Annotated in this window: 49 protein-coding genes and 4 pseudogenes (1 of these 53 running past the window's edge); 34 read left to right on the plus strand and 19 right to left on the minus strand. The window is 59.6% G+C overall.

The genetic code is table 11. The annotated features are described in order from the left end of the window. Positions 1-326: 326 nt before the first annotated feature. Positions 327-920: a TetR/AcrR family transcriptional regulator gene (locus tag EDD52_RS19295; protein ID WP_132248041.1), complete on the minus strand. Its 594-nt coding sequence runs from the start codon at positions 918-920 to the stop codon at positions 327-329. 184 nt (positions 921-1,104) lie between these two features. On the opposite strand from EDD52_RS19295, the gene EDD52_RS19300 reads away from it, so the two are divergent. The 9 genes from EDD52_RS19300 to EDD52_RS19340 all read left to right on the plus strand — a co-directional run bounded on the left by EDD52_RS19300 (position 1,105) and on the right by EDD52_RS19340 (position 9,083). Next, positions 1,105-1,653 (plus strand): carboxymuconolactone decarboxylase family protein, encoded by a 549-nt coding sequence (locus EDD52_RS19300; RefSeq protein ID WP_132248043.1) that lies wholly within the window; start codon positions 1,105-1,107, stop codon positions 1,651-1,653. Between the two features lie 94 nt (positions 1,654-1,747). After that, the gene (locus EDD52_RS19305; RefSeq protein WP_132248045.1) at positions 1,748-2,212 is read left to right on the plus strand and encodes a nuclear transport factor 2 family protein; all 465 of its coding nucleotides are present in this window, start codon (positions 1,748-1,750) and stop codon (positions 2,210-2,212) included. A gap of 12 nt (positions 2,213-2,224) precedes the next feature. Beyond that, the gene (locus EDD52_RS19310; protein WP_132248047.1) at positions 2,225-2,821 is read left to right on the plus strand and encodes a pyridoxamine 5'-phosphate oxidase family protein; all 597 of its coding nucleotides are present in this window, start codon (positions 2,225-2,227) and stop codon (positions 2,819-2,821) included. 73 nt (positions 2,822-2,894) lie between these two features. Then, on the plus strand, positions 2,895-3,989 hold the full coding sequence (locus tag EDD52_RS19315) for an AraC family transcriptional regulator (RefSeq protein WP_132248049.1): 1,095 nt from the start codon (positions 2,895-2,897) through the stop codon (positions 3,987-3,989). Positions 3,990-4,069: 80 nt separating this feature from the next. Next, a complete protein-coding gene (locus tag EDD52_RS19320; RefSeq protein ID WP_132248051.1) occupies positions 4,070-4,444 on the plus strand; it encodes a hypothetical protein in 375 nt (124 codons plus the stop codon). A gap of 184 nt (positions 4,445-4,628) precedes the next feature. Then, positions 4,629-5,477: a cysteine hydrolase family protein gene (locus EDD52_RS19325; protein ID WP_132248053.1), complete on the plus strand. Its 849-nt coding sequence runs from the start codon at positions 4,629-4,631 to the stop codon at positions 5,475-5,477. 54 nt (positions 5,478-5,531) lie between these two features. Beyond that, complete coding sequence (locus tag EDD52_RS19330; protein WP_132248055.1) at positions 5,532-6,014, plus strand: YHS domain-containing (seleno)protein; 483 nt, start codon at positions 5,532-5,534, stop codon at positions 6,012-6,014. Between the two features lie 371 nt (positions 6,015-6,385). Next, positions 6,386-6,967 carry a hemerythrin domain-containing protein gene (locus EDD52_RS19335; RefSeq protein WP_132248057.1) on the plus strand — a complete coding sequence of 194 codons (582 nt, stop codon included), beginning with the start codon at positions 6,386-6,388 and terminating at the stop codon, positions 6,965-6,967. Positions 6,968-7,304: 337 nt separating this feature from the next. Continuing rightward, on the plus strand, positions 7,305-9,083 hold the full coding sequence (locus EDD52_RS19340; RefSeq protein ID WP_132248059.1) for an SLC13 family permease: 1,779 nt from the start codon (positions 7,305-7,307) through the stop codon (positions 9,081-9,083). 172 nt (positions 9,084-9,255) lie between these two features. Here the strand turns inward: EDD52_RS19340 and EDD52_RS19345 are convergent, their stop codons facing one another. Beyond that, positions 9,256-10,914, minus strand: coding sequence for a winged helix-turn-helix domain-containing tetratricopeptide repeat protein (locus EDD52_RS19345; protein ID WP_165907592.1), 1,659 nt, complete (start codon positions 10,912-10,914; stop codon positions 9,256-9,258). A gap of 340 nt (positions 10,915-11,254) precedes the next feature. Between EDD52_RS19345 and EDD52_RS19350 the strand changes: the two genes are divergently transcribed. Further along, a complete protein-coding gene (locus tag EDD52_RS19350) occupies positions 11,255-12,574 on the plus strand; it encodes a tetratricopeptide repeat protein (RefSeq protein ID WP_243652022.1) in 1,320 nt (439 codons plus the stop codon). Between the two features lie 77 nt (positions 12,575-12,651). Here the strand turns inward: EDD52_RS19350 and EDD52_RS19355 are convergent, their stop codons facing one another. Together EDD52_RS19355 and EDD52_RS19360 are read right to left on the minus strand one after the other, a co-directional pair. Beyond that, positions 12,652-13,962, minus strand: coding sequence for a HipA domain-containing protein (locus EDD52_RS19355; protein WP_132248063.1), 1,311 nt, complete (start codon positions 13,960-13,962; stop codon positions 12,652-12,654). After that, positions 13,959-14,246 (minus strand): helix-turn-helix domain-containing protein, encoded by a 288-nt coding sequence (locus EDD52_RS19360; RefSeq protein WP_132248065.1) that lies wholly within the window; start codon positions 14,244-14,246, stop codon positions 13,959-13,961. Before EDD52_RS19360 ends, EDD52_RS19355 begins: the two co-directional genes overlap by 4 nt. A gap of 411 nt (positions 14,247-14,657) precedes the next feature. Here EDD52_RS19360 and EDD52_RS19365 point away from each other — a divergent pair, with 411 nt between their 5' ends. The 5 genes from EDD52_RS19365 to EDD52_RS19385 all read left to right on the plus strand — a co-directional run bounded on the left by EDD52_RS19365 (position 14,658) and on the right by EDD52_RS19385 (position 19,154). Next, positions 14,658-15,227, plus strand: coding sequence for a carboxymuconolactone decarboxylase family protein (locus tag EDD52_RS19365; protein WP_132248067.1), 570 nt, complete (start codon positions 14,658-14,660; stop codon positions 15,225-15,227). A 378-nt stretch (positions 15,228-15,605) separates the two neighbouring features. After that, entirely contained in the window at positions 15,606-16,250 is a 645-nt protein-coding gene (locus tag EDD52_RS19370) for a DsbA family oxidoreductase (protein ID WP_132248069.1), read from the plus strand. 3 nt (positions 16,251-16,253) lie between these two features. Further along, positions 16,254-16,853 carry a TetR/AcrR family transcriptional regulator gene (locus EDD52_RS19375; RefSeq protein WP_132248071.1) on the plus strand — a complete coding sequence of 200 codons (600 nt, stop codon included), beginning with the start codon at positions 16,254-16,256 and terminating at the stop codon, positions 16,851-16,853. A 538-nt stretch (positions 16,854-17,391) separates the two neighbouring features. Then, positions 17,392-18,684, plus strand: coding sequence for an SDR family oxidoreductase (locus tag EDD52_RS19380; protein ID WP_132248073.1), 1,293 nt, complete (start codon positions 17,392-17,394; stop codon positions 18,682-18,684). Continuing rightward, on the plus strand, positions 18,681-19,154 hold the full coding sequence (locus tag EDD52_RS19385; RefSeq protein ID WP_132248075.1) for a DUF2269 family protein: 474 nt from the start codon (positions 18,681-18,683) through the stop codon (positions 19,152-19,154). Before EDD52_RS19380 ends, EDD52_RS19385 begins: the two co-directional genes overlap by 4 nt. A gap of 509 nt (positions 19,155-19,663) precedes the next feature. On the opposite strand, the gene EDD52_RS19390 is transcribed toward EDD52_RS19385, so the two are convergent. After that, the gene (locus EDD52_RS19390) at positions 19,664-20,428 is read right to left on the minus strand and encodes a DeoR/GlpR family DNA-binding transcription regulator (protein WP_132248077.1); all 765 of its coding nucleotides are present in this window, start codon (positions 20,426-20,428) and stop codon (positions 19,664-19,666) included. 170 nt (positions 20,429-20,598) lie between these two features. On the opposite strand from EDD52_RS19390, the gene EDD52_RS19395 reads away from it, so the two are divergent. From EDD52_RS19395 to EDD52_RS19420, 6 genes and pseudogenes are all read left to right on the plus strand, one after another. Further along, a complete protein-coding gene (locus EDD52_RS19395; RefSeq protein WP_132248079.1) occupies positions 20,599-21,567 on the plus strand; it encodes an ABC transporter substrate-binding protein in 969 nt (322 codons plus the stop codon). Then, a pseudogene (locus tag EDD52_RS19400) lies at positions 21,567-23,270 on the plus strand (ABC transporter permease). The gene EDD52_RS19395 and the pseudogene EDD52_RS19400 overlap by 1 nt, the downstream one beginning before the upstream one ends. Continuing rightward, the gene (locus EDD52_RS19405; RefSeq protein ID WP_132248081.1) at positions 23,258-24,307 is read left to right on the plus strand and encodes an ABC transporter ATP-binding protein; all 1,050 of its coding nucleotides are present in this window, start codon (positions 23,258-23,260) and stop codon (positions 24,305-24,307) included. The pseudogene EDD52_RS19400 and the gene EDD52_RS19405 overlap by 13 nt, the downstream one beginning before the upstream one ends. Positions 24,308-24,358: 51 nt before the next feature. Beyond that, positions 24,359-25,375, plus strand: a complete 1,017-nt coding sequence (locus tag EDD52_RS19410; RefSeq protein WP_132248083.1) for an MBL fold metallo-hydrolase — start codon at positions 24,359-24,361, stop codon at positions 25,373-25,375. Continuing rightward, positions 25,372-25,917 (plus strand): histidine phosphatase family protein, encoded by a 546-nt coding sequence (locus EDD52_RS19415; RefSeq protein WP_132248085.1) that lies wholly within the window; start codon positions 25,372-25,374, stop codon positions 25,915-25,917. The genes EDD52_RS19410 and EDD52_RS19415 overlap by 4 nt, the downstream gene beginning before the upstream one ends. Continuing rightward, positions 25,914-26,378 carry a phosphatase domain-containing protein gene (locus EDD52_RS19420; protein ID WP_132248087.1) on the plus strand — a complete coding sequence of 155 codons (465 nt, stop codon included), beginning with the start codon at positions 25,914-25,916 and terminating at the stop codon, positions 26,376-26,378. The genes EDD52_RS19415 and EDD52_RS19420 overlap by 4 nt, the downstream gene beginning before the upstream one ends. 300 nt (positions 26,379-26,678) lie before the next feature. Here EDD52_RS19420 and EDD52_RS19425 read toward each other — a convergent pair. The 5 genes and pseudogenes from EDD52_RS19425 to EDD52_RS24100 all read right to left on the minus strand — a co-directional run. Next, positions 26,679-27,017 (minus strand): annotated as a pseudogene (locus tag EDD52_RS19425) (RidA family protein). 29 nt (positions 27,018-27,046) lie between these two features. Beyond that, positions 27,047-27,244, minus strand: coding sequence for an IS66 family insertion sequence element accessory protein TnpB (tnpB, locus tag EDD52_RS19430; protein WP_165907593.1), 198 nt, complete (start codon positions 27,242-27,244; stop codon positions 27,047-27,049). 26 nt (positions 27,245-27,270) lie between these two features. Further along, the gene (locus EDD52_RS19435) at positions 27,271-27,450 is read right to left on the minus strand and encodes a hypothetical protein (protein WP_207906065.1); all 180 of its coding nucleotides are present in this window, start codon (positions 27,448-27,450) and stop codon (positions 27,271-27,273) included. Between the two features lie 150 nt (positions 27,451-27,600). Then, positions 27,601-27,909 (minus strand): hypothetical protein, encoded by a 309-nt coding sequence (locus EDD52_RS19440; protein ID WP_132248093.1) that lies wholly within the window; start codon positions 27,907-27,909, stop codon positions 27,601-27,603. Between the two features lie 21 nt (positions 27,910-27,930). Next, a pseudogene (locus tag EDD52_RS24100) lies at positions 27,931-28,121 on the minus strand (IS3 family transposase); the annotation flags it as partial. A 144-nt stretch (positions 28,122-28,265) separates the two neighbouring features. On the opposite strand from EDD52_RS24100, the gene EDD52_RS19445 reads away from it, so the two are divergent. From EDD52_RS19445 to EDD52_RS19490, 10 genes are all read left to right on the plus strand, one after another. Then, a complete protein-coding gene (locus EDD52_RS19445) occupies positions 28,266-29,099 on the plus strand; it encodes a putative hydro-lyase (RefSeq protein ID WP_132248095.1) in 834 nt (277 codons plus the stop codon). Between the two features lie 85 nt (positions 29,100-29,184). Beyond that, on the plus strand, positions 29,185-30,222 hold the full coding sequence (locus EDD52_RS19450) for a TRAP transporter substrate-binding protein (protein ID WP_132248097.1): 1,038 nt from the start codon (positions 29,185-29,187) through the stop codon (positions 30,220-30,222). 10 nt (positions 30,223-30,232) lie between these two features. Further along, entirely contained in the window at positions 30,233-30,766 is a 534-nt protein-coding gene (locus EDD52_RS19455; protein ID WP_132248099.1) for a TRAP transporter small permease subunit, read from the plus strand. After that, a complete protein-coding gene (locus EDD52_RS19460; RefSeq protein ID WP_132248101.1) occupies positions 30,763-32,043 on the plus strand; it encodes a TRAP transporter large permease in 1,281 nt (426 codons plus the stop codon). Before EDD52_RS19455 ends, EDD52_RS19460 begins: the two co-directional genes overlap by 4 nt. A 10-nt stretch (positions 32,044-32,053) precedes the next feature. Beyond that, positions 32,054-32,707 (plus strand): DUF2848 domain-containing protein, encoded by a 654-nt coding sequence (locus EDD52_RS19465; RefSeq protein WP_132248103.1) that lies wholly within the window; start codon positions 32,054-32,056, stop codon positions 32,705-32,707. 5 nt (positions 32,708-32,712) lie between these two features. Beyond that, entirely contained in the window at positions 32,713-33,906 is a 1,194-nt protein-coding gene (locus tag EDD52_RS19470; RefSeq protein WP_165907594.1) for a M24 family metallopeptidase, read from the plus strand. Positions 33,907-33,936: 30 nt separating this feature from the next. After that, the gene (locus EDD52_RS19475; RefSeq protein WP_132248107.1) at positions 33,937-34,809 is read left to right on the plus strand and encodes a LysR family transcriptional regulator; all 873 of its coding nucleotides are present in this window, start codon (positions 33,937-33,939) and stop codon (positions 34,807-34,809) included. Then, entirely contained in the window at positions 34,806-36,104 is a 1,299-nt protein-coding gene (locus EDD52_RS19480; RefSeq protein ID WP_132248109.1) for an amidase family protein, read from the plus strand. Before EDD52_RS19475 ends, EDD52_RS19480 begins: the two co-directional genes overlap by 4 nt. Before the next feature lie 20 nt (positions 36,105-36,124). After that, a complete protein-coding gene (locus EDD52_RS19485) occupies positions 36,125-36,343 on the plus strand; it encodes a type 2 periplasmic-binding domain-containing protein (protein ID WP_243652025.1) in 219 nt (72 codons plus the stop codon). Between the two features lie 521 nt (positions 36,344-36,864). Next, a complete protein-coding gene (locus EDD52_RS19490) occupies positions 36,865-37,182 on the plus strand; it encodes a site-specific integrase (protein ID WP_132248113.1) in 318 nt (105 codons plus the stop codon). On the opposite strand, the gene EDD52_RS19495 is transcribed toward EDD52_RS19490, so the two are convergent. Both EDD52_RS19495 and EDD52_RS24340 read right to left on the minus strand, forming a co-directional pair. Beyond that, a complete protein-coding gene (locus EDD52_RS19495; protein ID WP_243652027.1) occupies positions 37,179-39,476 on the minus strand; it encodes a DUF3427 domain-containing protein in 2,298 nt (765 codons plus the stop codon). The genes EDD52_RS19490 and EDD52_RS19495 overlap by 4 nt on opposite strands. 198 nt (positions 39,477-39,674) lie before the next feature. Next, positions 39,675-40,286, minus strand: a pseudogene (locus tag EDD52_RS24340) (phospholipase D-like domain-containing protein); the annotation flags it as partial. Positions 40,287-41,251: 965 nt separating this feature from the next. Here EDD52_RS24340 and EDD52_RS19505 point away from each other — a divergent pair. Further along, positions 41,252-46,261 (plus strand): RecQ family ATP-dependent DNA helicase, encoded by a 5,010-nt coding sequence (locus EDD52_RS19505; RefSeq protein ID WP_132248117.1) that lies wholly within the window; start codon positions 41,252-41,254, stop codon positions 46,259-46,261. Between the two features lie 839 nt (positions 46,262-47,100). On the opposite strand, the gene EDD52_RS19510 is transcribed toward EDD52_RS19505, so the two are convergent. Further along, positions 47,101-47,976 (minus strand): LysR family transcriptional regulator, encoded by an 876-nt coding sequence (locus tag EDD52_RS19510; RefSeq protein ID WP_132248119.1) that lies wholly within the window; start codon positions 47,974-47,976, stop codon positions 47,101-47,103. A gap of 97 nt (positions 47,977-48,073) precedes the next feature. On the opposite strand from EDD52_RS19510, the gene EDD52_RS19515 reads away from it, so the two are divergent. Together EDD52_RS19515 and EDD52_RS19520 are read left to right on the plus strand one after the other, a co-directional pair. Then, complete coding sequence (locus EDD52_RS19515; RefSeq protein WP_132248121.1) at positions 48,074-49,285, plus strand: pyridoxal phosphate-dependent aminotransferase; 1,212 nt, start codon at positions 48,074-48,076, stop codon at positions 49,283-49,285. Then, entirely contained in the window at positions 49,282-49,710 is a 429-nt protein-coding gene (locus EDD52_RS19520; RefSeq protein ID WP_132248123.1) for a RidA family protein, read from the plus strand. The genes EDD52_RS19515 and EDD52_RS19520 overlap by 4 nt, the downstream gene beginning before the upstream one ends. Positions 49,711-49,924: 214 nt before the next feature. On the opposite strand, the gene pepT is transcribed toward EDD52_RS19520, so the two are convergent. The 6 genes from pepT to EDD52_RS19550 all read right to left on the minus strand — a co-directional run. Continuing rightward, positions 49,925-51,178, minus strand: a complete 1,254-nt coding sequence (gene pepT / locus EDD52_RS19525) for a peptidase T (RefSeq protein WP_132248125.1) — start codon at positions 51,176-51,178, stop codon at positions 49,925-49,927. 32 nt (positions 51,179-51,210) lie between these two features. Next, positions 51,211-52,239, minus strand: coding sequence for an ABC transporter ATP-binding protein (locus tag EDD52_RS19530; protein ID WP_132248127.1), 1,029 nt, complete (start codon positions 52,237-52,239; stop codon positions 51,211-51,213). After that, the gene (locus EDD52_RS19535; RefSeq protein WP_132248129.1) at positions 52,236-54,161 is read right to left on the minus strand and encodes a dipeptide/oligopeptide/nickel ABC transporter permease/ATP-binding protein; all 1,926 of its coding nucleotides are present in this window, start codon (positions 54,159-54,161) and stop codon (positions 52,236-52,238) included. The genes EDD52_RS19530 and EDD52_RS19535 overlap by 4 nt, the downstream gene beginning before the upstream one ends. After that, a complete protein-coding gene (locus EDD52_RS19540) occupies positions 54,158-55,123 on the minus strand; it encodes an ABC transporter permease (RefSeq protein ID WP_132248131.1) in 966 nt (321 codons plus the stop codon). Before EDD52_RS19540 ends, EDD52_RS19535 begins: the two co-directional genes overlap by 4 nt. 49 nt (positions 55,124-55,172) lie before the next feature. Continuing rightward, on the minus strand, positions 55,173-56,744 hold the full coding sequence (locus tag EDD52_RS19545; RefSeq protein WP_132248133.1) for an ABC transporter substrate-binding protein: 1,572 nt from the start codon (positions 56,742-56,744) through the stop codon (positions 55,173-55,175). 66 nt (positions 56,745-56,810) lie between these two features. Beyond that, positions 56,811-57,671, minus strand: the 3' portion of a protein-coding gene (locus EDD52_RS19550) for a 2-hydroxyacid dehydrogenase (protein WP_132248135.1). It continues 69 nt past the right edge of the window; the window shows 861 of its 930 coding nt (coding positions 70-930); its start codon lies beyond the right edge, outside the window — the gene reads right to left on this strand; the stop codon is at positions 56,811-56,813.

Below are 57,671 nucleotides of genomic sequence, written 5' to 3' on the forward strand. Positions count from 1 at the left end.
TTTTCCCGTGCGGGTCGTCAGCCCTGGTGGCTACTATCTCGTGACGCCTTGGGACAAGATAGACTTGCCCCGGGTGCAGTTGTTTCGTGATTGGGCGATGGGGCAGATCTGATCGGATGTGCAACATGAATCTGTCACTTTTAGTGCCACCACAGGTGCTCGTTTAGCCAAACTATGGCGCGACTGACATCATGCAAAGCGAGTGCATAGCCGCGATGTAGCTCCTGTGTGCCGATCTCGGCGACATGGCAGGTGAAGGCATTCGCGAGTCGGACCGACCCTATCTACATTTAATACACTGATAAATAATGCTTATTTGGTGACGACTACGTGCCCTCGACGGTGCTTAGCCGTGCAGCATTGATCAATGTGCGAGCCATGTCCCGTGCCAGTACGGCGGCCTCGGGCATGTTCCGGACATGCGCCGTGGCAATTGCGCCTTCCTTCAACAGTGCGAGGCATTCTGCCATCTGTTCCGGCTCTGGCAGTTGCGCCTCGCGGCATGTCTTTTCCAGGTAATCCACGATCCGCCTCTTGTGCTCGGACGCCACGCGATGCGCGGGGTGGTCATGCGCTGCAAACTCGCTTGCCGCGTTGATGAAAGCACAGCCCGAGAACCCCAGATCCTTGAACGCCTTGCCGCGAAACCAGTCCTCCAGCGCGTCGAACATCGCCAACAGACGTTCTCCGGGGTCGGCCGAGGCCTTCTCCATCTCGGACATCAGCCAGTTTCGAAAGCGTTCGTCCCGCAACTGCAACGCGGCAAGGATCAACTCGTCCTTGGACCGGAAATGCTTGTAGAGGGTCATCTTCGCAACCCCCGATTCGGCCAGGATCTTGTCGATTCCTGTGGCATGGAAGCCGTGCAGGTAGAAAAGCTTCAGGGCGGTTTCCACAAGATCGTCCCGGCGCTTGTTCAAGAGATTCTCCCCTCAGTTCAGACAGTTCTGTCTACTTATTTATCAATTCAGTCCACTTATCAATGGAAATTGAACATTCTCGGCACATCACAATCGGACAAAGGGATTTGACAAATAGACAGACTTGTCTGTTTATATAGCGACGCCGCAAGGCGATTTGTCACAAACAGAGATGAGAGAGACCATGACACGTATCCCCCTTCCCGCTTCCATCGAAGACGCCCCGGCTGCGGCCCGCCCGCTGCTCGAGGGGGTCAAGGCACAGCTCGGCTTGGTGCCGAACCTGTTCCGCATCACCGCCAACAGCCCTGCTGCCCTCGGCGGCTACCTCGAACTGAACGGTGCGCTCGCGAAGGGCGAACTACCCGCCGCTACGCGAGAGCGCATCGCGCTGGCTGTCGCCCAGAGGAACGGTTGCGACTACTGCCTGTCGGCGCACAGCTACATCGGCAAGAACATGGCCAAGCTCGACGATGCCGAGATTGCTGCCAACCGGCGCGGCGGCTCTTCCGATCCAAAGGCCGACGCCGCAGTTCGCTTTGCCGTGTCCTTGGTAGAGGCGCGCGGCAGCGTCACCGATGCCGAGGTCAAGGCCGTAAAACTCGCGGGCTACAACGACGCTCAAATCGTCGAGATCGTGGCCCATGTCGCGCTTAACACGCTGACCAACTACCTCAACGAGGCGTTTGGTACCCCGATCGATTTCCCGGTCGTGAGCGCCGACGCCGCCTGATCCCGCTGTCCCCCAGGTCCCCCCACGGCGTCCCGGCATTTTCCCAGTCCCTCACCGCCCGCCGGGGCGCCCGCTTTTTCCAATGGAGCCGCACATGTCCCGCCCACCAATTCCCCCGTTCACCGCCGACACCGCTGCGAAAAAGGTCCGCCTCGCCGAAGATGCCTGGAACAGTCGCCAGCCCGAGCAAGTCGCGCAGGCCTATACGCCCGACAGCCAGTGGCGCAACCGCGCCGAGCGCTTCTCGGGGCGCGGTGCCATTGTCGATTTCCTGACCCGCAAATGGGCCCGCGAACACGAATACCGGCTGATCAAGGAACTCTGGTCGCAGGAAGGCAACCGCATCGCCGTGCGCTTTGCCTACGAGTACCGCGATGACAGCGGTTCCTGGTTCCGGGCCTATGGCAACGAGAACTGGGAATTCGCCGCGGACGGCCGGATGCAGCGGCGCATTGCCTCGATCAACGATCTGCCAATCGCCGAGAGTGAGCGGTTGATGCGCTGGCCGCAGGGGCGGCGTCCCGACGATCACCCCGGCCTGTCCGAGCTGGGCCTGTAAGGAGAGACAGTCATGGCCAAAGCCTATGCGAACATCGCCTTCACCCCCGCCGTGCGTGCCATGCAGGCGCGTCACGGTTCGGCCGACATATACGCTCGCATGCTTTCGGACGCGTCACAGGAAGGCGATCAACTGACCGAACGTGAAGCTGCCTTTCTCCGCGCCCGTGACGGGATCTTTCAAGCCACGGTCAGCGAAACCGGCTGGCCCTATGTCCAGTTCCGCGGCGGTGCGCCGGGGTTCCTGAATGTCATCGATCCGCAGACGGTGGCCTATGCCGATTACCGCGGAAACAAGCAGTATATCAGCACCGGCAACTTGCAAAACAACGACCGCGTCTCGATCCTTGCCATTGATTTCGCGCGACGCCGGAGGCTCAAGCTGCTGGGTCATGCGCGGATCGCGGTCGATCCCACGGTCATCGCTTACCTGAACCCGCCCGACGGGCCAAAAGCAGACCGCGCCATCGTCATTCGCGTCGCCGCCTTCGACTGGAACTGCCCTCAGCACATCCCGGTGCGCCGCACCGATGCCGAACATGGCAACGAAATCGACCGACTACGCGCCCGCATCACTGAGTTGGAAAAAATGCGCTGCGCTTCAGTCTGACCCCCTTCTGCGCCGCCCCCGGATATCCCGGGAGCGGCATTGTTCACTAAGCCGCATCGCTATGGAGTTTGCCATGCCCAGTGTCACTTCCGCCTTTGTTCATGCCATCACCTCCGCCGCCGGAATGACTGTCACGCCAGAAGGGCAGGTCCTTTCAGGATCCAAGGTCATTTGCCAGCTTCCGCCGCTCACCGACGGTTATATCAACGACGAAAGTCATTTCGGCCTGATCGATCTTGTCGCCGCGCACCACCCCGACCGCGTAACACTGATCGCAGCCTATGCCGATGCGATCCGCGTGGACGATCTCGGGGTGCTCGGGCTTGCGTTGAAAACTGCACCGACCCTTGGTGCCTCACTGGCGCGGCTGGAACGGTATTTCCGCCTGCTGAGTGACACGGCCACCTATTGGCTGGACCGCCAAGACGACCAAGCGACTCTGGTCATCGAAGGCTGCACGCCCGACCATGCAGCCCTGACCCTGCGCAACGAATGCGCGCTGGCCGCAGTCGCCTGCAACATGCGGGCCTTCGTACGCGACGGGCTGCCGCTGGAATGCGTGACCTTTCGCCATACCTGCCCGGACGATCCCGCGCGGTACGGGGAACATTTCGGGTGCCCGGTGATCTTTGGCGCCGCCCGTGACGCCATCGTGATGCCGAAACGGGCAATGAACCTGCCAAACCGCATAGGCGACGTGGCGATCTCGGACTTCCTCACCCGACATCTCGATCGCGAACTGGAGGCCGTATTGAACGTGCCGCCGCTGCGAGCCGACCTTTTCCGTCGCCTGCCCAGGGCGCTCAGCACCGGGGTGCCGCAGGCCGCGACCATCGCGCATGAGATCGGCATGAGCGAGCGCACGTTCTTCCGTCGACTTGCCGAAGAAGGCACGACCTACCGTGACGTGGTACGCGATGTGCAGATCCGTCTTGCACGCGACCTGCTGAAACACGGCGATTGCAGCATCGCCGAAGTCGCCTTCCTGACCGGATTTGCCGAGCAGAGCACATTTGGCCGCGCCTTCAAGCGCTGGGTCGGGCAGGCCCCGGCGCAGTATCGCAAGGCCGCGTCTGACCGCTTGGCTGCGCCTGGCGCGGCTGTCATGGCGGGCGCGGCCCAAAGACTGGCAGGTGTGGCCGATACTGCCCAAGCGGTGCCGGTTTAACCTGATGTCATCGGAACGGAACACCTCTTCCAGCCACCGCAGTGCACCCCGCCGCCCCAGGAAACCGAAAGGCCCGAATTATGGAACCCTTCTTCCCGCCCCATCGCGCGCACCAAGATAAACCTGCCTCCCGCCGCCGTCGCCCCGCACGCTTTGCCTCACTCAAAAGCCGTGACGCGAAGGATATGACGTCTCTGCTGATCTCGGCCACCGCTTGTGCACTGACCACCGGCGCGTTTGCAACGCTGATCATGATGTCGGCCCCTGCCTACGCCGGAACAGCGGTCACGGATGGCACCGAAAGTTCGCCGGATAAAACCGCCGCCACCGAATGGCTTTATCCGGCGCACGCCGTCCCGGGCGATGATCCCGCGCCCGTCCCGTTCAGCGGTCCGCGCGGCCTCGAAATGCTGCCGGTCTGCACCTGCACCCTGCCCTTGGCCCAGACGAACTGAGCCTAACTCGTGCGGCCCGACGGCGGCACGGCACCCCAGAAAAGCGAGCTTGTCCATTGCCGCGGCGCCCCTGCCTCTGCGACCGGATCAGCCTTGCGTAACGCTGGGATCATGCTGACCTGACAGCGCCTCGGCGCTGCCCCCTCGCACCACCCTTATCCAACCCTCATCAAGGAGAGAGACGATGAAACACCACGACCACGAAAACTGCGGTTGCAACCTCACGCCCCAGCATGTCGACATGGCCCGGCGCCGCCTGCTGGCGGGAGCCGCCGCCAGCAGTGTCGCAGCGGTCGCGGGCGCGTCGGCCAACGCCGCCACGCCTGAGGCCCGCTCGCTCTACGCCGACCCGGCCGACCCAGGTCTGCCGCAGATTGACATGGACGTCGTCCCGGGCCGCACTGCTCTGGTCGTGACCGACCCGCAGATCGATTTCCTGTCCGAGGATGGCGTCACCTGGGGCGTGGTCGGCGAAAGCGTGACCGAACAGGGCACCGTCGACAATATCGAGCGCCTCTTCGCCGCCGCCAAATCCGCAGGAATGCCGGTCTTCATCTCCCCGCACTACTACTATCCGCACGACCACAAATGGCATTTCGAAGGCACGCTGGAAAAGACCATGCATTCGATCGGCATGTTTGACCGTCCCGGGCCGCTCGACCTGACGGATTTTGACGGCTCCGGCGCCGACTGGATGCCGCAGTACAAAAAATATATCGAGGACGGCGATACCGTCATCTGTTCGCCGCACAAAGTCTACAGCCCGGCGCAGAACGACCTGAACCTGCAGCTGCGCAAGCGCGGCATCGACAAGGTGATCCTGGCTGGAATGTCGGCCAACCTCTGCACCCAGGCCCATCTCTACGAGTTGCTGGAACTGGGCTACGAGGTCGCCGTGGTGCGCGACGCCACCGCCGGCGCCAAAGTGCCCGAAGGCGACGGATACCTCGCTGCCATCATCAATTTCCGAATGGTTGCCAACGGCGTCTGGTGGACAGACGACGCTGTGACCCGCATCGCTCGCGGCGCGTAGGCGGCGCAGCACTCCCAATCCCTGACCCAAACTCGAAAACAAAGGACCAAACCCATGACCAGACTTACGCTCACTGCCGTGCTGTCCGCAGCCCTGATCTCGCTCTCCCCGGCCGCCTTCGCCGCTGACGAATATAATGTGAACAACGGGTTGACCCTGACCGGTCATCCGCTGGGGATGCACGGGTTCGATCCGGTTTCGATGTTCGAAGCCGAAGCGCCCCAAATCGGTGACGCAAAGTTCACCTCGGAACATGACGGGGTGGATTACTACTTTGCCAGCGCCGAGACCAAGGCCGCCTTCGACGCCGACCCCGCGGCCATGCTGCCCCAGTTCGGCGGCTTTTGCGCCTTCGGTGTCTATGCAGGCAAGAAACTGGACGGCGACGTGCGCTATGCGGACATCGTCGACGGCAAGCTCTACCTGTTCGTGAACCAGTCTATCTTCGAGAAGTATCTCGAAGATCGCGCCACGATCATTGACGGCGCCTTCGCCAAGTGGCCGGAGATCATGGAAACTCCGGTGGGTGATCTCTGACCAGACCCAAGTGACCCAAGCTGGGCCGCCAAGTCCTCCGGGCGGTCCGGCAACTCGACAATCGAATGGGGGCTACCGGGCTCGGATGCAGGACACAGCGCCGGAAGACGACGATTTCGTCGGCTCATTGGGAGGTAACCGTGCGGCTTGTCGCAGCAACTGGGCGAGATCAAACCTAAAATTGCCAAGCCGAGAGTAGTTTAGCAAGGGCATCTTCCGGAGGAAAAGCAGAGCAATAAAGGCCTTTCACCGAAAAGACGAATTGCACCAACACCGGTTGCGGACACTCCAGAGGCTGAAGTGCCTTAATTGTCGCTGGATACGGCTGACCCGGCGGTTGGAAATTTACCTCACGCCGCTATGTATGGTTGATGAATGATCTTTCGAACCTCCCGCTTGACAACCTGAGCCTGAACGAAGCGGCTCGTCCCAAGGCGCCATCCGTGCCGGAGGCAACTGAGCTGCACCGTCAGCAGGGGCTGCAACTGGCCGCGATTCACAATCATTACCTGAACGAGATGGCCCAGATCGGTGCTGTATTGGCGCGGATTGAAGCGAAAGATGCCCCACCCGAGCACCTTAAGCGCATCGTGCTTTCGCTCGACATGACTGAGAATTTACGCGGGTTCGGGTCCCTTTGCGGGCGAGAATGCCGGGTGCTGAAGTTTCACCACGACATTGAAAGCGCCGACGTATTTCCAAGGGTCGAGGCAGCGGGCGGCGGTAGGTTTCGCGAAGTCGTGGCGAAACTGAAGGCCGAACATGAGGTGGTACATGAATTGATTATCCGCCTGAACCGCGCAGCCGATGCACTGACCGACGACCCATCAGAGGCAAATTTCGCGCATGCCGCTGCTGCGTTCCGCAAGCTGGAAGAGGTCGTGCGCTCTCATTTTGGCTACGAAGAAACCGAATTGGCCGAAGCCATCGGCTATTATTTGGGTTCGATCTGAAATCGTCTCGGTCTGTGCGCCAACAACACTGTGTTGCAAAGTCCAATGTTGGGTGCGGCTGCAAAGGCTCCGACCGGTCGCAATTGGTGAGTTGATATGAGATCAGCTGCGCCCGGTCTGACGCGCTGACCGGCTCGGCACGTGCGCGGCAAGAACCTTGCGCAATTATAGCCTTGCTATGCGTTGGAGCGAGGGCAGGAAATCCCTCTTCTCGCGCCCTTTGATTGGTGGCATTGTCAAACGTCACTAAGAGGGTGCGGCGGAGGCCATCAGCCACGCGCCACCTGCGCCTTGCCGTCGGCGCCTGTACAGCGCGGCGTTTACCCGGGTGCCACCCATGCTCTTCGATCTCGGTTCCTACGCGCCTCAGGGCGCCCTTCTTCTGGTGGCTGGCGTCTTCGCCCTGTTCCTGACCGAACGCTTCGCCGCCGAGGTCACTGCTCTTGGCGGTGTGGCGGTGGCGCTGCTGCTTGGTCTCGTCAGCACCGACGACCTGCTCAAGGCGCTGAGCAACTCCGCCCCCGCCACTATCGGCGCTATGTTCGTGCTGAGCGCCGCGCTTGTGCGCACCGGCGTGCTCGAGGCCGTGGCCGAGGCGCTGAGCCGCGGCATGGTCCGGCGCCCAAGGCTGACGATCCTGCTCTTCTTCGCGCTGGCGGCCATCGCATCAGCCTTCATGAACAACACGCCAGTGGTAATGATCCTGATCCCGGTGGTCTTCGGACTGGCCCGCCAGCTTGGCACAAGCGCCTCTCGGTTTCTCATGCCGCTCAGCTTTGTGGTGATCATGGGCGGCACCTGCACGCTTATCGGCACCTCAACGAACATCCTTGTGGACGGTGTCGCCCGGGATCTCGATCTGGCGCCTTTCACGCTGTTCGAGATCGCCCCTCTCGGCATCACGCTGGCATTGCTGGGCAGCCTCTTTCTCGCGGTCGCCGCGCCGCGCCTGCTGCCCGAACGGATGGCGCTGGCCGAGGCGCAGGCGCCACGTAGCGGGCGGTCGTGGCGGGTCGAACTCTTCGTGCCGGCCGCCTCGCCGCTTATCGGACGCAGGGTCGCCGACATATCCGATTTCCGGCGCAGCGGTACACGGCTTGTCGACCTGATCCGCGAGGACGTATCGCTGCGGCGTAACCTGCGATCCGAGGTGCTCACCCTTGGCGACAGGGTCGTGTTGCACACCTCTGATGCCGAAGTGGCGGGCTACCGGTCAGAGGGGTCGCGCAGCCTCGCCATTCCCGGCCTGGAGCCGGCCAACGCACGACGTCACAAGGTTATCGAAGCGCTGGTAAAGGACCGGAAGGGGGCGGTCGCCGAGCTTGGTTGGCGGCGCAGCCACGGTGTCTACCCGATCGCCCTGCACCGACAGGGCAGCACGCGCGATCTTCTGGACGACCGGCTGCAGCTGCAACCGGGCGATACAGTGCTTCTGGACGGGTCGGCTGAGGACATCGCACGCCTCGCGCGAGACGAGGATCTGATCCTGCTTGCCCCGTTGCAGGCGCGCGCTTTCCGGCGTGGCAAGGCACCGATTGCGCTGGCAGTTCTGACGATGGTGGTGCTCGGCGCGGCGCTGGAGCTTGCACCGATCCTGCCGCTGGCGATCATCGGCGCGGCCATCGTGCTGCTGACCCGCTGCGTCGAGCCCGACGAAGGTATCGGCGCCATTGACGGCCGCCTGCTCTTGCTGATTGTCAGCATGCTGGTTCTGGGCACCGCGATGGAGCGCAGCGGGGCGATGGACCTTATCGTAAGCGGGCTCTCGGGGCCGCTGGCGCAGCTGAGCCCGATCCTCGCGCTGGCGCTGATCTACGCTGTCACGTCGGTGTTGACCGAGGTGGTGACCAACAACGCAGTCGCAGTGATCATGACCCCGATCGCCGTCGGCGTGGCTGGCGCGCTGGGGCTGGACGCCCGGGCCTTTGTCGTGGTCGTCATGTTTGGCGCCAGCGCCAGTTTCGCGGCCCCGATCGGCTATCAGACCAACACGATGGTCTACAACGCCGGCGGCTACCGCTTCACCGATTTCCTGCGACTGGGCCTGCCGATGAATATCATGGCTGGCGTGGTCACCGTCCTGCTGGCGCCGGTCTTCTGGCCATTGCAGCCGTAGAGGTGCAAGGCTGGAAGGGCTCTGCTCATGGCGTGGATGCCCCTCCCGAGGGCATCGCAATGTGCCATTGTAGTGAGTGTTGAAGCCATCGACAGAGCCACAGGAATGGGAACTGAAAGCCGCGTGAGAGATACAGTTGCTAAGTAGGACTTTGTTCGAAACTTGCGCGATCTTACTCGATTCCTGCCATGCGATAGGACTCCTCAAGAAAGGCGCGCATCGACGGATCACGCTCGATCGCGCTTGCCATCAGGGCTCCCAGCGTCACTTCGTACCCGAGTGTTTCATACTCGGCAAGCATCCAGTCGGCATCGTCCAGCCGTCCAAGTCGGGCATAAATGGCTACAAGTGTGCGCAGGCAATAAGGGCTGTTCGGCATCTGCTGGGTGCAAGTCAGAACCGCGTCTTCGGCTTCTTCGTATTTACCCAGATGAAACAACGTGTTGCTTAGCCCAATGTAGTACCAGAAAGGAGGCAACGGGTGCGTTGCCATCACACTTTCGAAAATCGGCAACGCGTCTTCGGGATGACCTGCCATGGTGGTGACGATGGCATAGTAGATCCGCGCATCATCGTTGGCGGGCTGCAGAGACATGGCCGTGCGGAGGTGCTTCAGCGCTGCAGCGGTGTCTCCTGTCGGGACAACCGAATGAAGCCGCCCAAGCGCGTAGTGGGCAAGCCACAACTCAGGATCAAGTTCCAACGCCTTCCGAGCAAAGTAGAACGCCTTTTCGGCATCTGCGCTCGAAAGCACGATCCAGCCGTTTTCCAACCGGATCGCGTAGGCAGCGGCAAGCTCGGCATAGGCGCGAGCATAGTCTGGGTCGTGTTCCAACGCGCGGCGCAGGAATCTCTCGGCGGAAAGGCTTCCGTCATAGGTGAACGCACTGAGTTCGCGGCGCGCACGCATCACGTCTTCGAAAGCGGCGGGGTCAGATGTGCCGCCGAGCGACAGCCGCTGGCGGTCACGCGTATCAAGTGTGATGTGCATCGCTTCCACAAGCGCTTCTGGCAACGTCTGGCGATATGCGAGGAAATTGTTGCGGGCGCCCTGGAAACGGTCTGCCCAGACGGTAGTACCGTCAGAGCCGTCGATAAGTTGCACTGATACCGCTATTTCTGCTCCATCCTCGCGCACGCTTCCGGCAATCAGATAGCGCGCCTTGAGCGACTGTGACAATTCGACCGGGCTGTCCAGAACCGCCGCCATTGCGTGCGTCTGAGCTTGTGACACAATCCCTATTCCCGACATTTCGGCCAAGCGGATTTCGAGATCGTCCGAAAGGCCCGCCGCAAGAAAACGGTTTTGCCCAGCGTCCGCCGCGAACGGCAGAATGGCCACACTTTCATGCTGGCCTGCGACCGGGAGAGCCAAAGAGGTTTCCGGTGCGGCCCAACGGGGTTCGTCGAGCCAGAAATTGACGCTGAGAATTGTCGCCGCACAGGCAGCAGCCAGCCAGAGCCATAGCATCCTGCGAGGCAGAGCCTGGGTCGACCCTGCGGGTTCGCTTACATTCAGACGGTATCCCTGCTTCGGAAATGTTTCGACGATCTGGTGTTTTTTATCGCCCAGGACCTTCCGGATATCGGCAATACAGCGGGCGATGCTCTCGTCAGTGGCAATCGCGTCGGGCCAGACCAACTCGCTCAACCGGTCCTTGCTGAGAACGCGGCCCCGTTCTTTCAACAGTACCTCGAGCATACGCAGCGGCTTTGCCCGGAGCGTTACAGTCCGTCCTTCGGCATCGAGCAATTGGCCATCAAGCCAAAAGTAATTCACCCCGCCGAGGCGGATGGGTTCTGCTTGATAATCAACAGGGGGCAGCACCATGTTCGAATGCCCCTTTCGTTCAAGATGATACGTCATTTCCACTTTAGGTGCGAGCAGAATGGGCAGTGCCTGATCCGAAGAGATTTCAAGCCGAATTCAGAACTTTCTCAAGACCTTTTGGGCGCCGTGGGGCACGGATGGCGTCTGCACCCAGGCGCAATTGCAAAGAGCTTCTTCGAGGAGAAATTTTATGACGCGAATTACTATGCGGGCCTCAACAGCCCTTGCGGCGACTCTGACCATCTTTGCCCTCCCGGATGCCGTGAAAGCCCATGGCGTGGATTTGCCCACAAGCTGCAAGGAAGAGGCAGACGCGGCGGTCGACGAGGGCCTTAGCCTGATGCACAACATGATGTACATTCAGGCCGAAGATGCTTTCGATCAGGCAGCCGCATCCGACCCTGATTGCGCCATGGCCCAATGGGGAATCGCGATGGCGAATTTCCATCCGCTTTGGCCAGGGAACCCGTCCCCGGAGGAGACCGCCAAAGGCACCGAAGCCGCCGAGAGACTGGCCGACCTGACCACCGGCAATGATCTGGAGCGTGGACTGACAAAAGCCGCACTTGCCTTTTATGCGCCCGAACACGACGGCTACCGCGCCCAGATCAATGCTTGGGCCGCTGCGCAGATTGACGCCTACGAGGCCAATCCTGACAGTGTAGACGCCGCTGCCTTTGCTGCACTGGCCATGCTCGCCTCCGCTCCTCCAGGCGAGGGCGGGATTGCCATCAATGCGGCCGCCGGAGACCTTCTCGACACGCTCCACAAAAGCGCGCCACACCACCCTGGTGTCATCCACTACGCGATCCACGCCTATGACAATCCGCCGCTCAAAGACCGCGGCGCGCCCTATGCCGTGATTTATGACAAAACAGCTCCGAACGCTGCCCATGCGCTCCACATGCCATCCCACATATTTACCCGCACAGGTGACTGGGCGGCCTCCATTGAGCTCAACCGGCGCTCTGCTGAGGCGGCGATGGAAAGTTCCGACACCATTCTTGAGACCCACTACGTCCACGCTGTCGATTACATGGTTTACGGTCTTCTCCAACTTGATCGGCCCGAGGAAGCGCAAGCGCTGGTGGACAAAATGCTGGCGATGGACAATCATCAGGTCAGCTTTGGCGGCGCTTACGCCTTGGCGGCCTCGCCGCTGCGTCTGCTGCTGGAGCAGGAGAAATGGGCCGAAGCCGGTGCGGTTTCACACGAGCTGCATCCGTCGATCCCATGGGAGAACTTTCCCCAGACCGAAGCGATGCTCTGGTTTGCGAAGGGTATCGGAGCGGCCCGATCAGGTGATCTCGAAGCTGCCCGCGCGGATGTGGTAAAACTTAACGCGCTGCATCAGGTGATGGTCGAGCGTGACCAAGACTACTGGGCGAAGCTGACTGAAGGGCAGATCCTGTCCGTTGATGCATGGATCGAATTGGCTCGTGGAAATGGTGAGCAGGCTGTAAAAATGCAGGAAAAAGCCGCTGATCTGGAAGACAGTATCGGCAAAAGTCCGGTCACGCCTGGTCACGTATTGCCCGCCCGGGAATTGCTTGGAGATATCTATCTTGAATTGGGCGCGCCTGAGAAAGCGGCGGAGGCATATCGCGCCACGCTTGAGCTTTCGCCAAATCGCGCCAGGAGTCTCGCGGCATTGAGGTGAGCAAGTGTCCTCAGAGATCGTTGAACCCGCTATCGCCAGGTTATACAAGTCAAACGGCTTACGTCCTACAAGGCTGCCTAACTCGGCAGCCTGCCCAAGATTCGCAAAGCGTTGTTTTCGATCATCTCCGCGGCCTCCTCGATGTAACCTGCGGTCGCCCTCGGGAAGGACGCGACTTCCCGGGAAACTGGAACACGGGACGCAACCATTCTGTCCACCAGCAGCTCGACGCGTTCAAGGACGCCCGCGGGACGGAAGCCGGAAGTTTCCGAAATCACCCTCCAATCGCGAGGAGCGATATCAGTCGGGCTGCGCCGCCTGCCAGCAATCTTCTGCGCGAACCTCTGGACCACGCCGGGCCATGGCAGAACTGTCGAGACATCGTAGAGCGGCGAGAGCTCAGGCTTTCCGTTCAGGGGTAGCAGCAAAGAATAATTCTTGGCGTGACTGTCCGTGTTGGCCACGAGGATGTTGAAAATGACCTGGTCGAGCAGTGCGAGGGTCCCTTTCGGTCCGAGACGTCGACCTGTACTGAGGATCTCGTGCAAAGACAGGCCAGGGATGGTCCCGTGCTCGTATTTCCGCCCCGGAGGCAAGGCGTTCGTCTGCGCAAAATCCTCCTGGTGGATGCGCAGGAGATTTCCGCCGCGCGTGACCCTTCGGTCGTATCTCAGCACGCAAATTGCCGTGCGATCAGCTGTAGCGATGATGCTGGCCTCTGCGGAGGGTATGCCGATGGCCTTTGCGAGCTTCAGGCAATACACCTCGTTTTCCGTGATCCCCGGAAGGCGCGGGTTGTCTGGCTTGATGATCAGCGTTGACGGGGCTCCTTCTTGCGGAACGGCCAACTGGTCACCTTCCTGCGGAAGCCGCAGAACCGGAGTTCCTTCAGAATCCAATACGGCCAAGGCCGTTTTCTTTTGGCCGCCGGCGAGAGAAAGCCGCACCCCTTCCTCTCCGGCAAGGAAAGGACGCAAGGCGAGATCTTTGAAATGTCGTTCGAGAGCTTCTTTCGGATCTTCGACGTCATAGAGGGTCATCAACGGGGTGTAGCGCCACCTCTCGGGAGCGCTGGGTTCCCCGAATGACAATGCGCCCGCTGTGTCGCCCCCGATCTCCGCAAGAAGGCCGAGGGCGTCACTCTGGGACATGCCAAGCGACCTGGAGAGCACGTCCAGCTGTTCTTCTTCTGGCAGAAGGTTTGCAAGCCACGGAGAAATAACGCTCGAAGGGTGCGTATCTGTGCCGAGCGGCATGCTCATGGAGATCGGGAATGCCCCTCGGGTGTTCTGCCAATCCTTGCTATAGATAAAGCTCAACTCGCCATCCGGGCTTACCTCCACGGTTCCGACCAGAAGGTGTTGAAAGAAGACGGGAACCGATTTCATTCAAACTCACTCAGATCGTAGCCCGACCCGGTGCTCCCGGCTTTCAATTCATCAACCGCAGGATCCTGAAAAAAGGTCGAGACCTTCGTCCCCAGGGATTTTGCGATCCTGTCGAGAGTGCTCAGCCGAGGGTCGCGCTTACCTGTTTCGATCAGTGACAGTGCCGAGATCGACAGTCCGGACAACCGCGCGAGTTCCTTCAGCCCCAGCCCCTCAGCAAGACGCTGACGGCGGATTGCAGCCCCTGTCTGCTCAAGGATCTTCTCACCCTCATGGGCCGTCATGACATCTCTCTTTATCGTTTGCGATAAAAATAGCTTGGTTTTCAGATAAAACCAAGTCCTTTACCTTTTGGGGTAAATTTTCTGGTGACAACGACAGTTCTGAACGATTTTTTATCTTAAAGGATAAATTCGGTCGCGGATCAAACTCGGTTTGACAGCTGAAGGTCTCCCAGCGTCATTGCGAAAGAGCGCCCGCACCCTTCGGGGCGCAACGACCGACGACACCTCCTGGATCAGAAACCGGGCCAGGATCAAAACCGACATCGCGGGCGACAAGGTTGATTGCAACGCCACGGGCTTAACGGCGTCGCTCACGTTTGAGTGACTGCTCAAATATATTCTTGAGTGATCACTCAAAGCTCGTTAGATCGACCTCATCAGACACAAAATCCTCTCCTGAAAGGTCAGACCATGGCAACCTTCCCAATCCATACAATCGAATCCGCCCCCGAAGCCGCGAAACCGCTTCTGGAAACGTCGCTTAAGAACAACGGGCGCATTCCGGGACTGCACGGTACTATGGCCGCGGCCCCGCCCCTGTTGGCAGCATATAATTTTGCCCACCAGCAGTTCATGGCGACTTCCATGACGGACGAGGAAAAAACAGTTGTTTGGCAGACAATCAATGTCGAAAGCAACTGTCACTACTGCGTTCCCGCCCACACCGGCATCGCCAAGATGATGAAAATCGACGACGCCATCACCGAGGCTTTGCGCAACGAAACGCCGCTGCCGACAGCCAAACTCGAAGCTCTACGCAACTTTACCCTGGCGCTGGTGCGTGAGCGTGGGTTTGTCTCCGATGCCGACACGCAGGCGTTCCTGGACGCCGGGTTCACTGAAACAAACATCCTCGAAATCATTCTGGGCACTGCGCAAAAACTGATGTCGAACTACACGAACCATTTTGCCAAGACCCCTGTCGACCAAGTCTTCCAAAAGTTCGCGTGGGAAAAGCAGGTGGCCGTCGCTGCTGAATAAATCAACTGCTGGAGCGGGCCGACCGCTCCGGCACACCCACTTCAAATGAGAGACTGAAGGTTGCCAAGGACCACCCTATTTGCAGGTGTCTGGAGATCATGTCGCATCGCTGGCATGGAGCGGAATACTGCTCAGCACAAATGCGCTTCCAATCCATCGCGGACTTAACAAACATGTTTTGGGCGGCCATGTCAGTCCTCGGATGCCGCCGGTTTTGATACTGATTTTTGCACGACCCGTGGCATCTGGCGCCTATGACACTTATCTCGCATTGCTACTGCTGGCGAACCTCGCGTCTCTGCAGTTCGACACGAATGATTTACGGGTCTGGTTCGGCGGCGCCCGTCCAGCCCATGGCCACAAACGGAGCGTATGAGAATGACCGAACCTTTGCGTATTGATATCGTATCCGATGTCATGTGCCCCTGGTGCATCATCGGGTATCGTCAGCTGTCGAAAGCGCTGGATGCCACTGGCACCCATCACGAAATCCACTGGCATCCATTCGAGTTGAACCCACAAATGCCGCCCGAAGGCCAGAACACCCGCGAGCATATCATCGAAAAATACGGCAGCACGCCTGAGCAATCCGAGCAATCGCGCCAGCAAATGAAAGCACTGGGAAGCGATCTGGGGTTTGCTTTCGAGTGGACAGAAGACTCGCGTATGCACAACACATTCAACACTCATCAACTGTTGCATTGGGCCAATACCCAAGGCCGCATGCATGATCTGAAAATGGCGCTGTTCACCGCCCATTTCACGGATCAACGCAACCTGTCTGACGACGCCGTACTGGTCGATATTGCCGCTGAAATCGGGCTGGACCGTGTCGAGGCCGCCGCCGTGCTTGACGATCAACGATTTGCCAATGACGTGCGCAGCGCCGAACAGTTCTGGCAAAAACAGGGAATTTCCGGCGTGCCCGCCATGGTCTTCGACCGCAAACATCTTGTCACAGGCGCGCAGGGCGTGGAAAATTACACCAGCATTCTTTCGCAACTCGCCGAGATGAAAGGCTAACCCATGGCCCGCGCCGCAAATTATGATCGTGACCGCGCACTCGATGCGGCCATGACCCTGTTCTGGCGCAAGGGCTATCACGCAACGTCTCTGAAGGATCTGGAATCGGCTCTTCAGATGAAACCCGGGAGCATCTACGCTGCTTTTGGCAGCAAGGAAAATCTCTACCTTCTGGCGATCGAGCGTTATTTCGAGGCATCTCGCGATGGTTTTCGCGCGGAAATGGCCAAGGCTGCAACGCCGCTCTCAGGGTTGGCCGCGCAGTTTCAAAACTACGCAGGGCTCGCGCAGGACAATCCAGCGCGGCGGGCCTGTATGTTGATGAAAACAGTTGTGGATACCGCATCCACTGATCCCAAAATAGCTGCCGCATCACAGAAATATCTTGATCAAATGTGCGCAGAGTTTGCCGAGGCCTTCGAGGCTGCCCGTATCGCAGGTGAACTACCGTCCAACGCGGACCCAAGGCGCCTCGCGCTGCGTTTCCAAGCCAATATATCTGCCCTGCGCATCGAAATGCTTCGCGGAACGCCCCGAGACGACATCGTGAAACTCGCCGCTGATATGGCGCAAGAGACGATGGAACTTCGTACTCCAGCATGAGTCCGGACAAGAGCTGGGTCGAATCCAGGTGCAGTTGCGACAATATGAGCGGCAGCTCGGGGGAAGCCGGACCGTGTGAGAGCTATGACCTAATGGGATGAACTGCCTTCCAGCCAAGACCGCAGCTATTGTTGTGGAAACAGCGGAGAGAGGGGAACGTTCCGATGGAGATCGCAGTACTTGGCATTGATCTGGGGAAGACAACCTGCAGTGTTGCAGGGCTTGATAGGGATGGCGCGGGTGTCCTGCAAAGCCGCTTCCAACGACATCGGCTCCAGGCTTTCTTGTCGGGGCTCCCTGAACCGCGCCGAGTTTGCCGGAGGCTCCGACTCTTGAGTAGGATGGAGCATCATGAGCAAGACGACGATCTGGAAACCGATCCCGTTTATTGAGCAGATGCGGATGCTCTTCAGGAAGCCGTCGGAAAGCAAATGCGCTGTTCGAAAGATTATGGCTTCTGCTGGCCTTGATATCTGCTGTTGGAGAAGCGCTCAATCGGGGCGTATTTTCTTCTTCAGTAATCCCAGGAAAGGGTACAATGCCAACTGCTCTTGTTCTTGGAGGCTATGGTCTCATTGGCTCCGCATGTTGTCGGGTTCTCTCCGGGGCCGGTTTTCGCGTCGTGGGTCTTGGCCGTTCGCGCCTTGCCGCCATGGCGACTGCCCCGGACCGGGAATGGATATTCGAGGATATCTCTACGCTCGATGAAACCGCATGGAAAAGGCTCCTCAATGGTGTCGACGTGCTCGTGAACGCCGCAGGTGCACTTCAGGATGGTCCGATGGACGATCTTGATGCTATTCACGCAACAATGCTCGCGCGGCTCTGTGCGGTCGCTCCGCCCGAACTTCGCCTCATCCAGATTTCGGCGGCCGGAGTCTCCCCGGAGGCCTCCACGGAGTTTTTCCGGAGCAAGGCCCGCGGAGACGCGCATGTCGCGTCCGCGCCCTGCGGCTGGGTAATCCTGCGCCCGAGCCTTGTGCTCGCATCCGAGGCCTATGGCGGCACGGCACTCCTACGCGGCGCGGCCGCCATGCCCGGCCTTCTGCCAGTAGTTCTGCCAGACAGCCTGGTCCAGACCGTTCATATCGAAGATTTGGCCGGTGCCGTCCTCGCAGCCGCGCGCGGGGAGATCGCCTCCGGCACGATTGCCGATATCACAGAGAAGGAGGCAAGACCTCTTCCCGAACTCATCCGCAAAATCCGCCGCTGGCAGGGAATTGCTCAGCCGCGTCTGCGCCTTCGCGTCCCGGACGCGATCCTCACACTCACCGGATTCGGCGCGGATATTGTGGGCCGCCTGGGCTGGCGTTCGCCGCTCCGATCTACAGCGCTCGACGTCCTGCGCGACGGCGTCCACGGCGATCCCGGACCCTGGATCGCGGCCGGCGGGACACTGCCCCGCGGCCTCGAAGCGACGCTTGCCGCATTGCCGGCGACGCGGCAGGAGCGTCTCTATGCCCGCCTCTATTTCGCGCTGCCGCTTGCGATAGCATTGCTCTCCATCTTCTGGCTCGCCTCGGGTCTCGTGGCTCTCGCCCAGCCCGCGGCCGCCGCATCGGTGCTCGCGGATGGCGTTCTTCCGGCTTGGGCCGTTGGCGCAATGGTCATTGGCGGAGGCTTGGCCGACATCGCGCTCGGTGTTGCCGTCCTCTGGCGACCGTGGTGCCGGCGGGCAGCGCTCGGCATGGTGGCTGTCTCTGGCGCCTATCTCGCCGGCGGCACGCTCTTCGCACTCGAACTCTGGATCGATCCGCTCGGCCCCTTGGTAAAAGTCCTGCCCTCGATGGCGCTCGCGCTCATCGTCTGGCTGGGGGTCGAGGACCTATGACCTACGATATTCTTCTGTTTCTGCACGTCATTGGCTCCACGGTCCTGCTCGGCACAGGGGCTGGCATCGCCTTCTTCATGGTTGTTTCGAACCGGACCAAAGACCCAGCTCTGATCGCCCACGTTTCCGGAATCGTCGTTCTCGCCGACACAGTATTCACGGCAACTGCGGCCCTGTTTCAACCCATCACCGGTTTCATGCTCGCACGCGAGGTAGGCTGGCCTATCCTTGAGGGCTGGGTCGCTCTCTCGCTTGCTCTCTACGTCTTTGTCGGTCTTTTCTGGCTTCCAGTGGTTTGGATGCAGATTCGCATGCGCGATTTGGCGCGGGTCGCGCGCGATGCCAACCTGAAACTGCCCGATGCATACCATCATCTTTATCGATGGTGGTTCGCCTTCGGGTTTCCGGCCTTCGCCGCAGTTCTGGCGATTTTCTGGTTGATGTTGACGAAATCTGCCATCGGCTGGTGAGGTCTCGTATTGCCGCTGCCGCAACAATATCCTCAGTTTCACGATGTTTGGTATGTTTCTGCATTACGTTTTTGTTTGTGCGACTGCTGCTGCATTTTCTGGTGGGTAGGGTTCGTTGTTTCCAAGCGAGAAACCATGATGCAACCCTATGCCGTTAAGTGCCCAACACAATAGTCGAACGCGAAGTCCGCAATAGCGACCAACACGATTTGCAGACACCCCCTTTTTCTTTGGTCCTCCCCTTTGATCGCCTTTAGGATTCCCGAGCCCCCTCTCGTCCAAGGGACTGCCAACTGTTCGGTAGACGACCTCATAAGCAATTAGCTCATCTCTCGATTTGGGCAGGTTTGTACCGCTCGCAAGGTCTCGACCGGCACGTTGAGCAGATGGGTCACCGCGTCTAAGTGGATTTCCAGCCACCTACGTGTTCTGCGGCCTGTCTCGCCAGGGCGACCTCCACGCCCAAGGACTCGGCGATTGGGTCGGATACTTGCCAAACAAAGGCACAGTCAAACTTGGACAACCTGGCAATCATGACGCGCACAGTTTTCTATAACAGACATTGAAAACGTTGCCCCACTCACGATTACATCGACGTCCCAGACATGCCCTGTCTGACAGGCCAAATCCAATCCGTTCTTCGTGCTGTCCATTACCAGAATACGCTTCCTGGCGCAGTTCGCGATCGCCTTGCGTGCGGTGACTTCATCAGCGTTGTAGTCCATCACCCTGCCCCCCTCTGACAATCCGCCGCAGCTGAATATGGCATAATCGAGGCGGTAGTTTGCGAAGAATTCGAGCGCAGGCGCGCCGATCATATCCAAATCCCGTATTCTTACGGTTCCGCCCGCCAATTCAACCGCGACACCGGGGGCTTGCTGCAAGGCGCAAACAGCGTGAATGCTGTTAGACACGACAAAAAGGTCTTTATGTGAGGCCAAAAAGCGCGCGCAAGTCTCTACAGTTGTGCCGGTCCCCAATGCCACCCGCGCGCCGTCGGGGATCAGGTTCTTGACGGCCAAGGCTATGCGCTGCTTTTCCTGCCGCGCTATCCCTTCGCGCGGCAGATAACCGATATTCTCGCTCTGCTGGCGAAGTCGCACATTGCCGTTGCGGCGCTGAACAAGCCCGGCCTCATCCAGATCGCGAAGATCGGCGCGTATCGTTTGAACCGAGACCGCAAGTTCGGACGAAAGCTCGGTCGCTGAAAGCGCGTCGCTCTCGGACAGGAGCGCGATAATCTGATCTCTTCGCTGGTTAACATCACGTCGCACGGCAATTTCCTTCGGAAAATTCGCAAACTTTTCTAAAGGTTAGGAAAACAATCTAAGTCTCGCAATATAAATAAAAGCTTCAGAAAACCGTTACAAAAACGTCAGACTTCTCAGGGATACGGCGACTCGTGAATTGCTTTCGTTCGAAAGCTATAACCCCTGGAGAGCCCATGAAGTCCTTCGTCACATCCACCGCTTTCACGCTCTTGGCCAGCACAGCCATGGCCGACACGATCACTCTGTATACCTCGCAGCCCAATGCCGATGCGCAGCGGACTGTTGACGCCTTCATGGCCGCCAACCCCGGGACCGAAGTGGACTGGGTTCGCGACGGCACAACCAAATTGATGGCACGCCTGCGCGCCGAGATTGAGGCTGGCAACCCTCAGCCCGACGTCCTGTTGATCGCCGACACCGTGACGCTGGAAGGCATGGCGCAAGAGGGACTTCTGACCGCCTATCAGTCGCCCGAAGCCAGCAACTATGATGCAGCGCTGCACTCGGCCGACGGCTACTACCACTCGACCAAATTGATCACCACCGGGATCGTCTACAATACGGGCGTTGAAACCGCACCGACGTCTTGGGAAGACCTCTCAGAGGCCCCCATCAAAGGGCAAATCGCCATGCCTTCGCCGCTTTATTCCGGTGCCGCGCTGATCCACCTTGCCACGCTGACCGGCGATGAGACACTGGGCTGGGATTACTACGAAACCCTCGCAGCGAATGAGGCCCGCGCACAGGGCGGCAACGGCGGCACCTTCAAAGCCGTGGCCTCGGGCGAGAAGCCCTACGGCATGGTCGTCGACTTCCTTGCGATCCGCAACAAGGCCGATGGGTCGCCCGTTGATTTCGTCTTTCCTGAAGAAGGGGTTTCCTATGTGACCGAGCCCGTGGCGATCATGTCTTCTGCCAAGAACGTCGAAGGCGCGCAGCAATTCGTCGACTTCTTGCTGAGTTCCGAAGGACAAGAGCTTGTTCTCGACATGGGTTATATCCCTGCCCGTGACGGCATGGGCGTCCCCGAAGGGTTTCCCGCCCGTGAAGAGATCAAGCTGATGGCGTTTGACCCAGCCCAAGCCCTTGTAAATGCCGAAGCCAACAAGGCCAAATTCGCAGTGCTTTTCGGCGTTGAATGATGAGCGTCAGTCATAAAATTGGAGGTAGCCGGACCGAGGCCCGGCTGCTCTCCACCATTCTGCTCGTCGCGATCTGTCTGACGCTCGCCCCGGTCCTGCGCCTGTTTGTCGAGGGCGTCACCTATCAGGGAAGCCCCAGCCTTGCCCTCATGCGCGACGTGCTGGCGCAACCTTCTACCCTGAGCGCACTCAAGCATTCTCTGGTCACGGCGGGTTTGGGCACTTTGGTAGCGCTGGCGTTAGGCGCGGCCTTTGCCTTTCTTGTGGCGTTGACGGACCTGCGCGCCAAGGCGGCTTTGGTCTTTTGCCTGATGATACCAATGATGATCCCACCGCAGATCACTGCGTTGTCTTGGACCCAAATCATGGGGCCTTCTTCCGTTTTGCTGAAGACTCTGGGCATAGCACCCCCGCTTGGCGCGCCGCAGCCGCTTTATTCGCCCGAGGGGATCATCTTCCTGCTGGGCATCCAACATATGTCGATCATTTTTCTGACCCTCCGCGCTGGCCTGCGTTCGATCCCCCAAGACGTAGTTGAGGCTGCCCGTATCAGCGGTGCCAAAGGCCTGCGTACCTAGTGGCAAGTCGTTTTGCCGCTGACTTTGCCAAGTCTGGCGGCGGGCACGGCGATTACCTTTGTAACCGCTCTTGGCAATTTTGGCATTCCGGCGATGCTGGGCATTCCCGCAGGCTACGCGACACTGCCAACTCTCGTCTATCAAAAGCTGGCCGGTATGGGAACGACCGTCTTGGCCGAAGTTTCGGTTCTGGCGATGCTGATCGGAGCGGTCGCGGTGGCGGGCATCGCGTTGCAACGCCTATGTCAGTCGCGCCAGAAGCTCCACCTTGTGGGCAGCACCTCCCGCCCATTGGCACTGCCTTTGGGCGCTGCCCGCCTGCCAGTTGAGGTTCTTCTATGGGCCGTTGTCTTTGCCATCCTTGTGTTGCCGATGTTCGGCCTTTTGGCGACCTCTTTGGTACCTGCTTACGGCGTGACACTGCGCTTTGATACGGTGACCCTTGCGTCTTGGTACGAGGTGCTGTTCCGTCAGCCGGTCACTTCGCGGGCCTTTGCCAACTCCTTTGGGTTGGCCGCGGGCGCAGCTGTCGCTTTGGTCACGGTTTGCCTGCCGTTGGCGTGGCTGATGGAGCGGCGCAAGACGCGGCTGGCGCGCCTCTTCGACGGCCTGCTTGATCTGCCCTACGCGCTGCCGGGTGTTGTCCTGTCGATTGCGATGATCTTGCTGCTCATCAAGTTGCCATTTACCGAGGCCACGCTATACGGCACGATCTGGATCATCTTTCTGGCCTATCTCGCACGTTTCTTCGCCGTAATGTTCCGCCCCGTTCAGGCGAGCCTGAAGCAATTTGATCCCGGCATGGACGAGGCCGCGCAATCGGTCGGAGCCTCACTCTTCCGGCGGCTGCGCGATGTTATCTTTCCGCTGTCGGCCCCAGCGGCGGCGGCGGGAGCAATCCTGGTCTTTCTCACCGCGTTTAACGAACTCACGGTTTCTGCGCTCTTGTGGTCCTCGGGCACCGAGACACTGGGCGTGGTGATTTTCAACCTCGACGACAGCGGCGAAACCGGCATGGCCAGCGCTTTGGCCATGACCATTGTGCTTGTGGTCATAGTCCTAATGGCGCTGATCCAACTGTTTTCGCGCCGCTTTCCCAAAGGAGTTGTCCCATGGCAGACATAGACCTGTCTTCGGTCGGCAAGACATACGCGGCCATGCCCGCGCTACAAGACATCACTACCCGGTTCGAGGACGGTGAATTTATCGCGCTATTGGGGCCGTCTGGCTGCGGCAAGACCACCCTCTTGCGCATCTTGGCGGGTTTCGAAGAGCCCAGCAGCGGCAGTATCCGCATCGGCACGCGCGAAATGTCCAATGCCCAGACCGGTGAAAACATACCCCCCGAAGACCGCAATATCGGGTTTGTGTTCCAATCTTACGCGCTTTGGCCGCATATGTCGGTACGGCGCAACGTCTCCTACCCCCTTGAAATCCGAAGGTTCTCCAAGGCCGAGATCGGGAAACAGACAGATGCGGCGCTTGCCTCAACGGGACTTGAGAAATACGCCGACCGTATGCCCTCTGACCTTTCAGGCGGGCAACGGCAGCGGGTGGCTTTGGCGCGCTGCCTCGTCTCTGATCCCTGCGCAGTGCTGCTGGACGAACCCTTGGCCAATCTTGACGTCGCGCTGCGAGCCACGATGCAGGGCGTCTTTACTGATTTCCACAAACGCACCGGCGCCACGATGATCTATGTCACCCATGATCAAGCCGAAGCAATGGCGATGGCGGATAGAATTGCAGTGATGGACCAAGGCCGTATCCAGCAATTCGACACGCCGCAAACCCTTTATGAACGGCCCAGGAACCGCTTCGTCGCCGAATTCGTCGGGCGCGGGACCGTGGTGCCAGTGCAAGAGATCAAGCAGGCCGGAGATGCCCAACAGGCACGGATATTGGGGACTGAGGTCGCGGTGCAATCGGCAAGGCAGGAGGCGCGGGTCAGCCATGTCTGCCTGCGCCCCGAAAACCTGACCATCACAGAGAGTGGCGATCTTCGCAGCAAGGTTGCGCGCGTCACCTATATGGGCGGGAAATACCTGCTGGAAACGGTGACTGACTGCGGCGCGCGCCTGTTTGCAGAAACGCGCGCCCGCTTCGAAGTCGGCGCACAACTGGGTCTGACGATCACGGCACCTTGGGCCTTCTCAGAGGATTAAATGCAAAGCATTCGACTACTTTCCGGCATCGGGGATAAAGGCCCCGCCTGCATGCAATTGACCGTGGACAATAGGATCTGGCTGCTTGATTGCGGCTTTGGACCCGAAGCCAACGCGCAGTTCGATCCCGCTTGGCTTGAGGGGGCTGAGGCGGTGTTCATCACCCATGATCACGTGGATCACATCGGCGGCGCGTCCCATGCTGTTGAGGCGGGACTGCCCATCTATGCCACGGCGCAAACGGCCAAAGCTTTGCCTCCTGCGGCCAATGTGCGTCCGCTGCCCGAACAGGGTCAAACGTCGATCGACGGCGTCACCCTGACCACAGGGCGCAATGGTCATGCGATGGGCGGTGTCTGGTTTCACTTCGATCTGGGAGAAGGACTTTTCTACTCCGGCGATTGGTCAGAGGAGTCGGATTGGTTCACTTTCGATGTGCCACCGCCTGCCGCGACAGCGATTTTGGATTGCTCCTATCACCTTGATGACGTGCCGCAATCGGATCGGTTCGAGGCGCTGAATGCATTGTTAGACCGGGTGGAGGGTCAGGTGCTGTTGCCCGTCCCTCCCTCCGGCCGCGCGGGCGAAATGGCGCTGCATCTGGTCCTTCGCTACGGATGTGAGAGTGTGATGCTTGACCCTGAATGCCGGGACACGCTGCGCGCTGCGCTAAACAGCGGCGCCGTCAGCGCCGATGCCCAGAAAATCGCCCCGCTTTTAGACCGTGGCCCGATGGAGGAGGCGCGCTTTCTGATCTGTGATACGCCAAATGCGGACGGCGGTGCCGCTTGGGGTTATGTGCGGGCGTGGCACGGGAGCGGCCGTTTGGGACGCGACGCGCATGTTGTATTCACCGGCCATATGACAGCCCATGCACGTGGAATTTGCAACGTTCCGGGCGGGTATTTCCAACGCTGGAACGTACATCCACCGCTGCGGGATCAGGTGAAAATGCTAAATCACCTCGGCGCCAAGCGCTTTGCCCCTGCATTCTGCATACAGCCCGAAGATTACCTGATTGAAGGACTCGACGCTGAGGTGTTCTTTCACGACCGGGTGCGCCTATGACGCCGACACCTTCGCCATCGCGCAGCTTTTGCCTGATCCGCCACGGCGAGACGACAGCAAACGCAGACGAGATCATTGCTGGGGTAACGGATGTTCCGCTCACCCGGATGGGCCGTGATCAAGCACGCGCCCTGTTGAACAGAAGATGGCCAGAGCCGATTTCGATCTACGCCAGCCCCATGTTTCGGGCTCAGCACAGCGCCCAACTCGCCTTTCCGGGCAAAGAAATTTGTTTACACGAGGGATTGCGCGAGCGCGACTGGGGTGTGTTCGAAGGGCAACCCTTGAGCAAACAGCCTGTCAGAGAAGACACGCCAGACCGGGGCGAAAGCTGGCCTGATATGCTGCTGCGCGTGCAGACCACGATAATCGAAATCTGCGCTGCGTCAAAGGCCGTGCTGCCGGTGCTGGTATGCCACTCCGGCGTTATTCGCGCTGCGCGTGTGCTGTGGACGACAGGCGACGTCGGTCGACGTCCCCCCAACGCAATACCGCTATTGTTTGAAAAAGCAGGCAATGAAATACTGGAGAAGACCTTATGACCCAAGCAGCAGCGACCCCATGCGTGGTTTTTGATGTCGATGGCACACTTGCAGAGTTCGACGCGGAGCGGCTCGGCCATCTGGTACATGGCGTCGAAAAGCACTGGGAAGACTTTCACCTTGCGATGTCAAATGCCGCATTGATTGCTCCTATTGCAAAACTGATGCGCCGGTTGAAAGAAAGCGGCGAGACCATTCTTATTTGCTCCGGACGGCCGAAGGGTTGGGCCGAGCATACGATTGCATGGCTGCGCAAACACGACCTGCCCTTTGACGGCATATATCTACGCGCCGAAGGTCAGGATGACGCCAGTGATCCGGAAGTAAAGCGCCGCGCGTTGAAAGAAATGCATGCGGATGGCTTCAGGCCTTGGCTGGTTATCGACGACCGCACTTCGGTAGTCGAAGCTTGGCGCGGCGAAGGGCTCGTGTGCCTGCAATGTGCTCCGGGTGATTTCTGATAGAGGGGTGGTGAATGTCATCCCTTTGCCTGCCGTCTTCAAGAAGACCGAGTGGGTTCTTGCCGAGTAGAGTGCGCTGTCGCAAATTGGATTGAATGCCGACTCTCAAAGGCGGTGGTGATGGCGTGGAGGCCCACTCTCCCGGTTCTCGTAGCTGTCCTCGCCACGGCGCAGGAATTGGTCCGTGACTTGCGCGGGGTGTTCCGGCGCGGCCCATTTCGACCATTCTGACGACAGGTGGCCAACAAAAGCCGGAACGAAGGGCGCAGTATCAATAAAAGGATACTGGCCCTCCAGTCATCACCTTCGCGCGGCCGTCAAAATGACTTCGACTTTGTAGTCCGGGGTGGCAAGCCGGGCCTCTCCACACGGGCGTGTCGGTGCTTTAACTTTTGGCACCCATGCGTCCCAGACTGCGTAAATCTCGTCATAATCGGCCATATCCGCCAGCCAAATGGTCGCCTGAAGCATGTGTGGCAGATCCGATCCTGCTTCTGCCAACAGCTTGTCAATCGAGGCAAGACAATCGCACGTCTATTGCGCGACGCTGTCGCCCGGATGTCCGACCTGTCCGGCGAGATCGATTGTGAATAGGCGTGCAATGTTGAGAGCAGGCTGCTGAAATCCTCCCCTACCCAAACGCTCAAATCTACCCGAAGGGTTTGCCGTCAGACAGTCGCCATGCGTTCGAGACCGATGGCGAACACAAGCCCGCTGCCGTTCCAGAAGAGGGTCTTCATCCGATCAGCGCGCTTCGCCCGAAAGACAAAGACCCTGCCGGTGAAGGGATACTCGGCCAGCAACGACTGGACCAGCGTTGCGAGACCGTCATGACCTTTCCATAAGCCCACGGGCTTCGTGGCCACCAGGATTCTGACGCCCTGCGAGGGCATCAGAATGGATGCACCTCCAACGCCTGAACGATCTCGGCGTTCCGGGTGGCCGGAGCATCATGCGCGTGTTCGATCACAACAGTGCTTCGAACGATTCTGATCGGCGCCACCTGCATCGGCACCTTCGGATCAGCGGCATCCTGGGTGTCATTGCGGCCGACACCTGAGAGGTTTCGCATCGCCATCTCCACCGTAGACATGTCCCTACTCGTGCTCTGCTGCGCTTGTGTCCGTCCCCTCCCTGAATTTGGGCGTCTGGGATGGTTGGGATGTCCACGCGCATCTGAGAAGAGCTCTCTCGACAAACCTCGTATAAGGCTCAGCATCCGTTATGCCGAACGGAGGGGCACAAGCAGACATGGCTCACGGCAGACTTCCAGCGATGCGGCACGCCATACATTCAAAGTCCAGTTTACATAGTCGTTCAAGGCCCATTCCAGAACTTCGATGGGCTTATGAGATACCGCGCAGCGACCGATAATTTCATCGCTCTTTTTGAGCGACCCCGATCGGGTGGTGAATTTCAGTTTTTTTACATGAAAGGTATCGGCGCTGTGGCTGGCGTGGTTGGCGAAGTCGGCCAAGAGATGACCTTCAGAGCCAGTGATCGCTCGCCGCCGTGATTCGTGGATGGCCAAAGCGGCCTTCTGCCGATCACGGTCGACGCAAGCACGGCGTCGGACGGAGCTCAGCAGTTTCCCGACGCAGCCTCATGCAAGATAAGCCTCTCTCGCGTGACGTATGACCCGGTCATGCGGAGCCGTTCGTTCTCCTTCTCCAACTCCTTCGACCGCTTCACCTGGTTCGTCTTCAACCCACCGTTCTCCCGGAACCACTGGTAATAGGTCAGGGAGCACCACCTTTCGTAGCAAGGCAACCATTCCCGCCAAAAATGAATCTTGGTATAATTAAATCCGATCATTTTTGATGCAAAATTACAAATATGCGTTATGTGTGTATCTGTGCCATCCTTGAATTCACTAAGGGGGCAACAATGATTCCAGCATCTGTTCAATCGCACATCGCTTACAAGGAACTGACTGAACTGTCTTCCAAAGACGTCCGTCTGGCATTGCGCACGAACGCGTATACAGCCCACACAGCGGGGCTTTCCCCCGGGAAACTGCAATGTAACCTGGTCATTCTGCCTGGCGCTGATGGGGTAGATTTCGGCGAGTTTTGCGAAGCCAATCCTATCTTCTGTCCATTGATCGGAACCTCCAGGATAGGCGCAACCGATATGCCAGAGCTTGGTCAAGACATTGATCTTCGTAGTGATCTGCCGCTTTATTTCGTGTACCGGCGCGGCCAGGTCGTTGAGCGGGTCAAAGATATCATGGCGATATGGCGCGATGACTTGATGGCCTTTGCCATTGGCTGCTCTTTTACTTTTGAACATGCCCTGATGCGCGCGGGGATCGAAATGCGACACGTCACCGATGGAGTAACCGTCCCAATGTTTCGCACCAACATTCAGACGAAATCCGTTGGTCGGTTTGGCGGGTCAGCAGTCGTTAGCATGCGGCCGATCCCCAAACACCGCGTTGAAGAAGTCAAGCGTATCTGTGCTGCATTTCCCTATGCGCATGGTGCGCCGATCCACGTCGGCAGTGCAGAGGAGATCGGCATTGAGGATATAAGCCAGCCCGATTGGGGCGAAGGCGTGACGATTGGCGACGGCGAAGTGCCCGCATTCTGGGGCTGCGGTGTCACCACGCAAGAGGCGCTTGTCTCTGCAGCGCCTGAGATTGCGATTACGCATGCTCCTGGGGCCATGCTGATCACCGATCTTGATGAGGCCGACCCGTTCCAGAACGGCGTTGCTTAGCCCGACTACACCTATTGACCGATGGTCCCGCGACCCGCCTGCCCGAATAACAATAAGTGAAATCAAACCAACCAGGAGAAAACATATGAAACCCACCATTAGCATTCTGGCGATCACCGTTGCCCTTGCCGGTCCGGCCGCCGCAGAAGAGCAGCTGTCCGTCGTCGGCAGTTGGAGCGGCCTTCCGCTTCACAAACAATACGAAAAGCCATTCTGGGACGAAAAAATGCCTGCAGCCAGCGGTGGCCAGATCACGGCCGCGCTTACGACCCATGATCAGATGGGGATCAGCGGTGGCGATGTGTTCCGCATGTTGGGCCAAGGCGTTTTCGACGTGGGCATGACTGTGGCCGATTATGCCGTTGCGGATTCCGCCGCGCTGGAAGGGTTTGACGTTCCATTGATCGCCTCTGATGCAGCGGACGCCAAAGCGATGGTCGCCGCGTCGCGCCCCCTGATGGATGAAATTTTCGCAGATGTTTTCAACGCCAAAGTTCTGGGCGTCGCCCCCTACCCGCCACAGGTGGTGTTCTGCAATGCCGAGATCGGCTCTCTCGAAGATCTGAAGGGCAAAAAGGTCCGCGCCTCCGGCCGCATGACCGGCAAGTTGCTCGAGGCGCTGGGTGCAGAGGCTGTCAGTGTCAGCTTTGGCGAAGTCCCGGGCGCCCTGCAAAAAGGTGTCGTGGATTGTGCCGTGACTGGCGCGGGTTCGGGCTACAGCGCTGGTTGGTGGGAGGTGTCGACTCACTTGCTGCCAATCCCGCTTGGCGGCTGGGATCCGGTTGTGACGGCGATGAATCTCGATAAGTGGAACAGCCTGTCCGCAGATGATCAGACGGTGATCCAAAAAGCCGTGACCGAAGAGCTTGAAGGTCCTGCATGGGAAACGGCGCAGACAGCACTGGCCACCGACGTGGCCTGCCTGACCGGCGCAGGCGAATGCCCGACCGAAGCGCGCGACATGGTTCTGGTTCAGGCATCCGAAGAAGATCAGGCAACCGCACGCAGCATTCTCGTCTCCGAAGTTCTGCCTGACTGGGCCGAGCGCGCAGGCGGCGACTGGGGCCAGCGCTGGAATGACACTGTGGGCGCGGCCACCGGTGTTCAGATTGAACTGAAGTAAGGCCAGACTGATGATCCAGCTCGTCTCATTGCTTAGAAGGCTCAACGAAATACTGGCGATCGGCGCTGGCCTGCTTTTGCTGATCAGCGTCTGCGTCACCCTTTACGACGTGATCGCCAGACCGTTCGGGTTTTCGCTTGGCGGGACCGACGAATTGTCGGGCTACGCCATGGCAATCGTGACGAGCTGGGGCATCAGCTACGGTCTGACCTGTCTCGCCCATGTTCGCATAGACCTAATCCGGGCGCGCGGCAGCAATTTGGTCAAGGCATGGTTCGACGCGGTATCGATCCTCTCACTTGCCACGGTAGCCGTCACGGTCGCCTATCGCGCCTGGCCGGTACTGGCGAAGTCCATTTCCAACAATTCGACGGCGAACACCACGCTGGAAACGCCGCTCTGGATACCACAGTCGCTGTGGATGGCGGGTTGGCTCTGGTTTGCCGTCTCGGCGGTGGTGCTGACACTTTCTGTTTTCTTGTTCCTACTGCGCGGAGATTACGCCGCCGTCGAGGAATTCGCCGGATCGCGAGGTGAAGCATGATCCTGTTCACATCTGCTGGTCTCCTGGGTCTCTTGGCGCTGTCCATCCCGGTCGGGATCGTCCTGTTCCTTCTCAGCTTCGGCATCGACGCCTTCTTCAGCCCTTTCCCGTTGATGCGCGGACTTGGTCAGGTGGTGTGGTCGTCTTCGAACAGCTCCACGCTGATTGCCGTGCCGTTCTTTGTGCTGCTTGGCGAACTTCTGGTGCGTAGCGGTGTTGCGCAACGGACCTATTCGGCGCTTGAATCCTGGGTGTCATGGCTGCCTGGCGGTTTGATCCATGCCAATATTGCGACGGCCACGCTGTTTTCGGCCACCTCTGGATCGTCGGTGGCCACAGCAGCAACCGTGGCGTCGGTTGCGACGCCTCAGGCCGAGCGGCTGGGCTATGACCCCAAGCTATTTTCCGGCGCAATCGCTGCGGGAGGCACGCTGGGCATCATGATCCCGCCGTCGATCAACCTGATCGTCTACGGGTTTCTGACCGAAACCTCGATCCCGCAACTGTTTCTCGCCGGTCTCATTCCCGGCTTCTCGCTGGCGCTGCTCTTCATGCTGGTGACCGTCATCTTCTGCGTGATCCGTCCGTCGCTGGGCGGGCCCGGCATCAAAGCCAGTTGGCGCAAGCGCATCGTGGGCCTCGCCGATCTGATCCCATTGCTTGGCCTTTTCGGCGTGATCGTCGGGTCGATCTATGCCGGCTGGGCCACCCCGACCGAAGCGGCCGCCATTGGTGTTGCGATGGCTTTTGCCATCGCGGCGACTCAGCGATCCATCAGCCGTGAAATGTTGGTTCTGAGTCTCAAGGGCACCATCCGCACCACCTCGATGATAATGCTGGTTGTGGTTGGCGCCTACGTGCTGAACTTCGTTCTGACCGCCGCCGGCGTTAGCCGCGCTTTGCAAAGCTTCTTGCAGGACCTCGGGCTCGGGCCCCTTGCGACACTTCTCATCATCGTACTGATCTACATCGTACTGGGTTTCTTCATCGAGACCTTGTCGCTGATGGTGGCGACCATTCCGATCATTGTCCCAATCGTCGTCGAGCTTGGGTATGACAAACTATGGTTTGGCATCCTGATGATCATCCTCGTTGAAATGGCGCTGATCACGCCTCCTGTCGGACTGAACCTCTATGTAGTTCAGGGCGTTCGAAAAAAAGGTCCGCTTTCCGATGTTGTGCTTGGCGTTATACCCTATGCGCTGGCCATGCTGTTTATGGTAGCGCTGCTGATTGCCTTCCCGGCAATTGCAACTTTCCTTCCTGAAAACTTCTAAGGTTAAACTCATGCAGCTAACTTTCGCAGGGCAAACTCTGGCTCTGACCGTTGAAAATCTAATTGTCGCCGGCTGGACCGGACGCGACATGGCCGGGGTTCAGCATCACATTGACGAACTGGCGGAACTTGGCATCGCCCCGCCGTCGCAGGTACCGCTATACTACCGGGTATCGAACTCGCTGCCGACCCAAGACGCCCAGATCGAGGTTCTCGGCGAGGGCACCTCGGGCGAGGTAGAGCCGTTGCTGCTCCAGCACGATGGCAAGCTGTGGCTTGGCGTCGCATCGGATCACACGGACCGCGATCTCGAAGTGTATTCCGTCGCGGCATCCAAGCAGGCTTGCCCCAAACCGATTGGCGCCGAGGTCTGGGATTTTGACGAGGTCAAGGATGACCTGGACAGTCTGGAACTGCGTTGCCTCATCCGCGAAAAAGATGACTGGGTGATCTATCAGGAAGGTACGCTTGCCGCCATTCGGCCGCTGGCGGATTTGATGGGCGGCACCAAATTTGGCGAAAACACCGCTATGCTGTGCGGCACGCTTGGGGCCATCGGCGGTGTCCGCCCTGCGGCCGCGTACCGGATGGAGCTGGTCGATCCGGCCCGCGATCGCAAGATCACTTTGGAGTACAGCGTGCGCACGCTGCCAATCGTGGCCTGATCAAATTGACACCCGATCCTCATATTTCCCATCGGTTTGCTCTGCGCCGTGATGCGTTGTGGCAGATCGCATCGGACCAGGGTGTCGAGGCCGTTCTGGCGTTCGGGTTTGGGGATGCGCTTGGCGCAGGGACTCAATCACACGGGGCACTGCGGTATCTGTCCGACTGCAACAGTCACGAAGCGCAAAGCCTTTTGATCCTGACAGGCGAGACCACCCATTTAATATTCGGCAGCCCCTTCGTGCACCCTTGCGCAAATTCTCTCGGGCCGAAGGTGTCTTTCGAACAAGTACCGCAGTCGCACTGGGGGCAGGCGATTGCCGAAAGGATCGGTGGGGCGCGACAACTTGGCTGTCTGGGTTTCAGCGAACTCCCGCATTCGGTTTCGGCAACGATCGCACAGGAACTGCCAGAGGCCACTTGGATTGCGTTGGATGATGATCTCGCCCGAATGCGCATGATCAAGGACGCGGACGAACAAGCAGCCCTGCTGAAAGGCGCCGAGCTCTGTGATGCGCTTTTCGCCACCCTGCCCCCGCTTTTGCGCAGGAATGAACCGGTCTGGAAAACCCAGCTGCGGCTCGAGACGCAGGCGCGCATGGAAGACGCCGCCTATTGCCGAACATGGCTGACCGTGTTGCCGGCGGCGGATCGCCCCCGCTATTGGCCCGAGGAAAACTGCAATCATCCCACTGACGGGGATCAGGTTCTTTTCGGGGTGGCTTTGACTGTGGATGGCTATTGGGCGCACGGTATTCGGATGGGGTCGATGGGCCCTGCGCGTGACGACCACCAACGCATGTGGGCCATCGTCGACAGCGCCCTGGCCGAGGCCGAAGCCGCTTTGCGGCCCCTGACCATGCTGAGCGGTATCGACGCAATCATAACGGACCATGTCGAAACCGCTGCCACGGCGGCGGGCTGGACCGACATTGCCCGCTTTCGGGGCGGCCATGGGTTGGGGCTTTCCTATGAAGAACCCCTGATGTCCGGCCAGTTCGTCCAGCACTGGGGGCCGTCGGGTTTTCGCGGCCCGCCCCCGGTGCCGATCCCCGCGCAATCCGGGATGGTCCTTGAACTGCACCCCAACCTCTTCGTTCCCGGTCTGGGGGGAGCGGCCTTGGGAGAAATGTACCTAATTGGCGACACCGGTGCAGTACCGATGCTGCGTTTCCCGCGCCAGATATTCGAAGCATAAGGCGTGTGAGAAAGCATCAGGGACAGAGCCATGACACTTGATCAATTGATTACATTTCTTTGGGTGTCCCGTCTTGGGGGGGTGCGCCGTGCGGCACAGGAAATGAACATCTCGCAACCGGCTGTGTCGGGCCGCATCGCGGCACTGGAACAATCCCTTGGCACGCAGCTGTTTGATCGGGCACAGCGCGGTGTTACCCTGACCAAGAAAGGCGTGTTGCTCTGCGATTATGCGGAAAAAATCCTGAATTTGGTCGAAGGCATCAAGGCCGACATCATCCCGGCCGAGGCCGAGGACAGCCTGCTGCGCGTGGGCGTGGCCGAAACTATCGTGCAGCTCTGGCTGTCCGAATTCCTGTCTGCCTTGTACGAAACTTATCCCAAGATCCGCGTTGAAATCGTTGTTGATGTGACGTTGAACCTGCGCCAGCAGCTTTTGGAGCGCACCATCGATATTGCCCTTCTGATGGGGCCAATTTCGGAATACACGGTCGACAACCTCCCATTACCGAACATCCCGCTGGCCTGGTTCAAACCCGCAGGGCGCCCGGACCCGGACCTCAGCGCAACGCCCGTGATCACGTACCATCGAAATTCCCGCCCTTATCGCGAAATCCGCCAGCAGATGATCAATCGCTACGGCCCTGGCACCCAGCTCTTTCCTACGAGTTCAGTCAATGCCGGGTTGGAAATGGTCGCGACTGGCATCGGTGTCGGCTTGTTTGCAAGCCGGATTGCCAAGCAGTTTGTCGACCAGGGCCGTATCGAACCCTTCGATCCCGGTTGGAACCTCGACGATCTTGAATTCACCGCGTCCTTTCTGGGCGATCCCCGAAACGAACTTTGTGCGCGCGCGGCCGAAATTGCAGCCGCCAGTGCCGAACGCTACTTGAGTATGACATGACAGAAGACTTTTCCTGGTCCCGTGACACCGCCGCGAAAAGGCTGGCAGACACCCGCCAACGCGTCGCAGAGGACACCGCTGAGACGCGCCACGTTTTCACACAGCTTTTCTGCGATGACCTCCTGCCCGAAGCCTTGCCTGACACGCCGCTAAGCGGTGCGTTGGTGTCAATAAAGGACCTGCTGGATGTCGAAGGCTATACCACGCGCGCGGGCACTGTCTTCATGGCAAACAATCCCGCCGCCGAGCGAGATGCCGAGGTGGTCTCCCGGCTACGCGCTCAAGGCTGTGTCTTCGTAGGGCACACGAACATGACCGAACTGGCCTACTCCGGGCTTGGCCTGAACCCGCATTATGGCACGCCGGAAAACGCGCGCTTTCCGGGCTGTATTCCGGGTGGGTCGACCTCGGGCGGGGCTGTCAGCGTGGCGCTGGGGTTCGCCGACTTTACCATCGGCACTGATACCGGCGGCTCGCTGCGCATTCCCGCCGCGTTCAACGGGATCACCGGGTTCAAGCCCAGCCAGTCCACCGCGTCGCATCGCGGATGTTACCCCCTGTCGCGCAGCCTTGACAGCATCGGCCCGATGGCGCGCGATGTGGCAACGTGCAGAACGGTCTGGCAGGCCATCTCAGAGCCGGGCGTCGTTGCATCGAGACAGGTCAGGCCAGAGTTCGTGATCCCGGAAAATTTCGGGACGGATGACATGGATCCGGTCGTGGCCTCAGCCTTCGATACCGCCATCGCCAAGCTGCAGGAACAGGGGTACTCCATCTCGACAGAGCGCCTATCAGCCTTGGACCGGATGAAAGATCTCGCCGTGTGGCAGTTTTCGGCTGTCGAAAGCCGGGCGGTTTACAATGAAGCCTTCACTTTGCGCAAAGATGAGTTTGATCCGCGTGTGGCGTCCCGCATGGCGCGCGCCGATGAGGCCACCGCCATATCCTATCGCCAGCTGCTGGATGCACGCGCCGCATTGATCCCCGCGTTCGAAGCTGAGTTGGACAATCGCATCCTGTTGATGCCGACCGTGCCGATACTGCCGCCGAAGATGTCAGTGATGGAGGATGATGAGGCGTACAGCCGCTTGAACCTCTTGGTCCTGCGGAACCCGACCGTCGCGAATGTCATGAACGGGTGCAGCCTGTCGCTGCCTTTTTCTGACGATGGCAACCTGATCGGCGTGATGCTCACCGCCGCGAACCAGAGCGATCTTTCCTTGCTGGACTTTGCCGCACGCATTGAAACCGCACTGGCCGAATTGGCCTTGCCCCGCAGATCACCCAGCGCGTAGGCCATACAAGGGCTGTTGCAGTGCCGGTTGCTGCAGGGCTCGGCGTAAGAATCGTCCCGCGCGGGGTGGAAATGGAGCCGATAGAAGGTTTGGTTATACGTCCTCTTGAAGAGCTTCCCAAAGCGGTCGCGCTTGTTGCCGCTTGGCGCGCGGATAGTATCAATCCCTTCGTCGATCTGTTCGAGCAATGCCTCAAGGAACAGCGTCTGCCCATTGGCGATCAAAGTTCCGCACCATGAGCCGCTGGCCCAGCAATCTCACGCGATGCATCCACTGACCGGCAGGGTCACGTGCAGCATGATCCCGGGAGATTTTGTCTCGACGCGACTTCAGCGGCGACCCAACGACGTTTCCGCGTCATCGACGCATCGACCAACAGGTCAGTGCAGGCTTCCAAGATATCTCGAGAATGCAGTGCTCAGGCTCCGTGGAAGCGCAAAGTGCGCGAATGGCACGCTTTCAAAAGCCGGTTCGCAATAATATTCGAAGACCGCTTCCCATTGACGTAAAAGTATACGCCGGGAGCGCAAAATTCTGCACGGTCTCGAACTCGAAGCGACCGTTGGTACTTGCCGCAGCAAGGCCTGTACGGCATTGTCTGCGTCAGCAGTCCACCCATATCTCACCCCTTTGTACAAGTATGATCGCGGATATGACAGCCCGCACTCTCGGTCGTGCATCTCACACCCGCCGCCTGCGCGCGTGCAAGCGGTTTGCGGCCTGGCTCGGTCGTTCACCGTAGACGGCGACGCCGGACGATGTGCGGGATTTCCTGCAGCATCTCGTCGAAGCGGGCACCAGCATCTGCACCCGCAACCAGGCCTCGAAATGGGTAAAGTTCGTCTTCCGCGTGACGCTCAGGCGGCACGATCTGGTGGCGCAAGTTTTCAGCCTCAATGAGCCCGTCAAGGTACCGCTGTTGCTGAGCCGCAACGAGTTCAAGCGCATTCTCCTCATGGCACCGAGCCTCAAGGCGCGGGTGATGCTGTCGCTGGTCTATGGCCGCCGGATGCACGCTGGCGAGGTTGACCGGCGTCGGGTTCCCGCCCTGCAGACAGACTATTCTCGCGGTTTTTAATCCGCCCCAAAGTATTGCTGCAATGCGGCTGGAACCGGTTTTGCCAAATCCCATTGCACAGTGATCGGCGCTTCGCCTTCCCACCCGGCGAAGCGCACCGGGCCGGCGTAGCGGAAGGGGGCGGCGCGGCCGTCGCGCAGCTTTGACTTCCGCACGAACAGATGGACCGTCCAACCCGGCTCATCACCAGAGATTATCTTGCCACGGCTGCTGGCGCGGCGCGTGCTGGTTTGGGTTTGCCAGACGAAGCGGGTCGGACTTGCGAATTCGTCGGCGTAGTGGTCGCCGACCGACATACTGCTTTTGTCCGTGGTCACAAGTAATATCATAGCCTTGGCGTCCTTGATCACGACGATGCCGGAATTCCAGGACCCGGTACTGAAGACCGCGCCAATAAGGGGAGGGATCTGTTCACGCGTGTATTCATCCCACATCTGTGGCCCGAAAGATGGCGGCGTCGACCGACTTCCCGGTGCTTCTGCGGCTTCTGCAAGTGATCTTGGATCCGGCTGATCATAGGTCACACTGCGGGTCTGGAAGTGGCGTAGCAGGCGCCAGTCGACCAATTCTGACGCGAGGATTGACAGCTGCGCATCATGATCGTCGGCAAAGGTCGTTTCGAAGGTGCCTGGGCCAAGCCGGAACCATTCGGTTTCGCCAAGCAATTTCAGGGGTAATTTGGTTAACAAGGCACGGACAGCTGTTGCATCATCCGGATCCACGCTGAGATCCGCTTTGATCGCCGGGTTGCGGCGGCCAAGCCGTGCAACGCGTTCTGCGATATCCTCCACAGCGATGCGCCCAGGAAAGGCGCCGGCCTCAATCATGCCGCGCAAGGCCAGCATTTTGTAGCTGCGGGTCATGTGCGTGGTCTCGATCACGTCCAGAAGGCCTTTGTGCGCCACCCAAGCGCCAAAGGCTTCACCTGTGAGGTCGCCCATGTCATTGACGAAACCGAGCCATCCTTCGTGGCCGGTGCGGCCTGGGTTGAAGCCAGCATGTTGAACCTCGGACGCCGTTGGGCGGACCCCGTGCCGATCTCGGAAATCGCGGTAGAAGGCTGTCAGTTCCTCACCGTCGCGAGGCTGTCGGATCAGCGACTTCAGGATGTCGAGCGCTTCGAGGTCATAGGTGACTTCGCAACCCGCTGGGAAGCTGATTTCTTGGCACACGAATTTTTCAAGCGCGATCCGCAGTGCGCCTTCGCCCTCCCCAATACGGAGCAGGGTCCGCGCTTTTGTCAGAAAGATACGATGGTTTCCGATATAGTCTATCACCGCCAAATGCGTTTTTTCGGCTGATCGGCGCAGGCCCCGACCGAGTTGCTGGAGCCAGATTACCGGGCTTTCGGTTGGCCGCAGCATTAGAACAGTGTCGATGGAGGGAACGTCGACGCCCTCGTTGAACATGTCCACGGCGTACACGATATCAAGATCGCCGCCTTCGAGGGCCGTCAATGCGCTGGCGCGCGGTGCGGAGGTTTCGCCGGAGTGGACTGCCACGGCGCGTAGCCCGCGGGTGCGCGAAAACTCGGCCATGAAGTCCGCATGGCGCCGTGAGACGCAGAAACCGATGGCTTTTCTGCCGCCTCGGCGGGCAAGCTGGTCGAGAGCGTTTTCAGCGCGCGCGTGCGTGGCGACTGCTTCGGTCAGGGCTGTTTCATCAAACTTGCCACTGCGCCACGGGATCTGTGCGTATTCCACCGGGTCGGGCACGCCGAAATACTTGAATGGGGAGAGCAATTCGCGGTCGATGCCGGACCAGAGGTCACATTCGTAGACGAGGTTTTCCTCGCACAGGCCCAACAAGTCGCCGCCATCGTTGCGGTCGGGCGTTGCCGTCAGGCCCAGCAGGAACTGCGGCGTGAAATGGTCGATGATCCGGCGATAAGTCTCGGCTGCGGCGTGGTGGAATTCGTCGACCACGATAAAATCGAAGGCGTCCGGATTAAAACGGTTCAAGTGTTGGCGGCGGGAGAGTGTCTGGATCGAAGCAAAGAGCACATCCGCGTCGAAATCCTTTCCGGCGCCGCTGAACCTCCCAAGCCGCGCTTTCGGGCGGATGGCCCGAAAGGCTTCCATGGCTTGCGTTAGGATTTCTTCGCGATGGGCTACGAATAGGATCCGCTTGGCTGGCTGGCTGTCGAAGGCGGCAAGGAAAGTCTTGCCAAGCCCGGTGGCCAGAACAACCAGCCCGGCTCGATAACCTTTGGCCCGCGTGGCAGCGAGAGCATGCAGCGCTTCACTCTGGATGGCGTGGGGCTTGGGGGCGTCTTCTGGCGCTTCGTCTGGCAAGCCTGACTGCGTTGGCGGGGGCACAACCCGGCGGGCCTCATAGCCGTCGATCCAGTCGGGGAAGAGCTCTGTAACCTCGGGGCGGGCCAATAGATCTTCAAAGGCGGTGCGCGCCGACATCAGCGGCAAAGCATCTGACCGGTCGAAATGGCGTAGGTTCCATTCGACGCCTTCGGTCAGGGCAGACCGCGATAGGTTCGATGATCCCACGATCAGCGCGCCCGCCCCATCGGCAAAGGCGAACATCCACGCCTTCGGATGGAACGGGATGCGCGCCGCATGGAACACGTAAAGCTGTCGGTTGTGATCAAGATCCTGCATCAGGCGCAAGGCCGTTGGCTCGGTCACGTCGAGGTAGTCGCCGGTGAGGAGCCGCAGCCGCCCACCGCGTTCGAGCAGATCGCGCAGATGCGGCAGAACCAGCCGTGCCCCGGACGTCATCAGGAAAGAGACGGCGAGATCGACAGACTGTGCTTGGTCGATCAGAGGCCGAAGGTGCGCGTGCAGGGCATCCTCACCGCCAGAGATCAGCGGGCTGTCATGCGGGGCGCCGGGGATAGGACTGATTGAGGTTGCTGGGGCGTCAATGCGGAGATGGAAATGTGGCTCGGTCTCGATGAGGGCCGTGGGTGCCAGCGCACCGTCCGTTTCAAGCATCGCCTGCGCAGGGGCAATGCCTGTCATGATTGCGGTGTGCTCGGCCTCGGATAAATCACGCCATCGCTTCAAATGCCGCCGAGGTGCAAGGATGAGGCCCGTGCCCTTCCGGATCAGAATGACCTGCGCGCCGCACTCGACCACTTTGTCCATGGGCGGCGCGCAAATCAGGCACGGAATTGGTTGAGAGGTATCGTTGGGCACTCTTTAGGATTTCCTAAGCAAGGCATTGAGCCAAATATCTTCTTTTCTATCCGGGCGACAATCTGAGGATCGCCAGGTTTCAACCTGCCGGAGAGCCGGGCATTCGTCCAGGAGGCCTGGGAGAGTTTCTTCGGTCATGTCGATGAAATGTCGGCTATCCTTGGTCCGATCTTAGGTGCCGAATTTGAAGGAGGCATAGAGGACGCTTTCCGGGACCAGATGATTGGCCAGGCGGCGGATCACAGCTGGTAGTCGGGACGCCGCACATGAAGCAGTGACGCGCAAGCCCAGATGCCGTCGAAGGCGTGCTCCCAAGCAAAGTCCTCGAACCGCATCTGAGGAACCGGGGTACCTGTTTAGTCGCATGCAGCCTTCGCCATAGCGGGAGAAGCATCGAAAGCATTGACTTGGTAGCCCATTTCCCGAAAGGCGGGTGCGTCTCGGCCAGATCCCGTTCCGGCATTGAGAATGCGCGTGGTGTTTGTCGTTTTCCCCGGAAGCGCTGCGAGAAACCGGTCGCGGAGTGCCATCATGTCGACATCTCGCGTATTTTACAGGAATTGCTCGGTATCGATGTCGTAGAAATCGGTTATCAAATGCCCTGAGTATTTGCCGCAGTAGCATTCCAGGAGCGGTTTCGGCTGTCAATCGCATGTACCGTGGCGCAAGCGGCGGCGATCGGATGACATTGGCGTTGCGCATCGGTGCGTTGGGATCACAGGTTTCTCCGCATTGCTAAGTGGAATTGCGTGTCTTGCTTGACCGCAATGAGTGCGGCAGGCAACATATGTTATTGATTTGAAAAGCTTCGTCGGTGCGCCCTGTTAAAATCCGTTCAACAGCCTGATCCGTTTCTGGCGGAATGCCTGTCAGTCGACCTGGAAGTCGATCCTAAAACGGCACGTGTATTTGATCTGGCGGCGGTACGGTGTGATGATACGCCCGCCATCCGATGTCAAAAGGACGTAGACTCGGCGTTGGACCGACTTGAGGCAAACCTCGATGAAACGAGGCGCCTGGTCGGGCATAATATCCTACGGCACGATCTGCCACATCTGGCCGCGATGAGGCCCCGATTGGCCAAACTCGCTGAGGCGCCGATCGACACGCTCTGGCTCAACCCGCTGGCCTTTCCCCGCAACCCATATCACCACCTTGTTAAACACTACCACGATGGGCGGCTTCTTTCGGGGCATGTGAACGATCCAGAGGCGGATGCGCGGCTGGTCTTCGATGTGCTGGGCAACCAATTGGACGCGTTTCGCGCGATGAACGCACATGCACCTGATGCAGTGGCCGCTTACCACTACCTGACGACGCGAGGCGAGCAGGATCGGGGCTTTGACGCTGTGTTTACCCACGTTCGGGGCAAGGGCGCGCCTTCTGGCGAACAGGCGCGCCATGTGCTTTGGCGGTTGCTGGACGGTGAAGCCTGCGGAACGGCGCTACGACACATATTGGAACAGGTTGGCTCGCCGCAGATGGGATGGTCTCTGGCATATGCACTGGCGTGGATTTCGGTCGCGGGTGGGGATTCCGTCATGCCGCCTTGGGTGCGGATGCAGTTCCGCGATGCCGCGCGGATGGTCAAAGGGCTACGCGACACGGCCTGCGATGCTCCGGACTGTGCCTGGTGCCGCGAGAAGAGCGATCCCGTCAAAGCCCTCTCGCGGTGGTTCGGTTTTGACGGCTTCCGCCCGACGCCCCCCGATGCCGACGGCCGACCGCTGCAAGAGCGCATCGTCGATGAGGGCATGCGCGGCAACAGCCTGCTGGGCATCCTGCCAACTGGGACGGGCAAATCCGTCTGCTATCAGATACCGGCGCTGGCGAAGTTTGACCGTACTGGCGCGCTCACCGTCGTGATTTCGCCACTGGTCGCGCTTATGGCTGACCAGGTAGCTGGCATGGAACGCACAGGAATATCCTCGGCGGTCACCGTGAACGGTATGCTGTCGTTGCCGGAACGACAAGACGCGCTGGAAAAAGTCCGAATGGGGGATGCGGCCATGCTGTTGATCTCGCCTGAACAGTTGCGCAGCGTGTCGGTCCGCTCGGTCCTGAAGCAGCGCGAGATCGGGCTTTGGGTTCTTGACGAGGCGCACTGCGTTTCGAAATGGGGGCACGATTTTCGGCCCGACTACCGCTACATTTCGCGGTTCATCCGGGAATCGGCGGGCGATGAAGACCCGGCACCGGTGATATGCCTGACGGCCACCGCCAAACCCGACGTCGTGCGCGACATTCGCGATCATTTCCACCAGCGGCTTGGGACAGACTTGCTGTTGCTCGATGGCGGAGCGTCTCGGACGAACCTGAGTTTCGAGGTCCGCTCGACCGGCAAACGGACCAAGCTGGCGGACATCATGGAGGTTATCGAGCAGCGCTTGCCGCCCGAGGGCGCGTCCGGCGCTGTCGTCTATTGTGCGACGCGCAAATCAACCGAAGACGTGGCGCAGTTTCTGAAACAACAGGGGCTGTCGGCGGAACGCTATCACGCGGGCCTGACGCCGGATGAGAAGAAAACCATCCAAGAACGGTTCCGGGTGGGCGAATTGCGGGTCATCGCGGCGACCAATGCATTTGGCATGGGGATCGACAAGCCAGATATCCGGCTGGTGGTGCATGGCGACATTCCGGGGTCTTTGGAAAATTATTTGCAGGAGGCCGGCCGTGCCGGGCGGGATCGGGATCATGCCAACTGCGTGCTGTTATACGCCCCCGATGACGTTGAACGACAGTTCCAGCTGTCTGCTCGATCCCGGCTCGACCGAAAGGAAATCGGCGCGATCCTGAAGGCCGTGCGCCGCATGGACCAGCGCACACGCAGCACTGGGACGGTTGTCGCGACCTCGGGCGAGATCGTGCGGCAGGAACAAGACCGAGAGTTTCAGCGCGAGAGCGCGACAGATGACACGCGGGTCAAGACGGCCCTTTCCTGGCTGGAAGAGGCCAAGTTGCTGACGCGCGAGGAAAACCGCGTGCAAGTCTTTCCGTCCTCGCTGCGCGTCCGCAGCCTCGACGAAGCAGGAACAAGGATTGAGAAGGCAAACATCACAGGCATGCGTCGGACACAATTGATGGACCTTGTCCGCCACCTGATTAACGCCCCGCCTGACGAAGGTATTTCCACGGACGAGCTGACCGGGGTCAGCGGGCTCACGGGCGGGCAGCTGACCAAGGCAATGGCCGATCTGGAAAGCCTCGGTATCGCACGCAACGACACGGCGGTGACTGTGTTTGTGCATTCCGGTGTGGCGGACGACTCCCGGAAGCGCCTGACGCAGGCGACGGGGCTTGAAACTGATCTCATTGCGTTGATGCGAGAAGAAGCGCCAGACGCAGGGGATCAGATCAGCACGCCGTTCAACCTGCAATTGGCCTGCCAGAAACTTCGGGATGCAGGCCACAGCCATGTGCGCCCCGACGTCGTCGAGAAGCTACTTCGTGGCATGGCCCGCGATGGCCGTGACCTTGATGGCGGCAAGGGAAACGTGCGCCTGCGCAAGGCGTCTCGCGATACGCTGTTCGTGGCATTGCAGCGTACGTGGTCCGTTCTGGAGCAGTCCGCCGCGCTGCGCAGGCAGGCCGGCGAGGCGCTTGTCGCGCACCTATTAGGGCGGCTCGAAAAGGGCCAGCGCGGGAAGGATCAGCAGGTCGAAACCACGCTGGGGGACATGCTTGCCAGCCTGACGGGCGATGCCTTCTTGCGCGAGCAGGTCAAAGAGATGACGCGACTGATGGACCGCGCACTTTTGTGGCTGCATGAACAAGGGGTCGTGACGTTGGGCAAGGGCCTGACCGTGTTCCGGCCCGCAATGACCGTGCAACTGGCTCGGGGCAAGACGCAGTTTCTGGTCAAAGATTTCGCGCCGCTACAAGAGCACTACGATGAGCAGACGGTTCAGACCCATGTGATGGCCGCCTATGCTGAAACCGGGCTGTCATCCATGCCTGATGCCATGCGCCTGTCCGAGGATTACTTCGCCCTCGATCAGGAGGGCTTCATGGGCCGCTGGATGAAGGGGAGAACGACCGAGGTCAAACGCCAGACCACCGGAAAATCCTGGACTGCCGTGGTCGAGTCCCTGGGCAACCCTGTACAACAGAAGATCGTCGCCGATGACCGGGATGCCACCAACGTTCTTGTTCTCGCCGGGCCAGGGTCCGGAAAGACGCGAGTTCTGGTCCATCGCATTGCCTACCTGATCCGTGTGCGCCGCGAAGACCCGCGCAGTATACTCGTCCTCAGCTACAACCGCCACGCAGCCGTCGAAATCCGGGCGCGGTTGCGCCACTTGATCGGCGATGAGGCTTTTGGCGTGACGGTGTCCACTTGCCACGCGATGGCCATGCGGCTGGTCGGCGCCAGCTTTGCAGGATCACGGGCCGAGAGCCGCGATTTCGACGGAATCGTCATGGAAGCCGTGCGCCAGTTGAACGGCGAGGGGCTGAGTAAGACCGAGGCGGAGGCGCAGCGCGAAACGTTGATCCAAGGCTATCGCTGGATTCTGGTCGACGAGTATCAAGACATCGGGGCCGAGGAATATGCCTTGATTGCCGCCATCGCCGGACGGACGATCGAAGACGACGACATGAAGCTGAGTCTCTTCGCTGTGGGCGATGACGACCAGAACATCTACGCCTTCGCAGGCGCATCAATCCGCTACATTCGCCAGTTCGAACAAGATTACCGCGCGCGGCCCGAATATCTGGTCGAGAACTACCGCTCGACTGGCAACATCATCGCGGCGTCGAACACGGTGATCGCCGGTGCGTCTGATCGGATGAAGCTGGGGCACGACATCACTATCGACCACAATCGTCGCAAGGAACCCGCAGGCGGGGTGATGGCCGAGGGCGACGCCGTGGGACAGGGGCGCGTGCAACTGCTGCAATGTCCGCCGGGTGATCGTGCTCAGGCTGTGGCCGCCGTTACAGAGTTGCAGCGGCTGGCTACCTTGGAACCCGGCTGGAACTGGTCCCGTACAGCCATCATCGCGCGCAATTGGCGGCAGCTCGTCCCGGTCCGTGCCTACGCCGAGGCGCAGCGTATTCCGGTTGAAATGGCCAACGAAAGACTGCCCAGTCTGTGGCGCTTACGCGAAATGCGGCAATTCATCGAAGGCATCAGCCGCGAACGGACGCGCCTGCTGGACGTGGCGGATTTGTTGGAGGTCGTGAACACCCTGCCGCGTAACCGCTGGTCAGACCTCATCGCTGAGGGCGTGGCTGCGCTGGCGCAAGAGATTGGGGCCGGGTCTGCCTCGGTCCCCGATCTGGTCGAATGGTTCGGCGAGTGGGCGCGGGACGCACGGGGCGAACAGCACGGTCTCTTGCTGATGACCGCACACCGCGCCAAGGGGCTGGAATTCGACGACGTCGTCATACTGAATGGAGGCTGGGACAAGCCGTCCCCGAAGGAGGACCTTGATGCGCCGCGCCGCCTGTTCTATGTCGCCATGACCCGTGCCCGCCGCAGCTTGGCCGCGGTGACGCAGGGCGCGCATGCCTTTTTGCCATCGGCAAGAGGCAACATCCTGCGTCGGCACGCAGCCTTGCCAGACGTAAAAGACCTGCCACCGGATAGGACTTACCTAATGCCAGACATGAGCCAGGTGTTCATCGATTGGGCTGGGCGACTGCGGAATGGGTACACCACTTTCGACGCCATCGCACAGGCGCAGACTGGAGACCCGGTCACCCTGAGTCGCGGGAATGGGCGCTGGTTGGTGAAAGACCGACAGGGACGGAGCTTGATCAGTATGAAAGGCGGATGGGCTGTGCCTGATGGTAAGCGTGTCGTCTCTGCCACCATCGGGGCCATCGTCGCGCGCCGTGCGCATGAAAGCGGCGATGATCATCGCGGGAAGCTTCATCAGGACCGATGGGAGGTTGTCCTTCCGGAGATCGTGTTGGAGTAGGAGTGTGCGTATTCGCGCCGGACAAACTCTGGAGGTACAGATATGCAAGCCTTGGAATTTCGCAAAGCGTCCATCTAAGATTATGAGAGTTATAAGATTTTCTTCAATCCTCCCTTTCACTTCGCCGTTTCTCGTATGGACGCCGACTGCTTGTTTCCGAATTTTTTTTGTCGTGTCCGCAAATCGTGTTGGGAAATTTCCGTAATGACTTCAGTTTTTCACATTTGGCCAATATCGCTCCTAAGAAAATGCGGAGCGGAGCGTGCAGGCAATCGAATTTCGACAATTCCTCGACCGGTTTCATGACCTGAACCCGGCGCAGATTGAGGGCGCCAGAACAACGATTAGGGATGTTCGGAGAAAATCCGAAGCCCTGGCTGAGATTGAATAACGAACAGAACAAGAACACACGTGCCCGCATTGCGGCGATGATCGGTGCCAGAAATGAGTGTCCGTCGTCAGAACTCTTGAGAGGAATGGCTGCCTAAACTATTAGAAAGCTTGGCTCATCTGGTTTGTTCTATTAGGCGGCCTGCTTATCCAGAGTGCGAGATCACGTCCATGTTAGCTTTCCCTGTATTGTATGCATCACTAAAAATTTTGCAGCGTACAAGCCTTATGTGAGGCCACGCCACCGTCCTTTGCAATCAGCAACCAGTGCGCCCCCTGCCCCGGTGTTGGGGCATCTATACCCGCCCAAGCCACTTGACGCCGCAAGGTCTCCCCTGCCCGACTGTCTCACGTCTCCCCCGGCAAAATCGGAAACCACTGAAAAGGCGGTCGATCCCAGATGTGTCAACTGCGTTATTCCGACAAAGCCGTGAGTAAGCTGGGGGTGCTCAAGCAGATTGGTCCACCACGCGGCGACACGCCCCAACAAAGGCATTCACGGCCGCCAAACGCGCACCGGACCTGCGCCAGAGCACTCCCGTTTGGCGGACTTCGCCGCGTGTGAGAAGCGTTTTCGTTATGCGCAGACCTTCCGGCCAAGGTGCGCACCAGTCCGGTACGATTGAGAATCCCAACCCACGGTTGACCATGGCAGCAATGGCATCAAGCGCGTCAAGTTCAAGCCATTCACGCACGTGAAGCCCCCTCGCGCGCAGATAATTGTCAACGATTTGCCCACCCCATTGATTGCGGTCGTACCTGATGAACTGAGACGTGGATACCAAGTCCGCCAGGTCGTCTCCGGCATTTATTTCAGGCGTGAGAAGAACCAACGGTTCATGTTTCATCGCCAACCATTCGACGCTTTTTGGGAGTGAAAAATTTGGCTTAACCAGTATAGCCGCGTCCAGATGTTCTTCTATCAGACGGTGGTAAAGGTCCACGGATGAACCGGGTTGCACGAAATATTCGATCTCTGGGTATTTTTCGCTCAGATCTGCAACCACACCCGGTAAGATCCCGGTCATTGCCGTGGCGGTCGCACCCAGCCTTAATTGACCTGAAGGCACACCACGGCCCGCGATCGCTCGCAGATCCCGAGTGCCCGCCACCAGCTTGCGTGCGTGGTCCAGGATCGCCAAACCCGCCTCGGTAGGCTGGACAGTGCGGCCTGATCTGACGACCAGAGGCTGTCCGAGGTCGGCTTCCAACGCACGGAGCCGCTGTGCCAGGGCAGCAGGCGTCAGATTAAGCCGCCGCGCAGCCTCGGCGATAGAGCCGCACTCCGCCACCATGATGAAGGTTTCCAGATACCGACTGTCCATAAGATAGTATCTCTATCTTTTGATTTAGAAAACGCCAGTTTTTCTTTCATTTTAATGAACGTTATGATCCGCCAAACTCTCGCAAAGGACGCATTCCATGGACATCAGGACAAAATTCGCAAAGCTCGGCACACGATTTGCGCCCGGGCAAGAGGTCCGGCTGGAAGCTGCTGCGCCAGACCGCGAGCGGATGGAGCCCCTGCCCGGAACCCCGGTGGACTTTTCTCATGGCGATGTCGATGCGCATCCGCCGACCCCGGGTGCGTTCGAGGCTTTCACCGCCGCTGTCGAGATCGGCGGCGCGCAGGCCTATACGGAATATCGCGGCTCTGCCCCGATCCGCGAGGCACTCGCCCAACGTCTGACCCGGTTCACCGGCGCGCCAGTCGATGCGCAGGACGGGCTGATCATCACACCCGGCACGCAAGGCGCGTTGTTCCTGGCCGTTGCGGCGACAGTCACCGCCGGGGACAAGGTGGCCATCGTCCAGCCGGATTACTTCGCCAATCGCAAGTTGGTGGAGTTCTTTGAGGGCGAGATCTTGCCCGTACAGATGCACTATGCCGGTGCCACTGACAGCGCCGGGCTGGAGCTCGACCAGCTTGAAGAGGCCTTTCGCGCCGGTGCCAGGATGTTCCTGTTCTCCAACCCGAACAACCCGGCTGGTGTGGTCTACTCGGCCGCCGAAATCGCGCAGATCGCGGCACTGGCCGCCCGCTACGACGCAACGGTGATCGTCGATCAGCTCTATTCGCGTCTGCGCTATTCCGGCGTGCCTTACACCCATTTGCGCGCGCAGGACATCGCCCCCGAAAATGTCGTCACCATCATGGGACCGTCAAAGACGGAATCGCTGTCCGGGTATCGGCTGGGCGTGGCCTTTGGCGGGGCTGAAATCATCGACCGGATGGAAAAGCTGCAAGCCATCGTATCGCTCAGGGCGGCAGGCTATTCCCAGGCCGTGCTGCAGACGTGGTTCGCGGAACCGGAGGGCTGGATGGAGCGCCGCATTGCCGCGCATCAGGTTATCCGCGACGATCTGGTGGCACTGTTCCGGTCCATCGAGGGGTGTTCCGTACGCCTGCCCGGTGCTGGCAGCTATCTCTTCCCGGAGCTCCCACCCTTGTCGATCTCCCCTGTCGATTTCGTCACGGCGCTGCGGGAACAGGCCGGGGTCACCGTCACGCCGGGCACTGAATTCAGCCCCCATGCGGCGCGCAGTATCCGCCTGAACTTCTCGCAGGATCACGCAGCCGCTGTCGCCGCCGTGACGCGGCTGGCCACGCTCGTCGAAAGGTACCGGACATGACGGACAGTCACGCAGAGCCGCAGCCAATTCCGCAAGGTGACTATGTCGCGGCCAAGCGGCATGGCGGCCTGATCTACACGGCAGGCATGACGCCGCGCGAAAACGGCCGGATGATCATGACAGGCCCGGTCAGGTCCGGGCAGATCGAGACACTGCAAGAGGCCGTTACTCTTGCCTGCGCCAATGCTCTCACCGCCGCAGAGGCCATGCTGGTCCCCGGCGAGACGCTGGCTACCATCCTTACCATGACAGTCTTTGTCGCGGCTGAGGACGGTTTTTCCGAGCATAGTAAAGTCGCTGACATCGCCTCGGCCTACCTGCGCAAACGTCTTGGATCCCGTGGCATATGCAGCCGCGCCGCCGTCGGCGTCGCAAGCCTGCCCGGAAACGCACCTGTCGAAATTCAACTCGTCGCAGCAGTCTGAGACCCGTCTCAGCATTGCCAGTTCATCCATCGCCGACAAGTGAAAGCGCGGGTGCGTGCTGCCACCTGTCGGCGGTTAAAAGACATGATGCCGATCGTAGGCAATGGTTAAACCAACAAGCGGCTTGGATCTACCAGATCAAAACCGCCGCCATAGTAGAATCCAACCCTTCGCAATTTTGGATGTACCTGTCAGAACGCGAGGCCCCGGGCGGTCAGACGTGATCACCGGACGCTCCTGCCGCCATCGCGATTGCAACGCAGACCTCAGCGGCGGCGTTCATGTCCTGGACTGAAATCCATTCCAGCGGACCGTGGATTTCCTGCATGCCGGTAAAGAGGTTCGGGGCAGGCAGCCCCAATTCGGTAAGGCGAGACCCATCGGTCCCGCCGCGCAGAGGTTCGGACGTCGGCGTGATGCCGAGTGTTTTCATGGCCTGACGCGCAAGGTTGATCGGGGTCATGTCATTGTCGAGAACATAGCGCATGTTGCGATAGTTCTTACGGATGTTGACCGAAATCGTCGCACGGGGTTCTGTCGCTTGCACCGCGTCGCAGACCTTTTGAACAATATCAACCTTTTCACGCAGACCAGCCAATTCAAAATCGCGCAGGATAAGCTTGATCTTCATTTCCGACGCATCGCCGGTCATTTCTGTTGCGTGGATGAACCCTTCGTGCAATTCCGTCAGGTCAGGCGTCATGGTCGCTTGTGGCAAGGCTGCGATGATCTTCGACGACAGGGTGATGGCGCTGACCAGTTTGCCCTTGGCCTTTCCGGGATGAACAGAGACCCCGGTAACTGTGATTTCAGCCGTATCGCCGGAAAAGCTGTCATAGTCGATGCGGCCCGATTCTCCGCCATCCAGTGTATACCCGAAATCAGCCGCCAGATCGGCTGGCAAAGAGGGATGGACGCCGCGACCGATCTCTTCGTCGGGGGTGAAAGCGATACGGATGGGCGGGTGGTCAAGTCCTGGCGTAGAAAGCAGGTGCTGTGCCATGGTCATGATAATCGCCACTCCGGCCTTATCGTCGGCACCCAGAAGCGTCGTGCCCGACGCGGTGACAATGTCGTCCCCCAGTTTTGTGCCCAGATAGGCGTTGTGAGCAGGCGAGAGGGTCAATGCCGGGTCATCGGGAAAGGTGATAACACCACCTTTGTAGTTGCGCACCACGCGGGGTTTGACCCCGCTGGCGTAATATTGCTGCGCGGTATCGACATGAGCCAAAAAAGCGAGTGTCGGGCCCGCAACGGTGCCGGGAATGGTGGCCAAGACGGTGCCATAACCGGTCAGTGTCACGTCCTTTGCACCAATCCCGGAGAGTTCCGCCAACAGCAGGTTGAGCATGTCGAACTGGGTTGGCGTGCTTGGTGTGGTTGCAGAAGCAGCGTCGCTTTGGCTGTCGATGGCGGTGTAGCGCAGCAGGCGCTCTTCAAGCTCGGTGGCAAATCGGCACTGGTTCACGGCAGATATCCTGTTGTCTGGTTGGGCATCGTTCACGCGGTGGTCATGGTGGCAAGGCCGGTCTTCTTCACTTCGTGGGCGAAATGACAAGAAGCGGTCTGGCCTCCTCCCAGGGCGGCGCGCGGCGGAGCTTTTTCTCGACAGATCGGCTGAGCGAGAGGGCACCGAGGGTGAAACCGGCAACCCGGCGGCAGTCCTGACTGCGAGGCCGCATCGCCGGGAAGGCGGATGCGGTTACGCTTAACTGCGGTGGCACGGTGCTCGGGTGCAGCCTCAATCAGCAAGCGCGTATAGGGATGCGCCGCGGCAGAAATGAGGCTCTCGGCTGGGCCTTCTTCCAAAACCGCGCCCAAATACATGACAGCGATGCGGTCGGCCATATAACGTGCGACTGAAAGGTCATGAGTGATATACAGATAGGTCACACCGGTGTCGCGCTGGATGCCGCGCATCAAATTCATGACGCCAGAGCGGATAGACACGTCGAGCATTGACACGGGCTCGTCCGCGATAACAACCATAGGCTTGATTATAAGCGCCCGTGCAATGGCGATACGCTGAAGCTGGCCGCCCGACAGTTCAGACGGGAAGGCATCTGCAAAACTCTCGGCAGGGCGCAATTCTACCGCCTCAAGCATCTCCAGCACGGCGGCGCGCAGACCTGAGCGGGGCACGAGACCGTGCAACATCAATGGTTCCGCCAGAGATTGGCTCACGGTCAGCCGCGGATTCAACGCATCATAAGGATTCTGAAAAATCATCTGGACCTTGGCGCGAAACGCCTTCAAAGCCGCGCCGGTCAGCCCGGTGACCTCCTGCCCCTCGTAAAGGACGCCGCCCGAAGTTGGTCGCTCCTGCAATGTTGCGATACGCCCGGCGGTTGTCTTGCCCGAACCGCTTTCGCCCACCACCGCAAGGGTTTCTCCGGCGTGAAGTTCCAACGTGACGTCATCGGCAGCGATCACAGGCGGATCGGCGCGGCCGGTCAGACGGGACAGAAATCCCGGGTCAGCATTATAAACCATTCGCAGGGTATCAAGATGCAAGATCGGCTTGCTCACGCGCGGACCTCCCTTTTATCAGCGGCGGTTTCAGCCGCGAAATCCTCTGCATAGTGGCATTCACACACGTGGCCACCACCAAGATTCATTGCAGGCGGGGTCGTCTTGCGGCAGAGGTCGGTCGCAGCAAGGCAGGCATGCGCAAATCGACAGCCGGTTGCAGCCGCGGCCGCGGCGGTGTCAGTGGCGGGCAGGCTTTCAAGCTTTTCCAGCGGACCGGTCAGGCTTGGCAGCGCGCCGATCAGCGTCCGCGAATACGGGTGGGCCGGGTTGTCAAAGATCCTTCGGGTCGGCGCAATCTCGACGATACGGCCCGCATACATCACAGCGACGACCTCACAGCTCTCGGCCACCGCGCCCATGTCGTGGGACACAAGGATCAGAGACAAATTCAGCCGCTCGCGCAGGTCCGCGATTTCGCCCAGAATCTGATCCTGGATCAGCATGTCGAGAGCCGTCGTGGGCTCGTCGGCGATCACCAGTTCGGGTTCGAGAATAAGCGAGAGGGCAATCATCGCGCGTTGGCGCATGCCGCCCGAAAGCTGGTGCGGATAGGCGTTCATCCGGGAGCGAGGAATTCCAATCATGTCGAAAACCTCAGAGATTCGATCGGTAGCATCTGCCCTTGAAATCCCCGGTCTGTGTAGGCGCAGGGCGTCCATCATCTGCCGCCGAACCGTTGTGACCGGATTCAGCGCGTTCATCGCACTTTGAAAAATCGTGGCAATCCGAGTCCAGCGCAGGGCGTCGATGCGCGATCGCCCACCTTCGACCACCGGCTTGCCGCCCAGAATGATAGCGCGGCCGTCGTAGCGGACGTTACCGGCAGTCAGCTCGGCATTGTTCGGCATGGTCTGCAGCAATGCCGAGCCGAGGCTGGACTTGCCACATCCGCTCTCTCCGACGATACCCAAAGCACCGCCTCGAGGCAAAGAGAAGGACACGCCGTCCACCGCCGCAATCCTGCGATTTCCGACCGTGTATTCCAGACGCAAATCCTCAACTTGCAGGATTGGCGTTTCCTCAGTTGCAGGACCTTCACCCTTCGGTGGCGCGACGCTCGCCCGCCTCTTCGGCGCCCCGCCCCGGGTCCGCAGTTGCGGGTTCATGGCAAAGTTGACGCTGTCACCCAGCAGGTTCAGGCTGGCCACGAGCATCAGCAATGCCACGCCGGGGGCAATCGACATCCAAGGCGCCAATCGCAAGTGGCGCTGGCCTTCGAAAATCATGCTTCCCCAACTGACCATGTTCTGATCACCAAGGCCAAGAAAGCTCAAACCTGCCTCGGTCAGGATGGCCATCCCCATCAGGATTGTGCCGTCGGTGATAATCGGTGCGATGCCGTTGGGGATCACGTGGCGAACGATGACCCACCAATGCGGCGCGCCCGCAGCCAGCGCGGCCTGCACATAGACGCGGGATTTCAGCGTCAGCACCTGTGAACGCATCAGCCGGGCTGACCGAGGCCAAGTGGTCAGCGCAATCGCGATGATGGTCAGCGGAAGGCTGGCCCCGAACAGCGCAACGATCAAGAGGATCAGGAAAAAGGTGGGGATCAACAAGAAAATGTCGAAGATCCTGCTAAGCAGCCCATCGATCCAGCCACCGAAATAGCCGGCCACTGCGCCAAGGGCAGAACCGATGAGAATAGACAGAAGAGCGGCCCCGATGGCGACCATCAGCGCCACGCGCGCGCCCCAGACCACACGTGAGAAGATATCGCGCCCGAAATTGTCGGTCCCCAGCCAGAATGAGGAGCTTGGAGGCTGATAAAGATCGAAAGCCATGTCCGCCGGATCGGGAAGGCTCAGGATCGGCGCGGCCAGAGCGGCGGCGGTGATGCCCAAGAGGACGGTCAGGCTTAGCACACCGGGCCAACTACGAACGGTAGCACGGACAGTTTTGACCAAAGTTGGGGTCATAGGCGCACCCTCGGGTCCAGAGTGGCGTATAAGAGGTCCGTCACCAGCGCGGCGAGCATCACAGTGAAGGACATGATGAGGAAGGCGCCCATGATGACCGGCGTATCCCGTGATAAGATCGCCTCGTATATCAAACGGCCGAGCCCGGGCCAGCTGAAGACCGTCTCGGTCAGGACGGCGCCCGAAAGTAGCAGACCGAGTTCCAGCCCCAGCACGGTTACGATGGGCAGCATGGCGTTTCGAAGGGCAAAGCGTGTCATCACCCGGCGCTCGGGAAAGCCAATGGCGCGGGCTGTGGTTACATAAGGTTCTGCCAGGGTTTCCGAGACCGATGATCGGGCAAGACGCACGTATTGCCCCAACCATACCGCCGAAAGGGAGATCACCGGCAAGATCATGTGCTTCGCCACGTCGAGAACGAAGCCTATGCCCTCGCGGGGACCGGCGATCGACATCATCCCAGATGATGGCAGCCATCGCAGCGTTACGGCGAACAGTAAGATGAGCATCAGGCCGAGCCAGAAGACCGGGATCGAGAACAGCGAGATCGAAAGAGTCGTAACGGCAGTGTCCAACGCCGATCCGGGTCGGCGGGCCATGAACGATCCAATGACGACGCCGAGCACTGATGCAAGGACAAGCGCGGTGCCCGCAAGAAGGAGGGTTGCCGGAACACGCTCTGCGATGATGCCAATCACAGGCTCTCGGGTGCGGAAGGACAGACCCAGATCGCCTTGCAGAAGCTGGCCGATATAGGCACCGAGCTGCTGATAGAGCGGCTTGTCGAGACCATAACTCTGACGCACCGATGCCATGTACTCGGGGTCCGCACCTTCACCCGCCAACAAGATGGACACATCCCCCGGCGCCATATGGATGAGGGCGAAATTAATGATGACGATGAACAGGGCGATCGGAAACATCTGCATTACCCGGTAGAGGAAGTAGCGGAGAAGTCTCATGATTGATCGCCCTGTCAGATTTTATTTCGTGCGAAGTGACGGTATCAAATTATTCGGCATCTTCCGGTCCTGATACGCCATAGACACCGAACCAGCTTATGGACTTGTTGAAACCACCCGGCATTACAGCGAAGCCGGTCCAGCCGGGACGCACCAAACTTGTCTTTTGCTCCTCGAATACGTTGATGTAGGGCATGTCACGGACTACAATTTCCTGAATCCTGTCATACATTTGTTTGCGGGTAGCTTCGTCGCGGATGGTGTTGGCCTCCTTGGCCAGCTCGTCGAGTTCGGCATCCGAATAGCTCATGAAGTTCCGGGCCCCATCGGTCGAGAAGTGTTCACGGTAGGCATCCGGGTCCGGCCCGTACCGCCCGAAGTAGCACGAAATGTCGAACTGTTTGTCCTGGATACGGCTGAACCAAGTGGATTGATCAAACCGGTCAAGTGCTGCCTCAATGCCGACTTCGCGCAGCTGACGAACAAGAATTTCCGTGATCGCGGAACAGTCCGAAATGTTTGGCCCGGTCACCTTGACTGAGAACCTCCAGCCGTCGTCACCGCGGGGGAAACCAGCTTCATCCAGAAGTGCCTCGGCCTTTTCTGCGTCATGTTCAGGGAAGCGAGCGCCCTCGTTGACCCATTTCTGAAGACTGCTGACGCCGGCGTAATAGCCGGGTGTCCAGGAGTTGTTGAAGGCCAGCTTGTTCATCTGTTCGCGGTCCATGGCATAGGCGATGGCCTCGCGGACTTTCGGATTGCCCAAGGCTTCATGGTTGAGGTTCAACTGAATGTCGCGCGAGAAATGCGAGGGAGTGTAAACGACATTGATGTCCGGATCCGCCTCGAAGATCGGGGCCTCGGCCAGCGGTGGGGCGTAATTGAATGGCAAGTAAGGAAACTGGCCTGCCTCGAACTCCGCTCGGGCGACATTTGCGTCAGGGATGGTCCGGAATATCAGCGTATCCACCTCGGGCGCGCCACGGAAGTAGTCTTCGTTTCCCTCGAGCATCACGGCGCTGCCACGGTCCCAGCGAACAAATTTGAACGGACCCGAGCCGATTGGCTCATTTACATAAGGGCCGGTATCAAAGCCTTCCTGGTCTGCCCAAAGATGTTCGGGATAGATTTTGCCGGTCCATTGAGCGCCCTGCGCCATCATTGGCAAGAAGGCCATATTGGGCTTGTTCAAGGTGATGACTACGGTATCGTCGTTTGGGGTCTCAATCGATTTCACGTCGCGCAGGAACGAAGAAAAAGTATAGCCCTTTTCCATGATCCGTTCGTAGGTAAATTTGACATCTTGCGAGGTTACGTCTTCGCCGTCATGCCACCTGGCGTCAGTGTTCAGGTGGAAGGTATAGGTGGTCGCGTCCTCTGACACTTCCCAGCTATCTGCAAGGTCGCCATAGGCAGCGACACCTTCGACGATACCCCAGTCCATCACCACGAGGTGACTGTAGATATTAGACGTCGGCCCGTGGCCGCCGGTATCCGACGAGGGTCCTGGCGATAGAGTGCGGGGCTCATCCTGCTGGGGCATCACCAGCGTCGTTTCTGCCAGCGCGGCGGTTGGCAGTGCAAATGCCGCTGCCAGTATCGTGGAAGTCCTGAGTTTCATGAGCCGTGTCCTTTTCTATCCTGTTGGTTGGTTTTCAGTCTTTTTCTGTTCGTGGTCGAAATCGGGTCAGTAACCACGCACGCGATTAACGAGCTCGGGAATGGGGTCACCTCGGCGGTGACGGCGGATGTTTTCGACCATAATCCGCACGGCGGATCCGGCTTGCGTCGGCGCAGCAACATGGGGCGTCACCAAGATACCCGGATGGGTCCAGAGCGGATCATCTTGCGGCAAAGGTTCAGTTCGGAACACGTCCAATGCGGCAGAGCCGATCTGCCCGCTGTCCAGCCCGGCGACGAGGTCGGCATCCACCAGATGCTGGCCGCGCCCGGCGCTGGCCACAAAACCTCCCCGGGCCATGCGTGCAAACAGTTCAGCGTTCAGCACGTTTTCTGTCTCCTTTGTCAGCGGCAAAAGGTTCACCACGGCATCAGCGCCGGTGGTCGCCTGCCTCAACCCCTCGGGCCCGGCAAAGCTCTCAGTACCGGAGACGGCGCGTCCTGACCGGGTCCAGACCCGCGTCTGGAAGCCGATCGACGCCAAGAGACGGGCCACACGACTGCCAAGTGTCCCTGCCCCCAACACGGTGACGATGCGGTCTTGCGACAGAATTTCGGTCCTTCGCGTCCATTTGGTGTCTGCGCGGTAAGTCGGAAGATTGCGGTGCCACGACAGCACCACTGCCAGACACCAGTCCGACATGCCCTCGGTCATGGCAGGGTCCACCAAACGAACGATCTCGACGCCCTCGGGTACAGCACCGGGTTCCAGCAGGTGTTCAATACCGGCGTTGAGGCTGAGGACCAGTCTGGCGCCCGGCACCGAAGCGATAACGCCTGGGTCCGGCTTTCCCGCTACGACATAGGGCACCGGGCCGCGGTCCAGCGCGGCGAGATCGGTGAAAATCTGCGCTTCAGGCAGTTCTTT

Source organism: Primorskyibacter sedentarius (assembly GCF_004342065.1).
Taxonomy (GTDB): domain Bacteria; phylum Pseudomonadota; class Alphaproteobacteria; order Rhodobacterales; family Rhodobacteraceae; genus Primorskyibacter; species Primorskyibacter sedentarius.

Bases quoted from the DNA above. Each gene is read 5' to 3' on its own strand.
- EDD52_RS19300 (WP_132248043.1), top strand. From the start codon at position 1,105: ATGACACGTATCCCCCTTCCCGCTTCCATCGAAGACGCCCCGGCTGCG.
- EDD52_RS19305 (WP_132248045.1), top strand. From the start codon at position 1,748: ATGTCCCGCCCACCAATTCCCCCGTTCACCGCCGACACCGCTGCGAAA.
- EDD52_RS19310 (WP_132248047.1), top strand. From the start codon at position 2,225: ATGGCCAAAGCCTATGCGAACATCGCCTTCACCCCCGCCGTGCGTGCC.
- EDD52_RS19315 (WP_132248049.1), top strand. From the start codon at position 2,895: ATGCCCAGTGTCACTTCCGCCTTTGTTCATGCCATCACCTCCGCCGCC.
- EDD52_RS19320 (WP_132248051.1), top strand. From the start codon at position 4,070: ATGGAACCCTTCTTCCCGCCCCATCGCGCGCACCAAGATAAACCTGCC.
- EDD52_RS19325 (WP_132248053.1), top strand. From the start codon at position 4,629: ATGAAACACCACGACCACGAAAACTGCGGTTGCAACCTCACGCCCCAG.
- EDD52_RS19330 (WP_132248055.1), top strand. From the start codon at position 5,532: ATGACCAGACTTACGCTCACTGCCGTGCTGTCCGCAGCCCTGATCTCG.
- EDD52_RS19335 (WP_132248057.1), top strand. From the start codon at position 6,386: ATGAATGATCTTTCGAACCTCCCGCTTGACAACCTGAGCCTGAACGAA.
- EDD52_RS19340 (WP_132248059.1), top strand. From the start codon at position 7,305: ATGCTCTTCGATCTCGGTTCCTACGCGCCTCAGGGCGCCCTTCTTCTG.
- EDD52_RS19345 (WP_165907592.1), bottom strand. From the start codon at position 10,914: ATGGTGCTGCCCCCTGTTGATTATCAAGCAGAACCCATCCGCCTCGGC.
- EDD52_RS19350 (WP_243652022.1), top strand. From the start codon at position 11,255: ATGCACAACATGATGTACATTCAGGCCGAAGATGCTTTCGATCAGGCA.
- EDD52_RS19355 (WP_132248063.1), bottom strand. From the start codon at position 13,962: ATGAAATCGGTTCCCGTCTTCTTTCAACACCTTCTGGTCGGAACCGTG.
- EDD52_RS19360 (WP_132248065.1), bottom strand. From the start codon at position 14,246: ATGACGGCCCATGAGGGTGAGAAGATCCTTGAGCAGACAGGGGCTGCA.
- EDD52_RS19365 (WP_132248067.1), top strand. From the start codon at position 14,658: ATGGCAACCTTCCCAATCCATACAATCGAATCCGCCCCCGAAGCCGCG.
- EDD52_RS19370 (WP_132248069.1), top strand. From the start codon at position 15,606: ATGACCGAACCTTTGCGTATTGATATCGTATCCGATGTCATGTGCCCC.
- EDD52_RS19375 (WP_132248071.1), top strand. From the start codon at position 16,254: ATGGCCCGCGCCGCAAATTATGATCGTGACCGCGCACTCGATGCGGCC.
- EDD52_RS19380 (WP_132248073.1), top strand. From the start codon at position 17,392: ATGCCAACTGCTCTTGTTCTTGGAGGCTATGGTCTCATTGGCTCCGCA.
- EDD52_RS19385 (WP_132248075.1), top strand. From the start codon at position 18,681: ATGACCTACGATATTCTTCTGTTTCTGCACGTCATTGGCTCCACGGTC.
- EDD52_RS19395 (WP_132248079.1), top strand. From the start codon at position 20,599: ATGAAGTCCTTCGTCACATCCACCGCTTTCACGCTCTTGGCCAGCACA.
- EDD52_RS19405 (WP_132248081.1), top strand. From the start codon at position 23,258: ATGGCAGACATAGACCTGTCTTCGGTCGGCAAGACATACGCGGCCATG.
- EDD52_RS19410 (WP_132248083.1), top strand. From the start codon at position 24,359: ATGCAATTGACCGTGGACAATAGGATCTGGCTGCTTGATTGCGGCTTT.
- EDD52_RS19415 (WP_132248085.1), top strand. From the start codon at position 25,372: ATGACGCCGACACCTTCGCCATCGCGCAGCTTTTGCCTGATCCGCCAC.
- EDD52_RS19420 (WP_132248087.1), top strand. From the start codon at position 25,914: ATGACCCAAGCAGCAGCGACCCCATGCGTGGTTTTTGATGTCGATGGC.
- EDD52_RS19435 (WP_207906065.1), bottom strand. From the start codon at position 27,450: ATGCGAAACCTCTCAGGTGTCGGCCGCAATGACACCCAGGATGCCGCT.
- EDD52_RS19445 (WP_132248095.1), top strand. From the start codon at position 28,266: ATGATTCCAGCATCTGTTCAATCGCACATCGCTTACAAGGAACTGACT.
- EDD52_RS19450 (WP_132248097.1), top strand. From the start codon at position 29,185: ATGAAACCCACCATTAGCATTCTGGCGATCACCGTTGCCCTTGCCGGT.
- EDD52_RS19455 (WP_132248099.1), top strand. From the start codon at position 30,233: ATGATCCAGCTCGTCTCATTGCTTAGAAGGCTCAACGAAATACTGGCG.
- EDD52_RS19460 (WP_132248101.1), top strand. From the start codon at position 30,763: ATGATCCTGTTCACATCTGCTGGTCTCCTGGGTCTCTTGGCGCTGTCC.
- EDD52_RS19465 (WP_132248103.1), top strand. From the start codon at position 32,054: ATGCAGCTAACTTTCGCAGGGCAAACTCTGGCTCTGACCGTTGAAAAT.
- EDD52_RS19475 (WP_132248107.1), top strand. From the start codon at position 33,937: ATGACACTTGATCAATTGATTACATTTCTTTGGGTGTCCCGTCTTGGG.
- EDD52_RS19480 (WP_132248109.1), top strand. From the start codon at position 34,806: ATGACAGAAGACTTTTCCTGGTCCCGTGACACCGCCGCGAAAAGGCTG.
- EDD52_RS19510 (WP_132248119.1), bottom strand. From the start codon at position 47,976: ATGGACAGTCGGTATCTGGAAACCTTCATCATGGTGGCGGAGTGCGGC.
- EDD52_RS19515 (WP_132248121.1), top strand. From the start codon at position 48,074: ATGGACATCAGGACAAAATTCGCAAAGCTCGGCACACGATTTGCGCCC.
- EDD52_RS19520 (WP_132248123.1), top strand. From the start codon at position 49,282: ATGACGGACAGTCACGCAGAGCCGCAGCCAATTCCGCAAGGTGACTAT.
- EDD52_RS19535 (WP_132248129.1), bottom strand. From the start codon at position 54,161: ATGACCCCAACTTTGGTCAAAACTGTCCGTGCTACCGTTCGTAGTTGG.
- EDD52_RS19540 (WP_132248131.1), bottom strand. From the start codon at position 55,123: ATGAGACTTCTCCGCTACTTCCTCTACCGGGTAATGCAGATGTTTCCG.
- EDD52_RS19545 (WP_132248133.1), bottom strand. From the start codon at position 56,744: ATGAAACTCAGGACTTCCACGATACTGGCAGCGGCATTTGCACTGCCA.